Annotated in this window: 50 protein-coding genes and 1 pseudogene (1 of these 51 running past the window's edge); 26 read left to right on the top strand and 25 right to left on the bottom strand. The window is 53.1% G+C overall.

The genetic code is table 11. From position 1 onward, the window contains the following. On the top strand, positions 1-362 hold the 3' portion of the coding sequence (gene zur / locus OGY18_RS25195; protein ID WP_003031709.1) for a zinc uptake transcriptional repressor Zur. The gene continues 157 nt to the left of window position 1, outside the view; 362 of the gene's 519 nt are visible here — the last part of the coding sequence; its start codon lies beyond the left edge, outside the window; its stop codon occupies positions 360-362. 48 nt (positions 363-410) lie between these two features. Here the strand turns inward: zur and OGY18_RS25190 are convergent, their stop codons facing one another. The 4 genes from OGY18_RS25190 to OGY18_RS25175 all read right to left on the bottom strand — a co-directional run bounded on the left by OGY18_RS25190 (position 411) and on the right by OGY18_RS25175 (position 3294). Further along, positions 411-620: a CsbD family protein gene (locus tag OGY18_RS25190; protein ID WP_003031706.1), complete on the bottom strand. Its 210-nt coding sequence runs from the start codon at positions 618-620 to the stop codon at positions 411-413. Positions 621-756: 136 nt separating this feature from the next. Continuing rightward, the gene (gene dinF, locus OGY18_RS25185; protein WP_286554731.1) at positions 757-2076 is read right to left on the bottom strand and encodes an MATE family efflux transporter DinF; all 1320 of its coding nucleotides are present in this window, start codon (positions 2074-2076) and stop codon (positions 757-759) included. Between the two features lie 131 nt (positions 2077-2207). Next, positions 2208-2816: a transcriptional repressor LexA gene (lexA, locus tag OGY18_RS25180; protein ID WP_003826596.1), complete on the bottom strand. Its 609-nt coding sequence runs from the start codon at positions 2814-2816 to the stop codon at positions 2208-2210. A gap of 109 nt (positions 2817-2925) precedes the next feature. After that, positions 2926-3294, bottom strand: coding sequence for a diacylglycerol kinase (locus OGY18_RS25175; RefSeq protein WP_003826594.1), 369 nt, complete (start codon positions 3292-3294; stop codon positions 2926-2928). Positions 3295-3464: 170 nt separating this feature from the next. On the opposite strand from OGY18_RS25175, the gene plsB reads away from it, so the two are divergent. Continuing rightward, positions 3465-5885 carry a glycerol-3-phosphate 1-O-acyltransferase PlsB gene (gene plsB, locus OGY18_RS25170; protein WP_286554729.1) on the top strand — a complete coding sequence of 807 codons (2421 nt, stop codon included), beginning with the start codon at positions 3465-3467 and terminating at the stop codon, positions 5883-5885. A 54-nt stretch (positions 5886-5939) separates the two neighbouring features. Here plsB and ubiA read toward each other — a convergent pair whose 3' ends face one another. The 5 genes from ubiA to malK all read right to left on the bottom strand — a co-directional run bounded on the left by ubiA (position 5940) and on the right by malK (position 11121). After that, a complete protein-coding gene (gene ubiA, locus OGY18_RS25165) occupies positions 5940-6812 on the bottom strand; it encodes a 4-hydroxybenzoate octaprenyltransferase (protein WP_003826589.1) in 873 nt (290 codons plus the stop codon). Between the two features lie 13 nt (positions 6813-6825). Then, on the bottom strand, positions 6826-7323 hold the full coding sequence (gene ubiC, locus OGY18_RS25160; RefSeq protein ID WP_286554728.1) for a chorismate lyase: 498 nt from the start codon (positions 7321-7323) through the stop codon (positions 6826-6828). 180 nt (positions 7324-7503) lie between these two features. Further along, a complete protein-coding gene (gene malM, locus OGY18_RS25155; protein WP_149282104.1) occupies positions 7504-8451 on the bottom strand; it encodes a maltose operon protein MalM in 948 nt (315 codons plus the stop codon). 113 nt (positions 8452-8564) lie between these two features. After that, entirely contained in the window at positions 8565-9920 is a 1356-nt protein-coding gene (locus OGY18_RS25150; protein ID WP_003826583.1) for a maltoporin, read from the bottom strand. A 91-nt stretch (positions 9921-10011) separates the two neighbouring features. Further along, entirely contained in the window at positions 10012-11121 is a 1110-nt protein-coding gene (malK, locus tag OGY18_RS25145; protein ID WP_286554727.1) for a maltose/maltodextrin ABC transporter ATP-binding protein MalK, read from the bottom strand. Between the two features lie 360 nt (positions 11122-11481). Between malK and malE the strand changes: the two genes are divergently transcribed. Further along, positions 11482-12672 (top strand): maltose/maltodextrin ABC transporter substrate-binding protein MalE, encoded by a 1191-nt coding sequence (malE, locus tag OGY18_RS25140; RefSeq protein WP_003031680.1) that lies wholly within the window; start codon positions 11482-11484, stop codon positions 12670-12672. A gap of 15 nt (positions 12673-12687) precedes the next feature. Here malE and OGY18_RS27590 read toward each other — a convergent pair. Beyond that, a pseudogene (locus OGY18_RS27590) lies at positions 12688-12762 on the bottom strand (hypothetical protein); the annotation flags it as partial. Between the two features lie 40 nt (positions 12763-12802). On the opposite strand from OGY18_RS27590, the gene malF reads away from it, so the two are divergent. The 3 genes from malF to xylE all read left to right on the top strand — a co-directional run bounded on the left by malF (position 12803) and on the right by xylE (position 17194). Then, complete coding sequence (malF, locus tag OGY18_RS25135) at positions 12803-14347, top strand: maltose ABC transporter permease MalF (RefSeq protein WP_003826577.1); 1545 nt, start codon at positions 12803-12805, stop codon at positions 14345-14347. A 156-nt stretch (positions 14348-14503) separates the two neighbouring features. Next, the gene (gene malG / locus OGY18_RS25130; RefSeq protein WP_003826575.1) at positions 14504-15394 is read left to right on the top strand and encodes a maltose ABC transporter permease MalG; all 891 of its coding nucleotides are present in this window, start codon (positions 14504-14506) and stop codon (positions 15392-15394) included. A 324-nt stretch (positions 15395-15718) separates the two neighbouring features. Next, positions 15719-17194, top strand: a complete 1476-nt coding sequence (gene xylE, locus OGY18_RS25125) for a D-xylose transporter XylE (protein ID WP_286554725.1) — start codon at positions 15719-15721, stop codon at positions 17192-17194. 45 nt (positions 17195-17239) lie between these two features. Here the strand turns inward: xylE and psiE are convergent, their stop codons facing one another. The 6 genes from psiE to pgi all read right to left on the bottom strand — a co-directional run bounded on the left by psiE (position 17240) and on the right by pgi (position 23704). Next, a complete protein-coding gene (gene psiE / locus OGY18_RS25120; RefSeq protein WP_063941223.1) occupies positions 17240-17650 on the bottom strand; it encodes a phosphate-starvation-inducible protein PsiE in 411 nt (136 codons plus the stop codon). A 183-nt stretch (positions 17651-17833) separates the two neighbouring features. Continuing rightward, entirely contained in the window at positions 17834-19930 is a 2097-nt protein-coding gene (locus OGY18_RS25115; RefSeq protein WP_286554723.1) for a YjbH domain-containing protein, read from the bottom strand. Then, on the bottom strand, positions 19930-20667 hold the full coding sequence (locus tag OGY18_RS25110; RefSeq protein WP_149282099.1) for a capsule biosynthesis GfcC family protein: 738 nt from the start codon (positions 20665-20667) through the stop codon (positions 19930-19932). Before OGY18_RS25110 ends, OGY18_RS25115 begins: the two co-directional genes overlap by 1 nt. Further along, complete coding sequence (locus OGY18_RS25105; protein ID WP_286554720.1) at positions 20664-21302, bottom strand: YjbF family lipoprotein; 639 nt, start codon at positions 21300-21302, stop codon at positions 20664-20666. The genes OGY18_RS25110 and OGY18_RS25105 overlap by 4 nt, the downstream gene beginning before the upstream one ends. A 119-nt stretch (positions 21303-21421) precedes the next feature. Beyond that, complete coding sequence (gene yjbE / locus OGY18_RS25100) at positions 21422-21664, bottom strand: exopolysaccharide production protein YjbE (RefSeq protein WP_003826562.1); 243 nt, start codon at positions 21662-21664, stop codon at positions 21422-21424. 390 nt (positions 21665-22054) lie between these two features. Beyond that, a complete protein-coding gene (gene pgi, locus OGY18_RS25095) occupies positions 22055-23704 on the bottom strand; it encodes a glucose-6-phosphate isomerase (RefSeq protein WP_003826559.1) in 1650 nt (549 codons plus the stop codon). 314 nt (positions 23705-24018) lie between these two features. Between pgi and lysC the strand changes: the two genes are divergently transcribed. Next, positions 24019-25368 carry a lysine-sensitive aspartokinase 3 gene (gene lysC / locus OGY18_RS25090; RefSeq protein WP_003826556.1) on the top strand — a complete coding sequence of 450 codons (1350 nt, stop codon included), beginning with the start codon at positions 24019-24021 and terminating at the stop codon, positions 25366-25368. 42 nt (positions 25369-25410) lie between these two features. On the opposite strand, the gene OGY18_RS25085 is transcribed toward lysC, so the two are convergent. Further along, entirely contained in the window at positions 25411-26196 is a 786-nt protein-coding gene (locus OGY18_RS25085) for a nucleotidyltransferase domain-containing protein (protein ID WP_286554719.1), read from the bottom strand. Between the two features lie 5 nt (positions 26197-26201). After that, the gene (locus OGY18_RS25080) at positions 26202-27329 is read right to left on the bottom strand and encodes a slipin family protein (RefSeq protein WP_286554717.1); all 1128 of its coding nucleotides are present in this window, start codon (positions 27327-27329) and stop codon (positions 26202-26204) included. Between the two features lie 450 nt (positions 27330-27779). Between OGY18_RS25080 and rtcR the strand changes: the two genes are divergently transcribed. From rtcR to OGY18_RS25045, 7 genes are all read left to right on the top strand, one after another. Further along, entirely contained in the window at positions 27780-29360 is a 1581-nt protein-coding gene (gene rtcR, locus OGY18_RS25075) for an RNA repair transcriptional activator RtcR (protein WP_286554715.1), read from the top strand. Between the two features lie 111 nt (positions 29361-29471). Continuing rightward, the gene (gene panS / locus OGY18_RS25070) at positions 29472-30410 is read left to right on the top strand and encodes a ketopantoate/pantoate/pantothenate transporter PanS (RefSeq protein WP_032942083.1); all 939 of its coding nucleotides are present in this window, start codon (positions 29472-29474) and stop codon (positions 30408-30410) included. A 243-nt stretch (positions 30411-30653) separates the two neighbouring features. Then, on the top strand, positions 30654-32240 hold the full coding sequence (locus tag OGY18_RS25065; protein WP_187392909.1) for a PTS sugar transporter: 1587 nt from the start codon (positions 30654-30656) through the stop codon (positions 32238-32240). Between the two features lie 27 nt (positions 32241-32267). Then, entirely contained in the window at positions 32268-33107 is an 840-nt protein-coding gene (locus OGY18_RS25060) for a beta/alpha barrel domain-containing protein (RefSeq protein ID WP_032942081.1), read from the top strand. A gap of 17 nt (positions 33108-33124) precedes the next feature. Beyond that, entirely contained in the window at positions 33125-33988 is an 864-nt protein-coding gene (locus OGY18_RS25055) for a Cof-type HAD-IIB family hydrolase (RefSeq protein WP_126319543.1), read from the top strand. Beyond that, complete coding sequence (locus tag OGY18_RS25050) at positions 33975-34733, top strand: DeoR/GlpR family DNA-binding transcription regulator (protein WP_126319545.1); 759 nt, start codon at positions 33975-33977, stop codon at positions 34731-34733. The genes OGY18_RS25055 and OGY18_RS25050 overlap by 14 nt, the downstream gene beginning before the upstream one ends. Positions 34734-34806: 73 nt before the next feature. After that, entirely contained in the window at positions 34807-35079 is a 273-nt protein-coding gene (locus OGY18_RS25045; protein ID WP_191213561.1) for a YjbD family protein, read from the top strand. Here OGY18_RS25045 and rluF read toward each other — a convergent pair. Beyond that, complete coding sequence (gene rluF / locus OGY18_RS25040) at positions 35076-35951, bottom strand: 23S rRNA pseudouridine(2604) synthase RluF (RefSeq protein ID WP_008786901.1); 876 nt, start codon at positions 35949-35951, stop codon at positions 35076-35078. The two genes, OGY18_RS25045 and rluF, sit on opposite strands and share 4 nt — an antisense overlap. A 469-nt stretch (positions 35952-36420) precedes the next feature. On the opposite strand from rluF, the gene OGY18_RS25035 reads away from it, so the two are divergent. The 10 genes from OGY18_RS25035 (at position 36421) to pepE (ending at position 44076) form a co-directional block, all read left to right on the top strand. Then, a complete protein-coding gene (locus tag OGY18_RS25035; RefSeq protein WP_003826536.1) occupies positions 36421-37374 on the top strand; it encodes a sugar-binding transcriptional regulator in 954 nt (317 codons plus the stop codon). A 70-nt stretch (positions 37375-37444) separates the two neighbouring features. Then, a complete protein-coding gene (locus tag OGY18_RS25030; RefSeq protein WP_286554710.1) occupies positions 37445-38251 on the top strand; it encodes an SDR family oxidoreductase in 807 nt (268 codons plus the stop codon). A gap of 9 nt (positions 38252-38260) precedes the next feature. Further along, positions 38261-38668, top strand: coding sequence for a mannose/fructose/sorbose PTS transporter subunit IIA (locus OGY18_RS25025; RefSeq protein WP_286554708.1), 408 nt, complete (start codon positions 38261-38263; stop codon positions 38666-38668). Then, on the top strand, positions 38668-39162 hold the full coding sequence (locus OGY18_RS25020) for a PTS sugar transporter subunit IIB (protein WP_003826529.1): 495 nt from the start codon (positions 38668-38670) through the stop codon (positions 39160-39162). The genes OGY18_RS25025 and OGY18_RS25020 overlap by 1 nt, the downstream gene beginning before the upstream one ends. 65 nt (positions 39163-39227) lie before the next feature. Further along, positions 39228-40025, top strand: coding sequence for a PTS mannose/fructose/sorbose transporter subunit IIC (locus tag OGY18_RS25015; RefSeq protein ID WP_003826527.1), 798 nt, complete (start codon positions 39228-39230; stop codon positions 40023-40025). Positions 40026-40036: 11 nt separating this feature from the next. Next, on the top strand, positions 40037-40861 hold the full coding sequence (locus tag OGY18_RS25010) for a PTS system mannose/fructose/sorbose family transporter subunit IID (RefSeq protein WP_286554706.1): 825 nt from the start codon (positions 40037-40039) through the stop codon (positions 40859-40861). A gap of 68 nt (positions 40862-40929) precedes the next feature. After that, positions 40930-42153 (top strand): L-sorbose 1-phosphate reductase, encoded by a 1224-nt coding sequence (gene sorE, locus OGY18_RS25005; protein WP_286554704.1) that lies wholly within the window; start codon positions 40930-40932, stop codon positions 42151-42153. A gap of 1 nt (position 42154) precedes the next feature. Then, a complete protein-coding gene (locus OGY18_RS25000) occupies positions 42155-42967 on the top strand; it encodes a shikimate 5-dehydrogenase (protein WP_063941212.1) in 813 nt (270 codons plus the stop codon). A 94-nt stretch (positions 42968-43061) separates the two neighbouring features. Then, positions 43062-43277 carry an addiction module antidote protein gene (locus OGY18_RS24995; protein WP_232018068.1) on the top strand — a complete coding sequence of 72 codons (216 nt, stop codon included), beginning with the start codon at positions 43062-43064 and terminating at the stop codon, positions 43275-43277. Between the two features lie 109 nt (positions 43278-43386). Further along, on the top strand, positions 43387-44076 hold the full coding sequence (pepE, locus tag OGY18_RS24990) for a dipeptidase PepE (protein WP_142879772.1): 690 nt from the start codon (positions 43387-43389) through the stop codon (positions 44074-44076). 195 nt (positions 44077-44271) lie between these two features. Here the strand turns inward: pepE and OGY18_RS24985 are convergent, their stop codons facing one another. After that, on the bottom strand, positions 44272-45903 hold the full coding sequence (locus tag OGY18_RS24985; protein WP_003826514.1) for a Na/Pi cotransporter family protein: 1632 nt from the start codon (positions 45901-45903) through the stop codon (positions 44272-44274). Positions 45904-46123: 220 nt separating this feature from the next. Then, the gene (gene metH, locus OGY18_RS24980; protein WP_286554702.1) at positions 46124-49807 is read right to left on the bottom strand and encodes a methionine synthase; all 3684 of its coding nucleotides are present in this window, start codon (positions 49805-49807) and stop codon (positions 46124-46126) included. A gap of 195 nt (positions 49808-50002) precedes the next feature. On the opposite strand from metH, the gene iclR reads away from it, so the two are divergent. Beyond that, a complete protein-coding gene (iclR, locus tag OGY18_RS24975; RefSeq protein WP_003826510.1) occupies positions 50003-50827 on the top strand; it encodes a glyoxylate bypass operon transcriptional repressor IclR in 825 nt (274 codons plus the stop codon). A gap of 86 nt (positions 50828-50913) precedes the next feature. Here the strand turns inward: iclR and aceK are convergent, their stop codons facing one another. The 4 genes from aceK to metA form a co-directional block, all read right to left on the bottom strand. Next, complete coding sequence (aceK, locus tag OGY18_RS24970) at positions 50914-52695, bottom strand: bifunctional isocitrate dehydrogenase kinase/phosphatase (protein WP_286554700.1); 1782 nt, start codon at positions 52693-52695, stop codon at positions 50914-50916. 102 nt (positions 52696-52797) lie between these two features. Beyond that, the gene (gene aceA, locus OGY18_RS24965; protein ID WP_286554698.1) at positions 52798-54102 is read right to left on the bottom strand and encodes an isocitrate lyase; all 1305 of its coding nucleotides are present in this window, start codon (positions 54100-54102) and stop codon (positions 52798-52800) included. Positions 54103-54133: 31 nt separating this feature from the next. Beyond that, entirely contained in the window at positions 54134-55735 is a 1602-nt protein-coding gene (gene aceB / locus OGY18_RS24960) for a malate synthase A (protein ID WP_003031607.1), read from the bottom strand. A gap of 268 nt (positions 55736-56003) precedes the next feature. Continuing rightward, on the bottom strand, positions 56004-56933 hold the full coding sequence (metA, locus tag OGY18_RS24955) for a homoserine O-acetyltransferase MetA (protein WP_003826503.1): 930 nt from the start codon (positions 56931-56933) through the stop codon (positions 56004-56006). A 158-nt stretch (positions 56934-57091) separates the two neighbouring features. Between metA and OGY18_RS24950 the strand changes: the two genes are divergently transcribed. Next, positions 57092-57529 (top strand): acetyltransferase, encoded by a 438-nt coding sequence (locus OGY18_RS24950; RefSeq protein WP_003826501.1) that lies wholly within the window; start codon positions 57092-57094, stop codon positions 57527-57529. Positions 57530-57671 lie beyond the last annotated feature (142 nt).

Raw genomic sequence — 57671 nt, 5'->3', positions numbered from 1 at the left:
AAACTGAGCCACAGGCTAAACCACCTACCGTATATCGTGCGCTCGATTTTCTGCTGGAACAAGGTTTCGTGCACAAGGTGGAATCCACCAACAGCTATGTGCTTTGTCATCTGTTCGATCAGCCAACCCACAGTTCTGCAATGTTCATTTGCGACCGCTGCGGCGTGGTAAAAGAAGAGTGTGCGGAAGGTGTGGAAGACATTATGCATACGCTGGCGGCAAAAATGGGCTTTGCACTGCGGCATAACGTTATTGAAGCCCACGGGCTGTGTCCGGCCTGTGTGGAAGTTGAATCTTGCCGCCATCCTGGCGAGTGCCAGCATGACCATACGATTCAGGTGAAGAAGAAGGTTGGGCGTTAGGTAAGCGGGAGAGCGTACATCCTTGTACTCTCAGGAGGGAAGGGTTAATTACCAGCGGTAATCATTACGTTTTTCCCAATCGTTAACTTCTTTCTCCGCCTGATCTTTCGCGTAACCGTAACGCTCCTGGACTTTACCGACCAGTTGGTCACGTTTACCTTCAATGACCGTCATATCATCATCGGTCAGTTTGCCCCATTGCTCTTTCACTTTACCTTTAAACTGCTTCCAGTTGCCGCCGACTTCGTCTTTATTCATCATCAAGTCCTCATCGTTAGGTTGTGAATAGCGAGAGTGCCATGTCCAGACACATGCTGTTTTTGCTGGACGTGAGAATAAGTGTAGTCAGTGATTCTGGGTTTTATTTACTATTCGGAATTTTTAACCATTCCGCTCAGGCAAACCAGGTTCCATTACGCCAGTGACGTCGCCAGATAAAGGCCAGTGAAAGCCCGCGCAACGCCAGGAAAACCGTTAACGCCAACCACAAGCCATGGTTTCCCAGCCACGGCAAAGTCAGCAGCGTTAATGCGAATCCTGTGGCAGCAACGGCCATACTGTTGCGCATTTCTGCCGCGCGCGTCGCGCCAATAAACATTCCGTCGAGCAGATAACACCAGACACCCACCAGCGGTAACACCACCTGCCAGAAAAGATAGCGATCGGCCAGCAGTTGGATTTGCGGCAGCGAGGTCAGTAGCGCAACAACCTGCTCGCCAAACAGGGCATAAACCAACGAGAACAAAATAGCCACAATACCGGACTGTCGGCAGGCCGCCCGCCAGACGTCCAGCAACTGGCTACCATCTCGCGCCCCATAGGCCTGGCCCGAATGCGCTTCCACGGCATAGGCAAATCCATCCAGCGCGTAGGCGGTAAAGGTTAGCAGGGTCATCAGAACGGCATTAACCGCAATGATATCGCCTCCCAGACGCGCACCCAGCACCGTGATAGCGCCAAAACAGAGCTGCAGCAGTAGCGAGCGCAACATGATGTCACGGTTAAGTGCCAACAAACGGCGGAAGTTGCCACGCCACGCCTGCTTCAGCATTGCCAGCGAAATTCCGCGCATATGCAGGACTTTTCGCACCATCATCAGGCCGATCAGCAAGGTGGCATATTCAGCAATCACCGTTGCCAGTGCCGCACCCTGCACGTTCATATGCAGGCCCATCACCAGCCATATATCAAGCACAATGTTGAGAATATTGCCGACAATCAACAAGATAACCGGCGCACGTGCATACTGAACGCCAAGCAGCCAGCCGAGCAGCACCAGATTCGCCAGCGAGGCGGGTGCGCTTAACCAGCGAATTTCGAGGAAACGTCGGGCCTGCTCCAGTACCGCTTCACTTCCGCCAACAATGTGCAGAGCCAGATCGATAATTGGCGTACGAAACAGTGCGATAAGCAACCCCGCTCCCAGCGCCAGCATGAGCGGCTGCACCAGTGCGCGCGCCAGCGCCTGTGGATTTTTCGCACCAAATGCCTGTGCGGTCAGACCAGTGGTACTCATGCGCAAAAAAAGCAGCAGCATAAAAAGAAAACTGGTTGCCGTGGCACCAACCGCAACACCGCCAAGATAGACCGGACTATCCAGATGACCAATCACCGCAGTATCCACCAGTCCCAGCAGAGGAACGGTGATATTGGAGAAGATCATGGGTAAGGCGAGGTGCCAGAGTGCTTTATCAGAAGAGGTAAAGAAAGGCATACAGGAGGGCCTGAGAAGAAGTTAGACGTACTAGACAATGTGATGCAGGCCCGGCAAGCGCAGCGCTACCGGGCACGTTGCCGGATGGCGACGTCATCGTCTTATCCGGCCTACAGGGATTCAACAGAAAATTACAGCCATTCACCGTTACGAATGACGCCTACTGCCAGCCCTTCAATAGTGAAGTTTTGTTCGCGCAGGTCGACAACGATAGGTTTGAATTCGCTGTTTTCTGGCAAGAGTTCAACCTTGTTGCCCTGCTTTTTCAGACGCTTAACCGTAACTTCGTCATCAATACGGGCAACAACAACCTGGCCGTTACGCACGTCCTGGGTCTTATGCACAGCGAGTAAATCACCGTCCATAATCCCGATATCTTTCATCGACATACCGCTAACGCGCAGCAGAAAATCGGCGTTCGGTTTGAACAGTGAAGGATCGACCTGATAGTGGCCTTCAATGTGCTGCTGCGCCAAAAGTGGCTCACCGGCTGCCACGCGCCCCACAAGCGGTAACCCTTCTTCTTCTTCCTGCAACAGTCGAATACCGCGCGATGCGCCGGATACAATTTCCAGCACACCTTTACGCGCCAGCGCTTTCAGGTGTTCTTCAGCTGCGTTTGGGGAACGGAACCCCAAACGCTGCGCGATCTCCGCACGCGTCGGTGGCATACCTGTCTGGCTGATGTGATCTCTAATGAGATCAAACACCTCTTGTTGCCTGGCCGTTAACGCTTTCATTCCGCCCCCTGGGTGTATATACAGTTATGCTGTGAGTATATACAGCTAAAGGCGATTTTGGAACCGCAAACTGCACAAAAAACAGGAGATTTATGCAGTTGTGGAAGCCTTATCGCAAATGCGACCACAACAGAATGCCCCAGGTGATCAGCGCGACAAAAATAGACAGCAATACCGCTGCCGACCCCATATCTTTCGCCCGACCGGAAAGTTCGTGGTACTCAGAACCAATACGATCAACTACCGCTTCAATCGCACTGTTGAGGATTTCAACGATCATCACCAGCATCACAGAACCGATCAACAACACGCGGGTAATTGCATCAACATCCAGCCAGCAGGCGATGGCGACGCCCAGCAGGACGGCAACACTTTCCTGACGGAATGCCGCCTCATTAATCCATGCAGCGCGAAAACCTTTCCAGGAATAACCTGCTGCTTTGATAATTCGGGTGAATCCAGTGGTATTATTGGCCATCAAAAAGAACCTTTTTACATTATTAGCGTCAATGTCATTGTAACGTTACCCCGTTTGTTCAGGGTGTGGCAAAGCAGCGCGAAGTATGACCGGATACCACAGAAATTCACTAAACTTTCTGATATCCTTGCAGCGCATTTGCATTATTAACCAGAGGCTTTACATCGTTTATGTCCGGCTGGCCACGAATTTACTACAAATTACTGAATTTACCATTAAGCGTCCTGGTAAAAAGCAAGTCTATTCCAGCAGAACCTGCTCCGGAATTGGGACTCGATACTTCGCGTCCCATTATGTACGTCCTACCGTACAATTCGAAAGCAGACTTGCTGACGCTGCGTGCCCAATGTCTGGTGCACGACCTCCCCGATCCCCTGGAACCACTAGAGATAGACGGAACGCTGTTACCGCGCTACGTGTTTATTCACGGCGGTCCGCGTGTATTCACCTATTACACGCCGAAAGAAGAGTCTATCAAGCTGTTCCACAACTATCTCGACTTGCATCGCAGCAATCCAGATCTGGATGTGCAGATGGTGCCGGTTTCGGTGATGTTTGGCCGTGCGCCGGGGCGTGAAAAAGGCGAGGTCAATCCGCCGTTACGTATGCTAAACGGCGTACAGAAATTCTTTGCGGTGTCCTGGCTGGGTCGCGACAGTTTTGTCCGTTTCTCCCCGTCGGTCTCTCTGCGCCGTATGGCGGATGAACACGGTACGGATAAGATCATCGCCCAGAAGCTGGCACGCGTGGCGCGTATGCACTTTGCTCGCCAGCGCCTGGCCGCTGTCGGCCCGCGCCTCCCTGCCCGCCAGGATCTGTTTAATAAACTGTTAGCTTCAAAAGCGATCGCTCGTGCGGTAGAAGATGAAGCGCGCAGTAAAAAAATCTCCCACGAAAAAGCGCAGCAAAATGCCATTGCGCTGATGGAAGAGATTGCCGCCAACTTCTCCTACGAAATGATTCGTCTGACGGACCGTATTTTGGGCTTTACCTGGAACCGTCTGTATCAGGGGATTAACGTTCATAATGCTGAACGTGTACGCCAGTTGGCGCACGATGGGCATGAAATCGTGTACGTTCCGTGCCACCGCAGCCATATGGACTATATGCTGCTGTCGTACGTTCTGTACCATCAGGGTTTGGTGCCGCCGCACATCGCAGCCGGTATCAACCTGAACTTCTGGCCAGCGGGTCCGATTTTCCGCCGTCTGGGCGCGTTCTTTATTCGTCGTACCTTCAAGGGCAACAAGCTCTATTCCACCGTATTCCGCGAATACCTGGGCGAGCTGTTCAGCCGCGGCTACTCGGTTGAGTACTTTGTCGAAGGGGGCCGTTCACGTACCGGTCGTCTGCTCGACCCGAAAACCGGCACGCTGTCGATGACTATTCAGGCGATGCTGCGCGGCGGTACGCGCCCTATTACCCTCGTACCTATTTACATCGGCTATGAGCACGTAATGGAAGTGGGCACCTACGCGAAAGAGTTGCGTGGCGCGACGAAAGAGAAAGAAAGTCTGCCGCAAATGCTGCGTGGCTTAAGCAAGCTGCGTAACCTGGGTCAGGGCTACGTCAACTTTGGTGAACCAATGCCATTGATGACTTACCTCAACCAGCATGTGCCGGAGTGGCGTGAATCTATTGACCCTATCGAGTCTATCCGCCCGGCCTGGTTGACGCCGACGGTGAATAACATTGCCGCCGATTTGATGGTGCGCATTAACAACGCAGGCGCGGCCAACGCCATGAACCTGTGCTGTACCGCGTTACTGGCTTCCCGCCAGCGCTCTCTGACCCGTGAACAGCTGACCGAGCAGCTTGACTGCTACCTGAGCCTGCTGCGCAACGTGCCGTACGCGGCGGATGCTACTGTTCCTGCGCAGAGTGCCAGTGAACTGATCGACCACGCCTTGCAGATGAACAAGTTTGAGGTCGAGAAAGACACCATCGGTGACATCATTATTCTGCCGCGCGAGCAGGCGGTATTGATGACCTACTACCGCAATAATATTGCGCATATGCTGGTTCTGCCTTCGTTGATGGCAGCCATTGTGACTCAGCATCGTCGTATTTCACGCGCCGCATTGCAGCAGCATATTGATGCGCTGTACCCGATGCTGAAAGCGGAGCTGTTCTTACGCTGGGAGCGTGATGAGCTTGCCGGGGTAATTGATGAACTGGCCAGCGAAATGCAGCGCCAGGGACTCATCACCCTGACCGATGACGAACTGCATATCAATCCAGCCCGCTCCCGCACGCTACAGTTGCTGGCGGCAGGTGCTCGCGAGACGTTGCAGCGCTACGCCATTACCTTCTGGCTGCTGAGCGCGAACCCGTCCATCAACCGTGGCACGCTGGAAAAAGAGAGCCGCACCGTGGCGCAACGCCTCTCAGTGCTGCACGGCATTAACGCGCCGGAATTCTTCGATAAAGCCGTGTTCAGCTCTCTGGTGCTGACGCTGCGTGACGAGGGATTCATCAGCGATACCGGAGATGCCGAACCGAAAGAGACGATGAAGATCTATCAGATGCTGGCCGAACTGGTCACGTCAGATGTGCGTCTGACTATCGAGAGCGCCACTCAGGGCGAGTAAGCATAAAAAACCGGTCGAAATGACCGGTTTTTTATTTTGCAGGCTAAGCCAAAATCAAAAATGCCAGTAGCTCATTGCCAGGCCTAAGAACAGCACCAGACCGACGTAGTTATTGTTCATAAACGCTTTAAAGCAGGCATCACGTTCACGGTTGACGATCAGTTTCTGCTGATAGACAAACAGCGCGCCCGCCACCAGCAGAGACCAGTAATAGCCCAGTCCTAACCCGTTTAACCAGCCCACCAGCGCCATCAGCACCAGCACGCCTACCTGCAAAATACCAATAATCAGCTTGTCGTTCTGACCGAACAGGATCGCGGTCGATTTAATGCCGATCTTCAGGTCATCATCCCGGTCAACCATGGCGTACTGCGTATCATAAGCCACCGCCCAGAGAATATTCGCAAGGAACATCAGCCAGCAGCTCAGCGGTACGGACTCACTCACGGCGGCGAACGCCATCGGGATCGACCAGCCAAACGCCGCCCCCAGCACCACCTGCGGCAGATGCGTATAGCGCTTCATAAACGGATAAACCCACGCTAATGCTAATGCCGCAACGGACAACAAAATAGTCATCGTGTTGAGGGTCAAAACCAGCAGGAAGGCCAGCAGCACCAGTACCACAAACAGCGTTCGGGCTTCTTTCTCGGTGACAGCCCCGCTCGGCAGCGGTCTATTCGCGGTGCGTTTGACGTGCCCGTCAAATTTCCTGTCGGCATAATCATTCACCACGCATCCGGCGGCGCGCATTAACCAAACGCCAGCGACAAAAACCGCCAGGATCCACAGTTGCGGCATGCCTGGGGTCGCCACCCACAGTGCCCACAGCGTAGGCCAGAGCAGCAGTAAGGCGCCGATTGGCTTATCCGTACGCATCAAGCGGTGAAACGCCAGCAGCTTATTCTGCGTCAGACTCCACTCCATCTTTATCTTCCTCTCAGTACAACGGCGACGCAGGCAGAAAAAGCTCGGTAAGCATCAGTGGCTTACCGCTCAGCCGCAGGCGGGAACGACGCCCCCACAGCGCTGCATCGCGGCCAATCTCAATAAAATCTCGGGTCAATGTCGATGACGTAAACAGGTAGCGTCCGAGCGGGGTTTTCCCAAGGTTCTGTAAGGCCAGTTCAGGGCCGCACAAGGTTGATTCAGGCACCACAGTCCGTCCGGCAAGCCAGGGTTCACCATCCGCGCATAACAGGATTTCACGTAACCAATAACGAGACTCTTTAGGCAGCAGCGTCAGTTCTTCAGCCACCTCATTTTGCCCAACGAATTCTTCGCGAATCAACGTTACGGTGACCTTTTTCTCCTGCTGCTCAAAACGTTTGGTCATGGAATCTTCCAGTAACAACCAGTCGAGCAGTTGGGCGTCCAGCGCTGGGATCGCATCAAAATAACGCAGCGCACGCAGTTGCGTTAACGCAGGGTGTGGCATGCCTTACTCTCCGATTTATAACCTGAAGGCATTGTATCGCAGAAAAGGCATTACGGGGTGAGCAAACACGATTAAGTGATCGGTAGGGCAACATAAGTGTAACAATTAGCACCGAAGGATAAAAAAAGGTGCGCCAGGAGACGCACCAGTTGTTGCAAAATCAACAATGTGGGGAGATGTTTACCCCTTGCCTTTTACACTGCTGATAAAGGTGGATCGGGCAGATTTGGATCCCAGACGTTCCGCTTCATCAAGCAGCTTCAGCGCTTTATCAACATCGCCTTTTGCAACTGCATCCTTAATCGCCTGATTAAAATAGCTTTCCGTGTCGTTCAGCATTGGCTCGCTTTTCTTCACGGGTTGTGGTGCCGGAGCAGCAACGGCTGCCGCCGGAGCCGCGTAGGCCACTGCAGGCGCTGCGGTATTACCAACCGTAACAGGGCCAGGACCGGAAGAACCAAACAGCGGCCCGACCAGCACGCTGGAGGAGGAGCTGGTTTTAACTTTCAGATGCAGCAGACCGTCGGTGGTGTGGCGGGCAATCGGGTCCGGAATATCCGGAACAGCGTTACCTACCCCCTTGGCATAGGCTTTTGCCGGGTCAAGCAGGGTTGTGGTCTGCTGGAGATCTTTATCAGTAGTAAAGACCAGAACATACAGTTTTTGCTGTCCCAGCGCTGGCGTCAGGCGCATCACCCCTTCCAGACGATCGGCACTCATCACACCCGGTGCCTGGTAGGTAAAGTAACTGCTAGGGAAGAACGCAGATGGCGTCATGTTCTGATCAAGAATTAAGACGTTTGGCGCAAATACGCTGGTTTGTTTGTTGACTTCACTGCTCAGTGTCAGGGTCAGTTCACCAATGTTGGCCGGTACGCTGTAGGCGGCAACCGGGCCGCTAATACCGGCAATGTCCAGACGCTGTCCCGCTGTCGCCAACGAGGTTGATTGGGTTTTCGATTGATCAACTGGCGTCCAGGTTAACTGTTGCAACGCTGCAGTGGGAATAGCAGGCGCCGCGGTGGTGTTCTGCGGAACAATATTTACATCGGCCAGGCTGGTGCCAGGCGCGCTGGCAAATAACCCTGCAGATAAACAAAGGGCAACGAGACTTTTCTTCATTTTCATTGTTATCACCTCAGATAGCATGGGTTCAGCGGTGGCCAGGCAATAGCGCGCTAAACCGTAATCAAGAGGGGCTTGCGCCCCTCTTTCGGTCTTTACGTCAGGTTAGAGCTGAATTACCACCAGATTTCCATCTGAGCACCGAAGGACCACTCATCGCTGTCGCCACGGCTGGTTGTGCTGATACCAGAGTTCGTTGCAGCTGCGTATTTAGATACGTTGTTACCATTTTTAACGTAGCCCCACTCTTCATCCCATTTGGCATAGGTTGCAAAGACGCGGATTGCCGGACGAGACCAGATGCTGTCGCCTGCCTGCCACTGTTGTGCCAGGGTGATTTTGTATTGGCTGTTGCGATCGCCAGTCTGTTGAGATTTGACGTTGTCGTAGCCGACTTCCATCAGGGTGCTCATGATTGGTGTCCATTTGTACATCGGACGAATACCCACGGTGTACCATTCAGTACCCAGGTCATTATCCATGTCGATATTCTGATACATACCGACGTACATCAGGTCCCACTTGTCGCCCAGAGAGATAGCACCGTGGTCAAGTACGCGCACCAGGCTACCGTTGTTATTGATGTTGTTGTTTACATGATGGATAACGGGATCATTTGGTGTTGCCTGGGTATCGAAGGTTGAACCGTAAGTACCCTGCGAGCCACCTTTACCCTGCGTGGTCATCGCATCAGTTGCATACTGAACCACGAACTTGTTATAGCCCTTCAGCATGCTCTGAGTATGTTCTGCAGTGAACATCCAGCCATCTTTAGAAGCGCTATCCGCGTAGCTATAACCGTCAGTTTTATTCGCACGACCGTAGTCAACACCCAGTTCCAGCATGCCGTCCGGGTTAATGGCCATCTGCGCTAAACGCATGTCGAATACGTCGTTCGCGGTATCTTTGGATGTGTCGTAGATATTCTGGCTACTGAAGGTGTAAGAACCACCCGCTTCCTGAGAACGGGTTGCGGCCAGAGACAGTTTACCGAAGCCCAGATCGATGTTTTCAATACCAGCACCAGGACCTGAAATATCCCAGTAGTAGAAGTCGATCATGTGGACGTCATGACGCTGATAGAAACGTTTACCGGCCCAGATGGTGGAACCCGGCAGCCATTCAATCAGGTTTTTACCCTGCACGTTGGCTTCGCGGAAAGCAGGATCGGTCGCTTCCCAGTCATTCTGCTGTGCAACGGAGTAGGCAACGTTGGTGTCGAAGTAGAAGCTCTTATCGCCCTCTTTCCACACTTCCTGACCTAATTTGATTTCCGCATAGGTTTCACATTCGTTACCAAGACGGTATTTACTTTGGGCACCAGTTGCCTGGAAACACTGTTGTTCACCGCCGCTACCTGTCCAGCCAATGCCGGAACGAGCATAACCATGGAAATCCACAGCCATTGCCTGAACAGACATAATGCCTGCTGCTACAGCAACCGCCAGAGGGAGTTTGCGCAGAGTAATCATCGTTCTATCTCCTGAGATCATTGCTTTTCTTTAAACGCTGCCACCTTCTAAAACTGCGAATGGTTTTGCGTTTCGTTTTTTTATGGGGACCTTAAACGCCCGGCTCTTGATGCAACCGACGACATGCAGTGCCATCCTCACGGAACAGATGGCAACGCTCTGGCGGCAGGCCGATAGCGAATGTGGCACCCTCTTCTACCAACACCACGTCGTTCTGGCGGTAAACCAGGTTCTGACGGATGGCGGGGAACTGGATATGAATTTGTGTTTCGTGACCAAGCTGCTCGACCACCTGCACTTCACCTTCGAGGGTGACATCGGCGATATCGCTGGGCAGCAGATGTTCCGGGCGGATACCTAAAGACATGTTGGCGCCAACCTGTACCGCATGGCTGTCTACCGGGAGCCATATTTGCTGGCGGTTGGGCAGTTCAACCTGCACCTGATCGATAGCCGTTGCCGTGACTTTCACCGGCAGGAAGTTCATCTTCGGTGAACCAATGAAGCCCGCCACAAAGCGGTCAGCCGGGTAGTGATACAGTTCCAGAGGCTTACCAACCTGCGCTACGCGACCGGCATCCAGCACCACAATTTTGTCGGCCAGCGTCATCGCTTCGACCTGATCGTGGGTAACGTAAATCATCGTGCGGCCAAGACGTTTATGCAGGCGGGAGATTTCAATACGCATCTGCACGCGCAGAGCGGCATCGAGGTTCGACAGTGGTTCGTCCAGCAGGAATACGCGCGGTTCAGCGACCAGCGTACGGCCAATCGCCACACGCTGACGTTGTCCGCCGGAAAGCGCTTTTGGTTTACGCTCCAGCAGGTGTGCCAGTTGCAGAACTTCCGCAACCTGGTTCACGCGCTGGTTCATCACCTCTTTTTTCGCTCCGGCCAGTTTGAGGCCGAACGACATGTTTTCCGCGACGGACAAATGGGGATACAACGCGTAGGACTGAAAGACCATGCCTACACCACGTTCGGCGGGCGGAATGTCGTTCATCCGGGTCTCCCCGATAAACAGGTCACCACTGGTGATGGTTTCAAGTCCGGCGATCATACGCAGCAAGGTCGACTTACCGCAGCCTGACGGTCCGACAAACACCACGAATTCCCCTTCGTGAATGTCGAGATTGATATCTTTCGATACCACCACGTCACCCCAGGCTTTCGTTACATTTCGTAGCTGTACGCTCGCCATGCCCTTCTCCCTTCGTTACAACCTGTCATCGACAGCAACATTCATGATGGGCTGACTATGCGCGATCCCTTGACTGCGTGAATCCTCCACCCCCCGGCTTTTTTATGGGGGAGGAGGCGGGAGGATGAGAGAGCAGCGTCTGAGACCCGGGCCACCAGCCTCAGATGAATTTCGTGATGCAGCCTGCAAAAATCGGTGGGTTTTTATGTGCGCCAGTACGCAATACTCACATTTATGTAACACAGATCACATAAAGAGCGGGTGGGGCGTAGGGGTAAGGAGGATGGAAAGAGGTTGTCGTATAAAGAAACTAGTAACCGTTAAGCCACCTCTGCAAAATCACCAAACAGGATGGGAACTATGAAAATCAAAACTGGCGCACGCATCCTCGCATTGTCTGCATTAACGACGATGATGTTTTCCGCCTCGGCTCTCGCCAAGATTGAAGAAGGTAAGCTGGTTATCTGGATTAACGGCGACAAAGGCTATAACGGCCTCGCTGAAGTGGGCAAAAAATTCGAGAAAGACACCGGGATCAAAGTCACTATTGAGCACCCGGACAAGCTGGAAGAGAAGTTCCCGCAGGTTGCCGCGACCGGCGACGGCCCGGACATCATCTTCTGGGCACATGACCGTTTTGGCGGCTACGCTCAGTCTGGCCTGCTGGCTGAAATCACACCTGACAAAGCCTTCCAGGACAAGCTCTATCCGTTCACCTGGGATGCCGTACGCTATAACGGCAAACTGATTGCCTACCCGATCGCGGTTGAAGCGCTGTCGCTGATTTACAACAAAGACCTCGTTCCAAATCCACCGAAAACCTGGGAAGAAATTCCTGCACTGGATAAAGAGCTGAAGGCGAAAGGTAAATCCGCGCTGATGTTTAACCTGCAAGAACCGTACTTCACCTGGCCGCTGATTGCCGCCGACGGTGGTTACGCGTTCAAGTTTGAGAACGGTAAGTACGATGTGAAAGACGTGGGCGTGGATAACGCTGGCGCGAAAGCGGGTCTGACCTTCCTGGTTGATCTGATCAAGAACAAACACATGAACGCGGATACTGATTACTCCATCGCCGAAGCGGCCTTTAACAAAGGCGATACCGCGATGACCATCAACGGTCCGTGGGCGTGGTCCAACATCGATAAGAGCAAAATCAACTACGGCGTCACGCTGCTGCCAACCTTCAAAGGCAAAGCGTCTAAACCGTTTGTTGGCGTTCTGAGCGCCGGTATCAACGCCGCCAGCCCGAACAAAGAACTGGCGAAAGAGTTCCTCGAAAACTACCTGCTGACCGATCAGGGTCTGGATGAAGTGAACAAGGACAAACCGCTGGGCGCCGTTGCGCTGAAATCCTTCCAGGATCAGTTAGCGAAAGACCCACGTATCGCCGCCACTATGGATAACGCCCAGAAAGGCGAAATCATGCCGAACATCCCACAGATGTCCGCATTCTGGTATGCCGTTCGTACCGCAGTGATCAACGCAGCCAGCGGCCGTCAGACCGTCGATGCCGCACTGAAAGACGCGCAGGGTCGTATCACCAAGTAGTGCTGTAGCACACGTGCCGGATGGCGGCATAAATGCCTTATCCGGCCTACAACTCACCGTAGGCCTGATAAGCGCAGCGCCATCAGGCACTTTTGCCGACAGATGTTCAATGTTGTAGAGGAAGATCCCCATGGATGTCATTAAAAAGAAACACTGGTGGCAAAGCGACACGCTGAAATGGTCAGTGATGGGTCTGCTTGGGCTGCTGGTCGGTTACCTTGTTGTTTTGATGTACGCTCAGGGGGAGTACCTGTTTGCCATCATGACGCTGATTTTAAGCTCTGCTGGCCTGTATATTTTCGCTAACCGTAAAGCCTATGCCTGGCGCTATGTTTACCCGGGCGTTGCCGGTATGGGGCTGTTTGTCCTGTTTCCGTTGATTTGTACGATCGCCATTGCCTTTACCAACTACAGCAGTACCAACCAGCTGACCTTTGAACGCGCTCAGGAAGTCCTGATGGATCGTTCGTATCAGGCTGGGAAAACCTACAACTTTGGCCTGTATCCGGCGGGTGATGAGTGGCAACTGGCCCTCACCGACGGTGAAACCGGCAAGAATTACCTTTCTGACGCTTTTAAATTTGGCGGCGAGCAGAAACTGCAACTGAAAGAAGCCGAGGCGCTGCCGGCAGGCGAACGTGCAACACTGCGTATCATCACGCAGAATCGCCAGGCGCTTACCCAATTGACCGCCATCCTGCCGGATGAAAGCAAAGTTACCATGAGTTCGCTGCGCCAGTTTTCCGGCACGCAGCCACTTTATACGCTCGCTGAAGACGGCACGCTCACCAACAGCCAGAGCGGCGTAAAATACCGCGCCAACAACGATATTGGTTATTATCAGGCGATTAACGCTGACGGTAGCTGGGGTAGCGAAAAACTCAGCCCGGGCTACACCGTTGCCATCGGCTGGGATAACTTCACCCGCGTGTTTACCGACGAAGGCATCCAGAAACCGTTCTTCGCCATCTTCGTCTGGACGGTGGTCTTCTCGGTACTGACCGTTATTTTGACCGTTGCCGTGGGCATGGTGCTGGCCTGTCTCGTACAGTGGGAGTCTCTCAAAGGCAAAGCGATTTACCGCGTCCTGCTGATTCTGCCGTATGCCGTACCGTCGTTTATCTCGATTCTGATTTTCAAGGGCTTATTCAACCAGAGCTTTGGTGAAATCAACATGATGCTGAGCGCGCTGTTTGGCATCAAACCGGCCTGGTTCAGCGATCCAACCACCGCGCGTTCGATGATTATTATCGTCAACACCTGGCTCGGTTATCCATACATGATGATCCTGTGCATGGGTCTGCTGAAAGCGATTCCTGACGACCTGTATGAAGCCTCAGCGATGGATGGCGCAGGTCCGTTCCAGAACTTCTTTAAGATAACGCTACCGCTGTTGATTAAGCCGCTGACGCCGCTGATGATCGCCAGCTTCGCCTTTAACTTTAACAACTTCGTGCTGATTCAGCTGTTGACCAACGGTGGTCCGGACCGTCTTGGTACCACCACACCAGCCGGTTATACCGACCTGCTCGTGAGCTACACCTACCGTATCGCCTTTGAAGGCGGCGGTGGTCAGGACTTCGGTCTGGCGGCGGCGATTGCTACGCTGATCTTCCTGCTGGTTGGTGCGCTGGCGATTGTGAACCTGAAAGCCACACGTATGAAGTTTGATTAATTGGAATAACCAGGCGTCATTGGCGCGGGCAGTTTGAGCTCGGCCAGCGCGGAAGAACCGGAGCGTACACGTAGTACGTGAGGATTCTGAGCACTGCCCGAGTTCAAAATGGCAAGCAAAATAGCCTGGAGCGGTATCAAGGGGAGTAAAAATATTATGGCTATGGTTCAACCCAAATCTCAGAAGTTACGTTTATTCGCAACGCACTTAGGGCTGCTGATTTTTATCGCGGCGATCATGTTCCCGCTGCTGATGGTTATCGCTATCTCGCTGCGCGAAGGTAACTTTGCCACCGGCAGCCTGATCCCGGAAAACATCTCCTGGGAACACTGGAAACTGGCGCTGGGCTTTAGTGTTGAACACGCGGATGGCCGTGTGACGCCACCGCCGTTCCCGGTACTGTTATGGCTGTGGAACTCGGTGAAAGTGGCCAGCATTACCGCGATCGGTATCGTGACGCTTTCCACTACCTGTGCTTACGCCTTTGCTCGTATGCGTTTCCCGGGCAAAGCAACCCTGCTGAAAGGGATGCTGATTTTCCAGATGTTCCCGGCGGTACTGTCTCTGGTCGCGTTGTATGCTTTGTTTGATCGCCTGGGCCAGTACATTCCGTTTATCGGCCTGAACACGCACGGCGGCGTGATCTTCGCCTACCTCGGCGGTATTGCGCTGCATGTATGGACGATAAAGGGCTATTTCGAAACTATCGACGGTTCACTGGAAGAAGCGGCCGCGCTGGATGGCGCTACGCCGTGGCAGGCATTCCGCCTGGTGCTGCTGCCGCTTTCCGTTCCGATTCTGGCGGTCGTGTTTATTCTGTCTTTCATTGCCGCTATTACCGAAGTACCGGTCGCGTCACTGCTGCTGCGTGATGTGAACAGCTATACCCTTGCGGTAGGTATGCAGCAGTACCTCAACCCACAGAACTATTTGTGGGGCGACTTTGCCGCCGCGGCTGTACTTTCAGCCATTCCGATCACTCTGGTGTTCTTGCTGGCGCAGCGCTGGCTAGTCAACGGTCTGACCGCGGGTGGTGTGAAAGGTTAAGTTTTACCGAAGTACCTGCCCGGCAACGGGCAATGCCACTGCAACCCTCAACTTATGTTATCCCAACCTGTGACTGTTATTCGGCGCTCTACGGAGCGCCCTTTTTTTATGTTATTTTGCATCACTGTTACGATTATTTCCTTTCGTGCTCTCCATCACTGCAATTCTATTTCCTGTCTGAATATAGATAAATCAAACAGAATTAAGATCACAGAAAAGACAAAACGTAATTGCAATGTAAAAAATGATAATTGTCTTCCCTGCCTGTTAAATTCAACATCACGGCACTGATCAAAAGAGCTGTATCCTCTAAGGCAGGTCTGAATGAACACCCAATATAATTCCAGTTATATTTTTTCGATTACATTAGTGGCAACGTTAGGAGGGCTATTATTCGGCTACGACACTGCGGTCATATCCGGAACGGTAGAATCCCTGAATACCGTATTTGTCGCCCCACAACATTTAAGTGAATCCGCCGCCAACTCGCTGTTGGGCTTTTGCGTCGCCAGTGCGTTGATTGGTTGCATCATCGGCGGTGCGCTGGGCGGCTATTGCAGTAACCGGTTTGGTCGCCGGGACTCGCTGAAAATCGCGGCGCTGCTGTTCTTTATTTCCGGTATTGGTTCCGCCTGGCCAGAATTAGGTTTTACGACTATTAACCCGGATAACGCCGTACCCGTTTATTTAGCCGGATACGTTCACGAATTTGTTATTTATCGTATCATTGGGGGTATTGGTGTCGGTTTAGCTTCAATGCTCTCACCAATGTATATTGCTGAACTGGCACCCGCACACATTCGTGGGAAACTGGTGTCATTTAACCAGTTCGCCATTATTTTCGGTCAACTGTTGGTGTATTGCGTTAACTATTTTATCGCCCGTTCTGGCGATGCTAACTGGCTGAATACCGATGGCTGGCGCTATATGTTTGCGTCCGAAAGTATTCCCGCCCTGCTGTTTTTACTGCTGCTGTACACCGTACCGGAAAGTCCACGCTGGCTGATGGCGCGTGGCAGACACGAACAAGCGGAAGGTATTCTGCGCAAAATTATGGGCAGCACCCTCGCCACCCAGGCCATGCAGGAGATCAATCAGTCACTGGAACATGGTCGTAAAACCGGTGGTCGCCTGCTGATGTTTGGCGCAGGCGTTATCGTCATCGGCGTAATGCTGTCTATCTTCCAGCAATTCGTCGGTATTAACGTCGTGCTCTACTACGCCCCGGAGGTGTTTAAAACGCTGGGAGCCAGCACCGATGTGGCGCTGTTACAGACCATCATTGTTGGCGTGATCAACCTGAGCTTCACCGTGCTGGCGATCATGACGGTGGATAAATTTGGTCGCAAACCGCTGCAGATTATTGGCGCTCTGGGCATGGCCATCGGTATGTTCAGCCTCGGTACCGCGTTTTATACCCAGGCTTCCGGGCTGGTTGCACTGCTGTCGATGCTGTTTTACGTCGCCGCATTCGCCATGTCCTGGGGACCGGTTTGCTGGGTGTTGCTGGCAGAAATCTTCCCCAATGCGATTCGTGGCAAAGCGCTCGCCATTGCCGTTGCCGCTCAATGGCTGGCGAACTACTTCGTCTCCTGGACCTTCCCGATGATGGACAAAAATTCGTGGCTGGTTTCCCATTTCCACAACGGTTTCTCCTACTGGATTTACGGTTGTATGGGTATTCTGGCGGCGCTGTTTATGTGGAAGTTTGTACCGGAAACCAAAGGCAAAACGCTGGAAGAACTTGAAGAACTGTGGGAACCCGCCACAGAGAAAACCCAGCCTGCCTCTGCGCAGTAATCCTGACCTGCAACACGCCGCAGCCCGATTGCGGCGTGTTATCTTTTACTCTCGCTTCAGCCGTTTGGAATTACACAGCCACAGGGTGATCACCAGCAGCAGGATCGCCGCGGAATAGATCAGTACATCCATCGGTGCTTTATGATCGACGATGATCAACCGCACAATCGCGGTGATCCCAATATAGACAAAATAGCGCAACGGAAAGTGAAACCCTGACTGAAAGTACTTCACAATCAGCGCGATAAATTCAAAGTAGAGGAAGTAAACCACCAGCCCTTCCACCAGCTCATACTTGCTGGTTTGTTCCGGCGCGAACAGCACATCCGCCAGATGCAGCGTTTCTTTCCCGAGGAATACAACCAGGATCAGGCCCAGAGTCAGCAGCCCCAGATTCAACACGGTCTGTAAGATGGTGGAGATAAACTCCACGCGCGGACGAGATAGCGACGTCATAACAGCACCTCTTACTCAGTGGCGAGGTTCCTGTATAACGCAAAAATGTGACAGAGATCTACATTTTTTGTTTATGTTTTGTTCTCCAGAAGGTCCTTGCCGGATGGCGGCTTTGCCTTATCCGGCCTACAGCCGTACTGTAGGCCCGGTAAGCGTAGCGCCACCGGGCGATCAACATTCACATCAACGGAAGTTCTCACTTCTGTCGCTGGTCATGTCGTACAGACCAAACTTACGTCCAAGCTGCTGGCCGCCATCACGCGTTAACGGCGTCCAGCCAATCGCCGCACGGCTGCGGGTCGGGCCAGACGAGAACAGATCCAGCGGCACGGATACGTACACCCCTTTGGTAAAATCACCCTCTCCGTACTCATCCGGCGAGGCGTCGGTGATGGTCGCATAGCCGCCTACCACAACGCCGCTGTCAAAGCGCTTCGCCACTTCCAGCGTTCCGCCCTTATCTCCCGCCAGATACTGGCCCACGCTGGCTTTCACCAGTACATCCTGAGCGAATGACGGATTCCAGTACGCCGTCAAATGCCCGGTCTTCACGCTGTAGTCGGTGAATTTCATCATGTCCTGCGCGCTACGCCAGTCACGCTGTTTCACGTAGTTGGCATCAACACCAAACGCCCAGTTGCTGTCTAACGGACGATACAACACTTCTGCCCCCGCTCCGCCGTACATGGTTTCCAGATAGCCACCGTAAACCTGTCCGTAGAACCCGTTTCCGAGTGACTGGAAGTAGTTGGCCTGTAGGTTATTCACGTAGACATCGTTTTGCACATACTCGCGCACATGGGTACGCACTCGTGGCAAATGCGAATCCTGCGGCGGGTTGGTGTAGTTAAATTTGTCATAGTTATTGGCGAGGTTGGCGAACAAACTCCCGGTGGTCAGCAGGTGATCGGTAACCCACCAATCCGCCGTTCCCATCACGCCCAACTGATACATATAGAAGTTTTCCGGGCCGCCCACCGACTGGTTAAGCACCGGATCGATGTGGAAATCGAAGCGTGACTTATCGATATACCAGCCCTGCTCGGTCTTTTTCGGCACCACGGGCTCAACACGTTTTTGCGCCAGCTGGGTTTCATGGCCCAACGGTTCACCTTCCAGATGACGCTTCAGGCTGGAAACCTCCGTTTCGGTCGTCACCTGCGGCAAGTTAAGACGATTTTCCGTAATACGGATCGTGCGGATCCCGTCGGGAAGATCGTTCATCACGATCCGGTTGGCACGTTCGATCCCTTCGCGCGAATCACGGTATTTCACCTGTTCACCGGTCACATACAGCGTATCGCCCTGCACCTGAATTTTAGGATCGGCCAGTCCGGCGTTATATTTCAGCAGCGTTAGCTGATTCGCCACCACCGAATGTTGCAGGATGGCATCCTGCGGCTGTGGCTGATATTTCGGGCGGGCATTGTCGTTATAGTTTGGCCGCAGATCGTTGAAGTTAGTCCGCAGCGTGACCCCAAACATAAAGGTGTTCCCGCGCTCATAGCTGAGGTTAACGTCGGCCCAATCGGTGACGCGATAAATAGCGCCGACGTTAAACTTGCTCTTCTGATCCAGCTTGCCCGCAAAATCCTGCTGGTAATTGTTTCCCTCATACTCCAGTTTCAGACGCAACGGCTGCCAGGGCGTCTGATACTCGACGCCGCCAAACAGTGATGCCGGGCCGTGGAACATCTGGCTGCCGTCAATAGAACCGGCCTGCTTGTAGCTGTTATCGCGATAGCAGAATTTATCGCTGTATGAGCAAAACGGATTGCTGACGTTACCGCTGGTCCCGAGATATCCCCAGCCCAGGCCAAGCGAGAAATCAAACGGCCCCCAGGCTTTATTCGCCACAATATACTCCGCATCGAACAGGCCAGTTCCGCCAATATCCCGCGCGCCAACCGCCACCTGCGGCATCCAGTAGCTCTCTTCCCACAGCCGCAGTTTGAGATCAAAAGCTTTATCCTTGTAAGTCTGATCGCCAGAAAATGACTCCACGCTACTGTATTTTTTGGTACGCACATCGGTATAGCGCAGCGTGGTTTCCAGCCACGGGAAGAGCTGCACCGACGCAGAGTAGTAGCGGTACTGATCGTTATCGCGGTAATTGAGGCTCATTTCGCCCTCGCGCGCCATGCGTGCGGTTGGGGTTTGCAGCAGCCCCACGCCGCCAAAATCGGACTGGGAAGGTCCAATGGGCGCGGGCCAGGTTTCACCATGGCAGGCAACGCTTACGCCCAGCGCCAATACGCTGAGCAGGTAAGTTTTTCTCATTATTCGGGTATCCGCTGGGTCAGGGTGCGAAGAATGTCGGCATTAATTTCATCCGGGGTGCTGCTCCAGACAGCATCAGAGAGTCCGACATAAATGATGCTGCCGGGCATCGGCTCAACGTGACGTTTGTTCCAGTAAGCGACCGGTACTTTTTGCGTGCGCCCGTCGGGATAGATAACCCAGGCGAAGCTACGATCCGCGACGCTGAGCCGACTTTGCCCATCGAGATAACTGGCAACATCACGCCCGGGCATAAACGGTTGTTTACCCGGATGGCTTAGCAGGCCAAACAGCGTGATATGCGTTGGCTGCGCTCCGACCCACAGCGTGTAATTGCCCTGCAACGGCGGGTTGCCTCGCTCGCTGACGCGCACAACATCCGGGTCAAGATTAATCATCTGCCTGCCGGTCACCTTCAACGCCTGAATTTGCTGGCGTAATGCGTTGATAGCGGCAGCATCGTCACCGCTTTCTTCAGCGCCCAGTGTCGCCAGGCGAGCCAGTAATGCCTGCTGCTGACGTCCCGCCTCCGTCGTTGCCCGCTCTTCGCTGATAACCGCACCTGGCCACCAGCTATTGCTCAACAGCGGCTGTCCGACCAGGTCGAGCAGATGTTCGGCCCCGGTCAGCGTTTTTGGCTCTTCGCTGGCGGAGGTAAAGACCTTAACGCTGCCCGCAGCAAAAACAGACGCCGCGCTCAGGCTCAACAGCAGCGCCATAACGGCTCGTTTGATCATGATTTTGCCGCCTTAATCAGCGTGGTTTTCACCGGGAAGTAATGCGCGCCAAGATACTGTACCGACTGGCGAATCTGCCCTTCACTGTCGATCCAGTAGCGGTTATGCCAGCGCGTTTGATCGGTGGTTACCTCTTCATCGAGGATCCGTACCGGCGTGTCATCGCTGCCAACCTTGATGGTGTCTGCGCCATCCCATTTGAAAACTGAGCGTGCGGTGGCATAGCGTACCTGCTGATGTTCGGTCCAGCCCATCGTGCGGGTCCACGTTGCGCCATCGACTATCTGATTGGGTTTGATGAGCGGGTCTGCCGCCAGATTATTCACCTCGATTAGGTTGTCCCCACCGAGATGCGTTTTCACAATGCGCCCATGCTGCGTGACGAGAATAGCCCGATCCTGAGTCACCCATTTCTGCTGTCCGTTTTCCGCAAACGCGAGTACCACAAACAGCTGGGGACCGCCGTTTAACTGCATATACTGGCTGGCGTAGGGCATATTTTGGATTTCATCGTCCGTCATCTGTACACCGGGAGTACCAAACACGCTATCCCACAGCGAATGCCCCAACCCTTCGGTGGTGGCTGAGCACGCCTGCAGTAACAGGCAAACCATTATGAGCGCTGGTCGCTTCACGACGTTTCTCCGCATTATTGCCGGGTGGAGCGACGCTTACCCGGCCTACAAATCCCACAGACTTTTGGCAATTCCAAAATAACCACACCGAAGTGTGGTTAGAATTAAACGTACCTTTATTACTGGGTACTGGTGGTTGTGGTGGTTGTGGTTCCGGTATTAGAACCATCACCACCACCGGTCGCCGCCAGGGCAACCCCCACCGCAGAACTTACGGTGCTCACGCTGGTTGCGGAGGAACTTCCTGCCGAAACCGACGCGGCAGCCGACCCTGCCGCCTCACCCACCTGAACGGGGGCAGCATAGACAGAAGTCGCCGCAAGCGCAGATATAGCCCACAGGCCATACAGAACTTTTTTCATTAAAAATTCCCTTCATTGTATGAATGGAGATTTACCCAAAAGAATTTCGGGCGAGATCGAGTATACACAAACCAAAGTGTGCAAATTACGCCATGCGGGAATTTAGGATAATTAGATAACGAAAGGAAAAATGATTAGAAAATACAATAAAGACAGCTAAATCAATAAATTAAAATATAAAAATTAAAATGCAACATCCGGTAAATCCGAAAAATAAGAAATTGAATAACATTAATAAAATTTTTTTAGGATTAAGCTCAATTAAGGTATGAAGTTAAAACGTAGATATCCTGGAGCATTCTTACAAAAAAGCCGATATTAATATCGGCTTTTTATTTCATTAATGCCGGATGCGGCTAAACGCCTTATCCGGCCTACAAGAGTGTGCTATCAGGCACGCCAGGACTTATAACGGTTAATCAAACCGTTGGTAGAACTGTCGTGGCTGCTCACTTCTGAACCATCTTTCAGCTCTGGCAGAATGCGGTTCGCCAGCTGTTTGCCCAGCTCAACGCCCCACTGGTCAAAGGTGAAGATATTCAGGATAGCGCCCTGAGTGAAGATTTTGTGTTCGTACAGTGCAATCAGCGCACCCAGGCTGAACGGGGTGATTTCGCGCAGCAGGATGGAGTTCGTTGGGCGGTTACCTTCGAACACTTTGAACGGCACAACGTGGTCCAACGTTGCCGGATCTTTACCCTGGTCGCGGTATTCCTGCTCAACCACTTCACGAGATTTACCGAATGCCAGCGCTTCGGTTTGCGCGAAGAAGTTAGACAGCAGTTTCGGATGGTGATCCGACAGCGGGTTGTGGGTGATGGCCGGCGCGATGAAATCGCATGGAACCATTTTGGTGCCCTGGTGGATCAGCTGGTAGAACGCATGCTGGCCGTTAGTACCCGGCTCACCCCAGATGATTGGGCCAGTCTGGTAATCCACCGCATTGCCGTTACGGTCAACGTATTTACCGTTGGATTCCATGTTGCCCTGCTGGAAGTAAGCCGCGAAACGGTGCATATACTGGTCATACGGCAGAATCGCTTCGGTTTCGGCACCGAAGAAGTTGTTGTACCAGATACCGATCAGCGCCAGCAGCACCGGCAGGTTTTTCTCAGCCGGAGTGGTGGAGAAGTGTTTGTCCATCGCATGCGCACCGGAGAGCAGCTCAACAAAGTTGTCGAAGCCTACGGACAGGATGATGGACAGACCGATTGCAGACCACAGGGAGTAACGACCGCCTACCCAGTCCCAGAACTCGAACATATTGGCAGTATCAATACCGAACTCGCCAACCGCTTTACCGTTGGTGGAGAGCGCAGCGAAGTGTTTGGCAACGTGCTTGTTGTCGCCTGCGGTCGCCAGGAACCAGTCGCGCGCGCTGTGGGCGTTGGTCATGGTTTCCTGGGTGGTGAAGGTTTTGGAAGCGACCAGGAACAGCGTGGTTTCCGGGTTCACTTTCTTCAGCACTTCGGCAATGTGCGTACCATCGACGTTAGACACAAAGTGCATGTTCAGGTGATTTTTGTACGGACGCAGCGCTTCGGTCACCATGAACGGGCCGAGGTCAGAACCGCCGATACCGATGTTTACTACATCAGTGATGGCTTTACCGGTATAGCCTTTCCAGCTTCCGGAGATGATCGCTTCAGAGAAGGATTTCATCTTCTCCAGCACAGCATTCACTTCCGGCATGACATCTTTGCCGTCAACGATGATAGGCGTATTGCTACGGTTGCGCAGCGCCACGTGCAGCACGGCACGGTCTTCAGTGCGGTTGATTTTCTCACCGGAGAACATGGACTTGATGGCGCCCGCCAAATCGGTTTCTTTCGCCAGATCCTGCAGTTTAGCCAGCGTCTCTTCAGTGATGCGGTTTTTGGAGAAATCCACCAGCATCAAATCGTCAAACGTCGCGGAAAACTTAGTGAAACGATCACTATCTTTCGCGAAAAGATCCGCGATAGTAACGTCTTTCATTTCTTCAAAGTGTTTTTGTAGTGCCTGCCAGGCTGAGGTCTGCGTTGGATTGATGTTTTTCATTAGCAATACTCTTCTGATTTTGAGAATTGTGACTGAGATCGATTGTAACGCCAGTCACAGAAAAGTGTGATTGTTTTAATGCCATTGCCAGGGCATCCGCCAAACGTGGCTAAAAAGTATAGCTGTTATCAGCGTTGTTATTAGTACCGTTACTCAACGCAGTTGCAGCATGAAAAATCCGCATAATCCCAGCGTTGACAGTGCAAGCTACACATTTTATTTATAAATACGGTATTTGCATTTGCGCCTGCACCGGTTTCTGTTCTGCCTTATGTGCCATGGTCGCTCTATTCATTCCCTGACACGAGGTAGTTATGACTGATGTAGTTGTCTCCAAGTTTGGCGGTACCAGCGTGGCGGATTTTGATGCCATGAATCGCAGCGCTGATGTAGTGCTTTCTGATGCTAACGTCCGTGTAGTGGTACTTTCCGCTTCTGCGGGGATCACCAACCTGCTGGTCGCACTGGCTGAAGGGCTGGAGCCAACCGCGCGCTTCGAAAAACTCGATGCCATTCGTCAAATTCAGTTCAATATTCTGGAGCGCCTGCGTTATCCAAACGTGATCCGTGAAGAGATCGAACGTCTGCTGGAAAACATCACCACGCTGGCAGAAGCGGCGTCACTGGCGACCTCAACCGCGCTGACCGACGAACTGGTCAGCCACGGTGAACTGATGTCTACCCTGCTGTTCGTCGAGATCCTGCGTGAGCGCAACGTGCAGGCGCAGTGGTTTGACGTACGTAAAGTGATGCGCACCAACGATCGTTTTGGCCGCGCAGAGCCTGACGTCGCGGCGCTAGCCGAACTGGCAACGCTCCAGTTGGCCCCACGTCTGAGCGAAGGTCTGGTGATTACTCAGGGCTTTATCGGCAGTGAAGGCAAAGGCCGCACCACCACGTTGGGGCGCGGCGGGAGCGATTATACGGCTGCCCTGCTGGCCGAAGCGCTGCACGCCACGCGCGTCGATATCTGGACCGATGTTCCAGGCATTTACACGACCGATCCGCGCGTTGTTCCGGCGGCGCAGCGTATTGATGAAATCGCCTTTGAAGAGGCCGCAGAAATGGCGACCTTTGGCGCGAAAGTGCTGCACCCGGCAACGTTGTTGCCAGCCGTGCGTAGCGATATCCCGGTGTTTGTTGGCTCCAGTAAGGATCCAAAAGCAGGCGGTACGCTGGTATGCAATAAAACCGCGAATCCACCGCTGTTCCGGGCGCTGGCACTGCGCCGTAAGCAAACGCTGCTAACGCTGCATAGCCTGAATATGCTGCACTCTCGCGGCTTTTTAGCGGAAGTGTTCGGCATCCTGGCACGCCACAATATCTCGGTAGATTTGATTACCACATCCGAAGTCAGCGTGGCGCTGACACTGGATACTACAGGTTCCACCTCCACCGGCGATACACTGTTAACACAGTCTCTGCTGATGGAACTGTCTGCCCTGTGTCGGGTTGAAGTGGAAGAAGGCCTGGCGCTGGTGGCACTGATTGGCAACGACCTGTCTAAAGCCTGTGGCGTGGGTAAAGAGGTATTCGGCGTACTGGAACCGTTCAACATCCGCATGATTTGCTACGGCGCATCCAGCCATAACCTGTGCTTCCTGGTGCCCGGTACTGAAGCCGAACAAGTGGTACAGAAGCTGCACCATAATTTGTTTGAATGAGTAGATACCAACGCCCGATGGCTCTTGTACCATCGGGCAGTTTCACCGCATCACCGTTTCATATAACAATCTGTCCAGCTCCCTGACATCGCCTTCCCGGCAATCCGGTAACGTCGGCGGAATCTCTCCTCTTTCCAGTTCGGCGCGGATAAACGCATGCAACAGTGGACAACGAGGGCCGTATTCCGCTTCACCTGCACACTGCTTGCGTTCCAGCAGTTCATCAATTTCCTGACGCAACGGCGCATCCAGTTCACTTCCCGCCAGCAGGTCGGCAAAACGCATCGGCGGCACGCCTTTCCCCGCTTCCACCCAACGCACCGCCAGCAGCGGCCGAATGACGTAAAAGTACTTTTTCAATCGCACGTCGTCACCTTGCAGATAGCCACGGAAGTTTTTTCGCGCCATCGAGTAGTAGTGCCAGCGGGCACGTAGCGGGGAAAACCATTTGGGCACCAACGCTTTCAGCGCCGACACGGTCACTTCATCCTGCTGATAGACCACTGGCGAATCCAGCCACTCGATAAGCGTAGGGTTTGCGCCTTTCAGTAACCCCAGCGCCTTGCGCCATTCCCAACCGCAGACGTCCAGCTCATCATCTATCGGCAACTCGATAACATCTCGTGGCGCTTCGACCCGCAGATACCACTCAGGCGGATGAACATAGAGAAATCGCACGTCGTAGTCGCTGTCCGGCGAGGCAAATCCCCAGCCACGACTGCCGGATTCACAGGCATACAGCACCCTGACGCCATAGCGCTGCTCTACCTCTTTTAGCTGGCGCAATACCTTTTCGCGCATCGCGCCGTCCACTGTGTTGTAGCTCATTATTCTTATCCTTTTATGTTCACAAGGCCGTGCAGCACCTGATCCAGGCCTCCGAACACCGAGATTTTATCGATACGTTCAGCGACTCTTTCAAGGGTTTCCAGCTCTTTTAAGCGCAGCGCCACCGGGTTGTTTTCCATCACTTTCGCGGTATTCAACAGCGATCGCGTCGCGGCAGTCTCTTCACGACGGCGGATCACGTTGGCCTGGGCGGATTTCTCAGCTTCAACCAGTTGGGACAGGATGGCCTTCATATCCCCCGGCAGGACAATATCTTTCACGCCGAGCGAAGCGACCTCTATACCAAATGGCGTCATTCGGGCTTTCACCTGTGCGCTCACCACCTCATCGATCACCTGCTTATCTTCCAGCAGCTCGTCCAGCGTGCGCGTTCCCACCGCTTCCCGCAGGGCAAACTGCAATTCGCGGTAAAGGTGATCCAGCGGTTTGGTTAGTTGGCCAAAAGCCAGCAACACATCGCCATAACGCCAGTTTGCGGCCAGATTTAAACGCAGGTTGACCTTATCCTTGGTCAGGATCTCTTGTCCACCGACCTCCAGTACCTGTAAACGAGTATCAACAACTTCGGCTTCAATCAGATGGTTTACCTTCCAGTATGCGGTCAACCCCGGCGGCAACAGCGTCTGGGTTTCGCCATCAATTTTCAGCACACCAACATGCCACGCAGGAACCTGTACCGTTAAGATAGCTTCACGACCGTTCACCGTACCGTTACGTCGTGGCTGTAACACTGCATTCATCACCTCAACCGGTACCGAAACCTGACGAGTATCCATACGCACCAGCTTCAGTGCTTCCTCTGCGCGCCAGTACAGACGGCGCGTTCCCGGTGGCAAAATTTCCTGCAAGACGCCGTTCACATACAGCGCACCCGCTTCGGTATCGGTTAAATCGGCCACCACACAGTACTGCTCCACCCATGTAGGCTGGAAGCGACGTAAATACTCCGCCAGTGCTTCCGGAATTTCGCTGCCATCGGTATTGATCACCAGAACATCCGGTGTGTTAAACCATGGCAAACGGTGTTCACCTGCATCCAGTACCTGATAGTAATCACCCTGTCGGGATAAAAGGCCAAGCTGGCCTTTACGAATAGTGATTTTTTTCTTCATTTTTTATTCCTTATTGTGAGTCAGGTGCGGGTGCAGGGGCGAAGCGACAGGGGAATTCCCTTTTGCCTGTCGCACGGCATCATTACCGGCAGCCTGTTCTGGAGCGTGCTAACTGCACATTACTCCGCTTTATACCTTTGATTAACAACCAGTTTTCATTCGGAGGATGAAATTGGGAATCGAACCCACTGTGTGTCAGCGGCTGACGGAACACTCCCGGAAAACAGCCTGTGCCGTTCCTGACGTGCCGGCGGGGTTTAACCCCCTGCGTTTTCAGCGTGATTGACGTAAGAGTTATTGCCAGAAGCGTGCCAGAAATGAAAATCGTCAGAATTTATTTTTAATGAATTGATTTATATAAATTTAATTGTTGTCGCCAATATTGGCAGTTGTCTCACTCGGTTAATTTTTTTATCTTTTAATCTCTTAACTTATCTTTTTGGATAAACCATGAAAAAGCGGCGGGTTGTAATTGGCGTACTGGGTACGGTGCTGGACAAACGCGGTAAACGCGCCAATCGGTTTAAAAAGTGGCGCCCCACGGTTGGATTGTGCCAACAGCCTGATTTCCCTGTCGACAGACTGGAACTGCTCCACCAGCCACGCGATGAAGGCATGGCGCAAAGGTTGATTGAAGACGTCGCGCTGCTCTCACCTGACACCGAAGTACGCCCGCATGCCGTGACTATTAACGACCCCTGGGATTTTGAAGAGGTCTACGCCGCCTTTCTCGACTTCGCCACCCACTACAGCTTTGATACGGAAAACGAAGAGTATCTGGTGCACATCACCACCGGGACGCACGTCGCGCAGATCTGCTGGTTTCTGCTAACGGAAGCCCGCTACCTGCCCGCCAGCCTGCTGCAAACCAGCCCGGCACTAGCCGGTTCATCGGATGAGGCCGTTGCCGCCGGCGTTTGCTCGATAATCGATCTCGATTTAAGCCGCTACGCCACGCTCACCAGTCGTTTTCAGCGCGAACAGCAGCAGTCGATCTCTTTTCTGAAGGCCGGGATTGATACGCACAACGCCACCTTCAATAAACTGATCGATCGCATTGAGCGTGTGGCCCTACGTTCGACCGACCCGATCCTGCTCACCGGCCCCACCGGCGCGGGTAAATCCTTTCTGGCGAAACGTATTTTTCAGCTACGCCAGTCGCGGCATCTGGTGGCGGGAAAACTGGTCGCCGTCAACTGCGCAACCCTGCGTGGCGACAACGCGATGTCTACGTTGTTCGGTCACGTGAAAGGAGCGTTTACTGGCGCACTCACGGCGCGCAGCGGACTGCTGCGAGAAGCGGATGGCGGCGTGCTGTTTCTCGATGAGATAGCCGAACTGGGGTTAGACGAGCAGGCTATGCTGCTAAAAGCGATTGAAGAAAAAACCTTTTTCCCGTTTGGATCGGACAAAGAAGTACAGAGCGATTTTCAACTGATTGCCGGAACCCATCGTGATATGCAGCAATGGGTCGCCGAGGGCCGTTTTCGCGAAGATCTCTACGCGCGTATCAATATGTGGAACTTCGCCCTGCCCGGTCTGGCGCAGCGGCGGGAAGATATCGCTCCGAACGTCGAGTATGAGCTACACCGTTTTTCCAGCAGTAAACAGATGCAGATCCGTTTCGACAAAGAGGCACGTGCTTGTTATCTGGCATTTGCCTGCTCCCCACAGGCGCAGTGGCGCGGCAATTTTCGCGAGCTAAGTTCATCCATCGCGCGAATGGCGACGCTTGCCGAACAGGGACGCATCACCTTATCCCTTGTCGAAGAAGAAATTGCGCTGTTAAAAGAGAGTTGGCAGATTAACGATACGCAACCGGAACTGAACATGGACATTGACCTTTTCGATCGCCGCCAGTTAGAAACGGTGCTGGAAGTGTGCCGCCGCAGCGCGTCGCTGTCGGAAGCCGGACGCGAACTGTTTGCCGTCTCACGGCAGAAAAAAGCCAATCCTAACGATGCAGACCGCCTGCGCAAATATCTCGCCCGCTTCGGGCTGAGCTGGGAAAGCGTTCGCAGCGGAACATAAACATAATTTGTTTGAATAATATTCCATCACGCGATAAACAATAACTATAGCCGGGCTCGATCCCGGCTTTTTTATAACAACACAACACATTTCAATCGCAAGGAATATAACATGCTCGCTACTCTCACGCGGCTGTTCCCGTTATGGGCACTGCTGCTCTCTGTTGTTGCGTATTACACGCCCACCACCTTTACGCCTGTCGGGCCATTCGTGCCGTCGTTACTGATGCTGATCATGTTCGGTATGGGCGTTCACCTGAAGGTAGACGACTTTAAACGCGTACTCTCACGTCCTGCACCGGTCGCGGCAGGTATTTTTCTGCACTATCTGGTGATGCCGCTCGCCGCATGGATTTTGGCGCTGGCTTTTAATATGCCGCCGGAACTGTCCGCAGGGATGGTGCTGGTCGGTAGCGTCGCCAGCGGAACAGCATCAAACGTAATGATCTATCTGGCAAAAGGCGATGTGGCGCTCTCTGTGACTATTTCATCGGTTTCAACGTTGGTCGGCGTTGTCGCCACACCGCTGCTGACACGGCTGTATGTCGACGCGCATATCCAGGTGGATGTGATGGGTATGCTGCTGAGTATCCTGCAGATCGTGGTCATTCCAATTGCGTTGGGGTTGGTCATTCACCACCTGTTCCCACGCGTCGTAAAAGTCGTGGAACCGTATCTGCCCGCATTTTCAATGGTGTGCATTCTGGCAATCATCAGCGCCGTCGTGGCGGGTTCTGCCTCGCACATTGCATCCGTCGGCTTTGTGGTGATTATCGCCGTAATCCTACATAACACCATTGGCCTGCTCAGCGGCTACTGGGGCGGAAAATTGTTTGGTTTCGACGAGTCAACCTGCCGTACGTTGGCAATTGAAGTGGGCATGCAGAATTCAGGACTTGCCGCTGCGCTGGGCAAGATCTACTTTGGCCCGCTTGCCGCCCTGCCTGGCGCGTTATTCTCCGTCTGGCACAACCTTTCCGGTTCGCTGTTGGCAGGCTACTGGTCCGGTAAGTCGATTGAAGAGAAACCACACTCAGTAAAACAACACTAATCTTCATAAATGGAGGAGGCATCCTCCATTTCTCCCTACCCGCATTTGAACCCCATCACAAAACAACAAACATCAACATAAAACAAAATAATTATTTAATTGTTATTTTTCAATAAAATACACAAACGAACCTGTTTTTAATTCAAATTTAATCATTTTTCTAATGTTGATTTAGTTTGTTTTAATTGGGAATATGATTTCACTACAACACAGATAAACCCTTACCCTATCTTCGAGGCCGCTATGAAAAAAATTGCGATTATTGGAAGCAGTGGAGGCAACCTCTACAACCTGGGTGGTGCTGAACCAGAAAAGCTACTCCAGGAAATTTACCAGCAGTGCGAAGCCGCAGGAGTGGAAGTTGCCGCTGTGCAGTTCATTGCGGCAGAAGCCTCAATGGACGTTGCCAAAGCTCACACGCCAGCGTCGGTATTTGCACTAACCACAGAAAACCAACAAAAACCACAAAGGATATTTCAGGGCAAACTTTCAGATGTGAACGACTCGGTAGTTGAGAGCGATTGCAGGATTGCTGAAATGATCCGTAACGGTGAGATCGACGGGATCATCGTGATGAGCGCCGATCCGGTGAAGGCCAACCAGGCGGTCTTTGCCGCAGCTGTTGAAATGAAAACACCGATTGTTGGCACCGGCGGAACCTCAATGGCGCTAGTGGCGGCAAAGGGGGCAAATGTCGTCGCAACATCGGGCACGACGGGTACCACCAGTCGAACCCGCGCAGTTTCCTTCATCGCATCACTGTGTAAGCACTGGGGTGTTAAATACAAACCACAGTTGGGCAGTGCTTCTCCTTCACAGGGCGGTTCTGGAAAAAGTCTGCTTAAGCGCTTCAATATTCGCAGCATAATGATCCCTGCGCTGCCGGGCTTTATCGCTATGGCAATCGTGCTCGCACTCAGTCACATTCCTGGCCTGGAAAAACTCAACGATATATTTGAAATTCTGCTGAAGGGCCTGCCGGTTTTAGTTGCGGTTCTCGCAGCAAAACAGATTTCGGAACTGGATGAAGTCTCTATTGTTGCCGGGGTGGTCGCCGGGGTGCTTTCCGTCGAAGGTGGTCTGATTGGCGGGATCATCGGTGGTTTGATGGCCGGGATTTTCGTTCGTTGGCTGTTTGAACTATGCCTGAATTGGCGCTTTCCGATGACCACCGTCAACATTGTAGCGGGTGGGATCTCGGGCCTGGCCGCTGGCTTAATCATGCACTATCTGCTGAGTCCACTGGCGCTGTCAGCAGGTAATTACATCAAACTGGCTATCGAAACCACGCTGGCCTTCAGCCCTATTCTTGCCGGCCTGCTGGCTGGGTTGGTTATCTGGCCAGCTATTCTGGGGGGAGTCTATCACGCAGTCATTCTGCCGCTGGTGCTCCTGGAAATGGAAAAATCCGGAGTCAGCTTCCTCGGCGCTGTCGATATGGTAGGCCTGGTGATGGTTGCTGCAGGAATCAACCTGGCTAACGTCATCGCACCACGAGAAAAAAGCGAAGCTGCCGTCGCGACACCCGGCCTGCTTATCAACCTCGGCTTTGGGACCTTCGTTGAATCGGCCTATCCGTTCATGTTTGCCAACAAAATTGTCTTTGGTTCAGCAATCGTTTGGGCCGGTCTGGGCGGCATGATGCTGGGTTTCTTTAACGTTAAAGGCGTGGCTTATGTCCCCGCATTTGCCTCTCCGTTCTTATCCAGCAATGCGCTGCAAATGGCGATTGTGATGGTTACCGTCATGGGCCTGACCTGTATTTCCACCATTATTGCCAACCGTTTTAAGGCTGTAGCACAGAAAGAATCTACCGCGTCAGCCCATTAATTAATGCACCAACACCAGAGGTACACCATGTTTAAAGGCGATATGAATAAAAAACGCGCTAAAGCGTTACAGAAAGTGAAAGATGCCATCACGCTGCACGGCGGGCAGACCATCCTCAGCACAGGGATAACCGGCGACGATGCGCGTCTGGCAAAGGCAGTATGTGAGGCGGGCGTTAAGCTGCTCGAACCGAACCATCCCGCACTGGCGCTGGCGCGTGGGCATAAGGGGGTGAGCAACATGCACGCGGCGGAACAAATCCGCCACGAAATTACTAACAGCCAGATGGCCGAAGCAGTACATGGCGTACGTAATGTGGTTCCTGACGATATCTTCATTACTGTCGGTATCGCAGGTGGCTTTACCGAAACGTTACCGGTCCCGCTCACGGAAACAGAGATACTGGAGATTGCCCGTGCTGGTGCCGATGGCTTACACACCCATAAATCCGACTGGGACGATCTACAGGACATCGTTAATCTCGCCCATCAGTATGGCCTGACCGTTGATGCTTATATTGGTCACCCGGATGACCTGCATACTTTCGGTATTCCTGCGCGTACTCCGGAAGAGGTCGCCAGCGTAGCAAAACGGATGCAGGAGATAGGCGTCGACATGATTGGTTTAATGACCGGTATGAGCTACGAAGGCGTAGCCGCAGGTGATATTCCGCAAGCCATTAAAGATCGCCTGTGGGCGCTGGTCGGCGCGGTAAGCGTGCCGACGCTGGCGGAAGGCGGAATTAACCTCGCCAATGCCAAAGCGTTTAAGGATACCGGGGTCAATATTCTGGTCGTCGGTACGGCAATCGACAATATGGTCTGCAACGCCGCCAAAGAGGCTGTCACGCCGTTTATTGCGCATTGAGATTAAGGGAAATAAGCATGTTACTGGTCACCGATCTGGATGGAACACTACTGACTTCGCAAAAGACAATCAGTCCACGCACACGTCAGGCACTCATTGAATTCCACCAGCGCGGTGGCCTGCTGGCCGCCTGTTCCGCCAGACCGGTCTCCTCTATGATGCGCCTGCTACAGCAGCAGCAGGTTAATACGCTGTTTGGCTGGTGCGCAGGCTTCAACGGAGGTCAGATCCTCGAGATGGCGCAGCAGCACAATATTCATACTGCAGCGCTCTCTTGTATGAATCTTCGGGATATTGACCGGCATATTTCGCTTTCCCTCTGTCCTCATCACTTTTTTAGCGCCGATGCTATTTATCATCGTTGCGACCAACAGATTGCGCCATGGACAACTTATGAAGCCCGTTTATTTGAATTACCACTTATTTTGGCAGCGCCTGGAAATATTTTAAATCGGCAGGATATTTATAAAATCACACTCGTTACCGAGCAGTTAAAAATAAATGCACTATGTGCAGAAGTGAATAATAAATTGCCTTATGGCTATACAGCGACTATCACTGGGGAGAATTACATTGATATCCAACGCAGCGAAATAAATAAAGGTTATGCTATTAGCATGTTAATGCGCCAGCTAAATATAACAGCAGAAAAGGTTGCGGCGATTGGCGACCAGCAAAACGATATCAGTATGTTTTCCGCCGCCGGCATTGGTATTGCAATGGGGAATGCACCTGAGGCAGTAAAACGACAAGCCAGCTATGTGACTGCCTCTAATGATGATGAGGGTTTTGTCTGTGCGCTGGAGTGGTTGCGTTGCTCTGCACATCCAGTTACCATGCGCCAAAGCACGACGTTGGCGGAAAATAATGAACCCGATTAAAAGAAGAAAACATATCCTCGATGAATTAAATAAATTCGGTGAAGTGACGGTTATCAAATTATCGGAAACGTTAAAAGTCACATCAGAGACCATTCGCCGCGACCTCTCCATTCTGGAGTCTGAAGGGCAAATTACTAAGATTCACGGCGGTGCCGTCAAAAAGCAGGTTGTTCAGGAAGATGAATTTGGCGCGCGGATTGATATACACCGCGAAGAGAAAATGGCAATTGGTAAACTTGCCGCCGGGATGGTCAGCGAGCACGATACTTTATTCATTGATTCTTGTACCACCAATCTTATTCTGGCCGAACAATTACCTCCTCTGGCCTATTCCGTAATTACCAACTCAGCCTTAATTGCCGATAAAATCAAAGAACATAATCTTAAAGCGCGCGTTTATGTATTAGGTGGTGAATATGACTACCATTTCCGTGCCAATCTCGGCGTTTCCGTTTGTCAGCAAATAAACACTATTCACGCAGATATCTGCTTCATCGGCGCGGGCGGTGTTTCACCTCAACATGGTGTGCTGGTGAAAAGCTTCGATGAAGCCTATGTTGCCAAATCAATGATTGCTATGAGTAAAAAGTCGGTAATTCTTGCCGACCATACAAAATTTGGCCAGGACGGTGTGATGTGTATCGCCACATTAAAAGAGATCGATAACATCATCACAGACAAGCGATTCAGAACAACGGGCTATACACAGCAGGACTTCGCCGGAAAATTACGTATTGCTGAATAATACAATGCATGACGCTATCAGCAGGTTCTGGATTACCGTACACTGAGGATATCGGCTAACAGAGGGCACCCATATGGCACTCCCCCGCATTACCCAAAAAGAGATGACCGAGCGCGAACAGCGTGAACTGAAAACGCTGCTCGACCGCGCGCGCATTGCGCATGGTCGGCTGCTTACCAACGCTGAAACAAACAGCATCAAGAAAGAGTACATCGATAAACTGATGGCGCAGCGCGAAGCAGAAGCTAAAAAAGCCCGCCAGTTAAAGAAAAAGCAGGCTTATAAACCGGATGCGGAAGCATCGTTTTCCTGGTCAGCAAATACGCCGACGCGCGGCAGACGTTAGCGTCCCTTCTTCTTACGCCCCGGAGAGGTAAAACGCTTACCGTTTGCCGCCGGGCGCGATTTTTCTTTCTCCGCTGATTTTTCGATTTTCACCACCGGACGCTTAATGCCTGCGGTTTTTGGCTTCGCTTTCGCCTTCGGTTTGGCTTCTGAGGACGAGTTCTCAATCAGCTTGAACAGATCGATCAGTTCGTCATCTGTCAGGTCGCGCCATTCACCAAGCGGCAGGCCGGACAAACCAACGTTCATGATTCGCGTACGCTCAAGCTTGGTAACTTCATAGCCAAAGTGTTCGCACATACGACGGATCTGACGGTTAAGTCCCTGAATCAGCGTAATGCGAAACACAAACGGCGCTTCTTTCTTCACCTTACATTTTTTGGTGACGGTACCGAGAATGGGCACACCGGCCCCCATCCCACGGATAAAGTCATCAGTGACCGGCTTATCGACCGTCACCAGATACTCTTTTTCGTGATCGTTACCGGCACGCAGGATTTTATTCACCAGGTCGCCGTGGTTGGTCAGAAAGATAAGTCCCTGGGAATCTTTGTCCAGACGGCCAATTGGAAACACGCGCTTGCTGTGATTCACGAAATCAACAATGTTGTCGCGTTCGCTGTCTTCGGTGGTGCTGACAATCCCTACCGGCTTGTTCAGCGCGATAAAAACCAGATCTTCCGCTTCACGCGGCTCAATCAACCGACCATTTACTTTTACGACGTCGCCAGGCATCACCTGATCGCCGATGGTGGCGCGTTTACCATTCAGGAAGACATTCCCTTGTTCGATAAAGCGATCCGCCTCGCGACGCGAGCAGATTCCGCTTTCACTGATGTATTTATTTAATCGGATAGATGAGTCGGGCAGCATAATTTCTCCTGTATACACTTCATCCTGCAAGCTGTCTCTGCGTTGGCTACCCTCACTCACCCAGGTCACATAGCAATCTATGCTCCCGGGGGTTCGCTCCCTTGCCGCCTTGATACAACTTGAATGACTTTGTGTATTAAAAGCGAAATATACCCTACCTTGCGGACGATAAAAAATAATCGTGTTCGACTACCCACGCGCTATTTGTGATCCGTCACACCTTTTGACACAAAAGTGTCAGCGATCCATCCCTGCAATTTTGTTGAGTGAAAACAAGCAGAATCAATATATTAGAGAGGCATGCACATCTGTGCCGACAACGCGCCATCACCACATCAAATGTGCAACACAATCGGTCATTTCAGGACGATGAAATAAGTGAAAATAGCTTTGAGATGGAGAACAGATGGGGTTATATCAGATCAAGAAGGCAATTTCGTGATTTGCACAAATGTGCAGGAGTCCAAAAATGGCGACGGAAAACAGCGATGATATCCGCCTGATCGTAAAAATAGCGCAGCTGTATTACGAACAGGATATGACACAAGCGCAAATAGCTCGCGAGCTGGGTATTTATCGCACCACGATCAGCCGGTTACTAAAACGTGGACGCGAGCAGGGTATCGTCACCATCGCCATTAATTACGACTACAACGAAAATCTGTGGCTGGAACAGCAGCTAAAACAGAAATTTGGCCTGAAAGAGGCGGTCGTAGTCTCCTGCGATAGCGAGCAGGAAGATGAACAACTTAATATGATGGGCGCACATGGCGCACAGTTGCTGGAACGCTTACTGGAACCTGGGGACATTATCGGGTTCTCATGGGGCCGCGCGGTACGGGGACTGGTGGAAGGATTATCTCCTGCCAGCCAGTCGCGCCAGCTGATCTGTGTGCCGATTATCGGCGGACCATCCGGCAAGCTTGAAAGCCGCTACCACGTCAATACGCTGACCTACGGCGCTGCGGCAAAGCTCAAAGGGGAATCACACCTGGCAGATTTCCCGGCACTGCTGGAAAACCCGCTGATCCGTAACGGGATCATGCAGTCACGACATTTTAAATCGATTTCTGCGTACTGGGATAATCTGGACATCGCGCTGGTCGGGATTGGATCTCCGGCGATACGTGATGGCGCTAACTGGCACGCTTTTTACGGCAGTGAAGAGAGTGATGACCTGCATGCCCGCCAGGTCGCCGGAGACATTTGCTCGCGCTTTTACGATATCAACGGTGTAACCGTAGAGACCAATATGAGTGAAAAGACGCTCTCCATCGAAACCAATAAATTAAAACAGGCGCGTTACTCCATTGGCATTGCAATGGGTGAAGAAAAATACAGTGGGATATTAGGCGCATTACGTGGGAATTATATTAACTGTTTAGTCACCAACAGCAATACCGCTGAGTTATTGTTGAAGTAAATAAATTCTAATTGGTCCTACCATAATTAAATTTATGTGGGATCCCCTTATCTGAAATCGGGAGTTAATTATGCAAACGTGGTTAAACTTGCAGGGCAAAGTCATTATTGTTACCGGTGGTGCATCCGGAATTGGTCTGGCAATTGTCGAGGAGTTATTAGCGCAAGGCGCTAATGTGCAAATGGCAGATATTCATAGCGGAGAAGGTAAATACGATAGAAATGACGGGTATCATTTCTGGCCAACGGATATTTCCAGTGCCAAAGAGGTTAATCATACGGTCGCTGAAATTATCCAACGCTACGGACGTATTGATGGGCTGGTAAATAATGCTGGCGTTAATTTTCCGCGTCTGCTGGTCGATGAAAAAGCACCCGCCGGGCAATACGAACTCAACGAAGCTGCTTTTGAAAAAATGGTTAATATCAACCAGAAAGGTGTGTTCTTAATGTCGCAGGCAGCGGCACGCCAAATGGTAAAACAGCGTAACGGCGTGATTGTGAATGTCTCTTCTGAAAGCGGACTGGAAGGTTCTGAAGGTCAAAGCTGTTACGCCGCGACCAAAGCCGCATTGAATAGCTTTACCCGTTCCTGGTCGAAAGAGTTGGGCAAACACGGCATCCGTGTAGTTGGCATTGCACCTGGCATTCTGGAAAAAACCGGACTGCGGACCCCCGAGTATGAAGAAGCGCTGGCCTGGACCCGCAACATCACCGTCGAACAGCTGCGCGAGGGCTACACCAAGAACGCGATCCCGATTGGTCGTTCAGGACGCTTAAGTGAAGTCGCTGATTTTGTTTGTTATCTTTTATCTGAGCGTGCCAGTTACATCACCGGAGTAACCACTAACATTGCGGGCGGAAAAACGCGCGGCTAAGGAGATTTTATGGTCAATGCAATCTTCTGTGCTCACGGCAAACTGGCCTGCGCCATGCTGGAATCAGTACAGATGGTTTACGGTGATGCCAACGTTGAAGCCGTGGCATTTGTCCCCGGAGAGAACGCCAGCGACATTGTGGAAAAGCTAAAAAAGTTAGTAAGTATTCACACTGGCGATGAATGGCTGATTGCCGTCGATTTGCAGTGTGGCAGTCCCTGGAATGCCGCTGCGACGCTGGCGATGCACAATCCGGCGATACGGGTCATTAGCGGGTTATCACTGCCGTTGGCGCTGGAACTGGTAGACAACCAAAGCAATATGAATGTGGATGAACTGTGCGAACACCTGACGACCATTGCTCAACAAACCTGTGTCGTCTGGCAACATCTGGAAACGACCGAAGAGGATTTCTGATGAACATTACCCTTGCTCGTATTGATGACCGCCTGATCCACGGTCAGGTCACCACCGTCTGGTCGAAGGTGGCAAATGCCCAACGGATTATTATCTGTAATGACGACGTTTATAACGATGAAGTACGTCGCACATTATTACGTCAGGCCGCCCCACCGGGAATAAAAGTGAACGTCGTTAATATCGAAAAGGCGGTCGCGGTTTACCATAATCCGCAATACCAGAACGAAACCGTTTTTTATCTGTTTACCCGCCCACAGGATGCATTAGCAATGGTCAAGCAAGGCGTGAAAATCGCCACGTTAAATATTGGTGGTATGGCCTGGCGACCGGGTAAAAAACAATTAACTAAAGCCGTTTCTTTAGACAGTGACGACATTAATGCGTTTCGAGAATTAGCTAAACTGGGTGTCACGCTGGATTTACGCGTCGTCGCATCCGATCCATCTATTAATATTCTCGAAAAAATAGAAGAACAATCGTTCGCTGAATAAATAAAAATGCCTGTGTTCTTATGCTTTAACAGGCAGGGATGATCACATTCACAAGGTGACATATTATGGAAATAAGTACCCTACAAATTATCGCCATATTCCTATTTTCCTGTATTGCCGGAATGGGCAGCGTGCTGGATGAGTTCCAGACCCACCGTCCGCTAATTGCTTGTACCGTTATCGGCCTGATCCTTGGTGATTTAAAAACCGGGATTATGCTCGGCGGCACGCTGGAGTTAATCGCTCTTGGTTGGATGAACGTCGGCGCAGCGCAGTCTCCCGATTCGGCGCTCGCCAGTATTATCTCCGCCATTCTGGTTATCGTCGGTCAGCAAAGCATTGCTACCGGTATCGCCATCGCCCTGCCAGTCGCGGCGGCAGGTCAGGTACTAACTGTCTTTGCCCGTACCATCACCGTGGTGTTCCAGCACGCGGCGGATAAAGCAGCCGAAGACGCCCGCTTTCGCACCATCGACATGCTGCACGTTTCCGCTCTCGGCGTACAGGCGCTGCGCGTTGCCATTCCTGCATTAATCGTCTCGCTGTTTGTCAGCGCCGATATGGTCAGCAATATGCTCAACGCCATTCCGGAATTCGTCACCCGCGGATTGCAGATTGCCGGTGGCTTTATCGTGGTGGTCGGCTACGCCATGGTGCTGCGCATGATGGGCGTGAAGTACCTGATGCCCTTCTTCTTCCTCGGGTTTATCGCTGGGGGGTATCTCGATTTGAGTCTGCTGGCTTTCGGTGGGGTTGGCGTGATTATCGCGCTGGTCTACATCCAGTTGAACCCACAGTGGCGTAAAGCCGAACCGCAGGCGCAACCCGCCTCTTCTCAAGCTCTCGATCAGCTTGATGACTAATGGAGCCAGCCATGGAACAGAAAAAACTAACCAAATCCGACCTGTTTAGCATGTTTGTTCGCTCCAACCTGCAGCAGGCGTCATTCAACTTTGAACGCATTCATGGACTGGGCTTTTGCTACGACATGATCCCTGCCATCAAGCGCCTGTATCCGCTGAAAGAGGACCAGGTTGCAGCTCTCAAACGCCACCTGGTGTTTTTCAACACCACGCCTGCCGTGTGCGGCCCGGTGATTGGCGTGACCGCCGCGATGGAAGAAGCTCGCGCCAATGGTGCGGAAATTGACGACGGTGCTATCAACGGCATCAAAGTTGGGCTGATGGGCCCGCTGGCCGGTGTTGGCGACCCGTTGGTCTGGGGAACATTGCGCCCGATTACCGCCGCGCTCGGCGCATCGCTGGCGCTGTCCGGAAACATTCTCGGCCCACTATCATTCTTCTTTATTTTCAATGCAGTACGTCTTGCCATGAAGTGGTACGGCTTACAGCTTGGCTTTCGTAAAGGGGTCAATATCGTCAGCGACATGGGCGGCAACCTGCTGCAGAAACTGACCGAAGGCGCATCGATTCTTGGCCTGTTTGTCATGGGGGTGCTGGTCACCAAATGGACCAGCATCAACGTGCCGCTGGTGGTATCGCAAACGCCTGGCGCAGACGGCACCACCGTCACCATGACCGTGCAGAACATTCTCGACCAACTCTGCCCTGGCCTGCTGGCGCTGGGTCTGACGCTGCTGATGGTGCGTCTGCTCAACAAGAAAATTAATCCGGTATGGCTGATCTTCGCCCTGTTTGCGCTGGGGATTATCGGTAACGCGCTGGGTTTCCTGTCCTGATTTTTTCGCTCCGGCAATGCCGGGGCAACTTCAACAAATAGTCCTCGAAAGAGGAAGAGGTGGTAACAATGCAAACAACAACAGCTTTACGCCTTTATGGTAAACGCGATCTGCGCCTGGAAACCTTCGATCTTCCTGAAATGCAGGACGATGAAATTCTGGCCTCAGTCGTAACCGACAGCCTGTGCCTTTCTTCCTGGAAAGAGGCTAACCAGGGCGAGAACCACAAAAAGGTGCCGGATGATGTGGCCACCAACCCGATCATCATCGGTCACGAGTTTTGCGGCGATATTATTGCCGTGGGGAAAAAATGGCAGCATAAGTTTCAGCCCGGCCAGCGCTATGTCACTCAGGCTAACCTGCAACTGCCGGATCGCCCGGACTGCCCCGGCTACTCCTTCCCGTGGGTAGGCGGTGAAGCCACGCACGTTATCATTCCTGATGAAGTCATGGAGCAGGACTGCCTGTTGGCCTACGAAGGTGAAACCTATTTTGAAGGCTCGCTGGTTGAGCCGCTGTCCTGCGTGATTGGCGCATTCAACGCCAACTATCACCTACAGGAAGGTACTTATAACCACAAGATGGGCATTCGTCCGCAGGGGCGTACACTGATACTCGGCGGCACCGGGCCGATGGGACTACTGGCGATCGACTACGCGCTGCATGGTCCGGTTAACCCAGCGCTGCTGGTGGTGACCGACACCAATAACGACAAGCTGAGCTACGCCCGCAAGCACTATCCATCAGAACCACAAACGTTGATCCATTATCTCCACGCGCAGGATGCGAGTTATGACAGCTTGATGGCGCTGAGCGGCGGGCACGGGTTTGATGACATCTTTGTGTTTGTGCCCAATGAACAGCTGGTCACGCTGGCCTCTTCCCTGCTGGCTGCCGATGGCTGCATGAATTTCTTTGCGGGTCCGCAGGATAAGCAGTTTAGCGCGCCGATTAACTTCTACGACGTGCACTATGGCTTCACCCATTATGTTGGGACATCTGGCGGCAATACCGACGACATGCGCGCGGCGGTAAAACTGATCGAAGAGAAGAAAGTTCAGGCGGCAAAAGTGGTGACGCACATTCTGGGATTGAATGCGGCAGGTGAAACAACGCTGGAACTGCCGCAAGTCGGTGGGGGTAAAAAACTGGTTTACACCGGAAAAGCATTGCCGTTAACTGCGCTCACCCAGATTGACGATCCGGCCTTGCGCGATATCCTGGAGCGTCATCAGGGGATCTGGTCGCAGGAAGCCGAACAATACATATTGTCTCACGCCGAGGAGATTTAACATGATTAACCGCGACACCCAGTTGTGCATGTCGCTTGCCGGTCGCCCCGGCAACTTTGGCACACGCTTTCATAACTATCTGTATGAAAAGTTAGGGTTAAATTTTATCTACAAAGCCTTTACTACGCAGGATATTGAGGCCGCAGTGAAAGGCGTTCGCGCACTCGGGATTCGCGGCTGTGCGGTCTCTATGCCGTTTAAAGAGAGTTGCATGCCGTTTCTGGATGCCATCGATCCTTCCGCAAAAGTCATTGATTCCGTCAACACCATTGTCAATGACAACGGTACGCTGACAGGATTTAACACCGACTACATTGCGGTAAAAAGCCTGATTACCAGCCACCAGCTTGATAACCACGCACGCGTCATGATCCGCGGCAGCGGTGGAATGGGTAAAGCTGTCATTGCTGCATTTCGCGATGCCGGTTTTCGCGATGTGATCGTCGCCGCCCGTAACCGGGAGAGCGGTCCGGCGCTGGCAAAACAGTACGGTTTCCAGTGGCAACCGCAGCCGGAAGGGATTACCTGCGATATTCTGGTCAACGTGACGCCCGTCGGCATGGCTGGCGGTAAAGAGAGCGATGAACTGGCCTACAGCGAAGCGATAGTCGCTGCCGCCAGCGTGGTGTTTGACGTCGTCGCCCTGCCGCCGGAAACACCGGTAATCAAACTGGCACAGCAATTAGGTAAAAAGACCATCAGCGGTGCAGAGGTGATTGCCTTACAGGCCGTGGAGCAGTTCGCCATGTACACCGGCGTACGCCCGGATGACGCGCTAATCGCCGAAGCAGCAGAATTTGCTCGGGCGGGGTAACGAAGCAGGAAGAGAGCGCCAGGGATGGGCGCTCTAATAGCCATTAATCAGAATGACCTTTGAAAATCACTGAACGAACCGTTTTCTTCCACCCATTGATTTAATTGCCCTCGAAACAGGCGATGCAGCGTACATAGCAAAAGCACTGGGCGTGGTGGCTCGCGCTAAGGGAATAGCGAACATTGCGGCAAAAACGGGATTATCCCGTGAGCAGCTTTATCGCTCTTTTAGTGAGAAAGGTAACCCGACGCTGAAAACCACCCTTGCAGTGATGAAGGTACTCGGCATTGAATTGACACTTAAAAAATAGCCTCAGCTTCTGTCCCCCCTTCCAACATCGTGAGCCATATCAGTAAGGCGCCTGGCTGATAGTGGTAGCATTAGCGCGGTTTGTAATTTTCTGATTACATGGAGAAATGATGGAACTGCTTTTATTGAGTAACTCGACGCTGCCGGGCAAAGGCTGGATGGAACATGCGCTGCCGCTGATTGCTGAACAACTGAATGGTCGCCGTACGGCGGTGTTTATTCCGTTCGCTGGCGTGACGCAAACCTGGGATGAGTACACGGCGAAAACGGCAGCCATCTTTGCGCCAATGGGCGTCAACGTTACGGGTATTCATACCGTTGCCGACCCGATTGCCGCTATTGAAAACGCAGAGCTGGTGATTGTCGGCGGGGGTAATACCTTCCAGTTACTGAAAGAAAGCCGCGAACGCGGACTGCTGGTGCCGATTGTGGATGTCGTCAAACGCGGTGCGCTGTACATTGGCTGGAGCGCGGGTTCTAACCTCGCCTGCCAGACCATCCGCACCACCAACGACATGCCGATTGTTGATCCAAAAGGCTTTGATGCGCTCGGTCTGTTCCCGCTGCAAATTAACCCACACTTCACCAACGCGCTGCCGGAAGGCCACAAAGGCGAAACGCGTGAACAGCGTATCCGCGAGCTGCTGGTTGTGGCACCGGAGCTGACGGTGATTGGCTTGCCGGAAGGTAACTGGATCAAGGTGAGTAACGGTCAATCCGTGCTCGGCGGCCCGAACACCACGTATATCTTTAAAGCAGGTGAAGAGGCGGTTGCCGTTGAAGCAGGCCATTGCTTTTAGTTGATTTATTGTCTGATGCCGGATGGCGGCTTCGCTTTATCCGGGCTACAACTGTAGGCCTGATAAGCGCAGCGCCATCAGGCAGTTCAGCGCACATTGCCGGATGCGGCTTCGCCTTATCCGGCCTACAAAGTAAACGACAACATTGCCGGAGGGCGGCATAAATGCCTTATCCGGCCTACCGCTTCACCTCACTCAAAAATCATCCCGCCCATCGTCTTCATCCGGCTGTTCCAGCACGCTGTAAGCCACGGAGCAAAACAGCGAGTTCAGACGCTGCATATCGCCCAACAGCGCCAGGTGCAACGAGCTGGTCTCGATGCTCTGCACGTTCTGTTGATGCAGACGGTCAACGTGCGCATGCGAATAACGACGATTGAGAATACGGAAGCGGTGCTTGCTGCGGCGCAGACGACGGGCACTGGTCACATCTCCTGAGAAGAACACCGACATCGCCAGCTGCAGATTGCTGAGCAACTGATCGTAGAGCGCATCCAGTTCTTTCAGCCCTTCGACAGAGAATGCCCGGCGGGCGGCCAGCGACTTATCGGCTATCTCGCTGCCCATACGTTCGACAATATCGGAAGCCTGCTCAAGGTTGAGCGACATTTCGATAATCTCCGCCCAACGGCGCGATTCCTCTTCCGCCAGCTCATCCTTTGGCATCCGCGCCAGATAGAGCTTAATTGCCGTGTACAGCACGTTAATGTCGTCCGCCATCCTGCGCAGCTCTTTTTCTTCACGCGGCTCGCCATGCATCACCTTCTTCAGCCCGTCCATCATCTGCTCCATCGCGTCGCCGATACGCAGGGCTTCACGGGCGGCATTGGCCAGAGCGAGCGTCGGCGTATCCAGCGCGCTGACGTCCAGATGTTTGGGTTTAAGATGTGCATCCAGCTCCGGCTCATCGCGGATGATGCGCTTACAAAAACGCGCCATCGGTTCGGCGAACGGCACCATCGCCACGCAGCGCACCAGGTTGTAGAAGACGTGGAAGTAGATAACCAGTTCAGATTTCGGCAGCGGCAGTTCATCCATCAGATTGGCCAGCGGATGAACAAACGGCAGGATAATCAGGCTCCCCACCAGCTTAAACAGCAGGCTACCGAGCGCCACACGACGTGCTGCGGCGTTAGCGGCGCTGTTATTCAACATCGCCAGCAGGCCGGACCCGAGGTTGGCACCAATCACCAGACACAACGCCACCGGGAACGAGATAATACCTGCCGCGGTCAGCGTGGCCGTCAGCAGCACCGCCGCCAGGCTGGAGTAACTGATAATCGCAAACATGGCGCCAATCAGCGCATCGAGCATAATATCGCCGGTAAGCGAGGCAAAAATAACCTGTACACCATTAGCCTGGGTGATCGGCGTTACCGCCTGCACAATCAGCTCCAGCGCCAGCAAAATCAACCCCAGTCCAATACCAACCCGCCCCAGTTGCCCCACGCGGGACTGCTTACGACCGAGAAAGAAGATCACGCCGATAAAAATCAGCAGTGGCGACAGCCAGGAGAGATCGAAGGTCAGGATACGCGCCATCAGCGCGGTCCCCACGTCGGCGCCGAGCACTATGACCAGCGCAGGGGTGAGCGCCACGAGATCTTGTGCAACAAACGAGGTCACCAGCATGGTGGTGGCGTTGCTACTTTGCACCAGCGCCGTTACGCCGATACCTGCACAAAAGGCGAGCGGCTTCTTTTCAACGCTACGGCTGAGCACGGTACGCAAGCGGGCGCCAAAGACGCGCATCACGCCGGTACGCACAATATGCGTACCCCAAACCAGCATCGCGACGGCAGAAAGCAGGTGTAACAGAGTTAACACGGAATCAGGTTCTCCTTATTTTTATGGTTTTTTGAGGCTCATTTGCCTGATGGCGCTGCGCTTATCAGGCCTACAAATCATCCCTATGTAGGCCGAATAAGGCGTTTACGCCGCCATCCGGCAACGGCCCCCTTTCAGTATAAGGGTTTAAACGTAATAAAGAGACAGGGCACTCATTGAGCGCCCTGTTTGTTGTAAAGAAAGATGACAGTTTTGTGAATCAGTCGGCGTCATAGCCGAGGTTCGGCGCTAACCAGCGCTCCACTTCTGCCACGCTCATGCCTTTACGGAAGGCATAATCTTCAACCTGATCGCGCTGGATTTGCGCCACGGCGTAGTACTTGCTGTCCGGATGACTGAAATACCAGCCGGAGACCGACGCGCCTGGCCACATGGCGAAAGATTCGGTGAGTTTCATCCCGGTGTGCGCTTCCACATCCAGCAGCTCCCAGATGGTGGCTTTTTCGGTGTGTTCCGGACACGCCGGATAACCCGGTGCCGGGCGAATCCCCTGGTAGTTTTCGCGGATCAGCTCCTCGTTACTGAGATTCTCATTCGCCGCATAGCCCCAGTAGACTTTACGCACGCGCTCATGCAGATATTCTGCGAACGCTTCCGCCAGACGGTCAGCAATCGCTTTCACCATGATCTTGTTGTAGTCGTCATGCTGGGCTTCGAAGGCATCCGCCAGCGCATCTTCCTCCAGACCACCGGTCACCGCGAAAGCACCGATGTAATCCGCTTTGCCGCTCAATTTCGGCGCGACAAAGTCAGACAGGCAGTAGTTGGCGAAACCGACTTTTTCCGTCTGCTGGCGCAGATGATGACTCACGTTGATGACGTGCGTACGCGTCTCGTCACGGTAAATCTCGATGTCGTCACCCACGCGGTTGGCCGGGAATAAACCCACCACGCCGCGCGGATTCAGGGTCTTCTCAGCGCTGAGTTTATCCAGCATGTCGTTAGCGTCTTTGAACAGGCGCTTCGCCTCTTCTCCTACCACCTCATCTTCAAGAATGCGCGGGTATTTCCCGGCCAGCGACCAGGTCATAAAGAACGGCGTCCAGTCGATGTAATTGCGCAGGGTTTCGATGCTGGCTTCCACTTCCTGCACGCCCAGACGGTGCGCCACCGGCGGGGTGTAGTTTTCCCAGTCGAAGGCCAGATCGTTGTCGCGGGCAGCCTGTAACGTTACTGGCGGGGTACGCGGTTTCTTACGCGCATGCTGGATACGCACGGTTTCGTACTCTTTACGCGTACGGGCGACAAAGTCATCGCGCTGGGTGTCAGAGAGCAGCGCAGCCACCACGCCAACGGTACGCGAGGCGTTCTGCACGTACACCGTCGGACCGCTGTAGTTCTGCTCAATTTTCACCGCCGTGTGCGCTTTTGAGGTGGTCGCACCGCCAATCAGCAGCGGAATAGTGAATCCCTGACGCTCCATCTCTTTCGCCACGTTGACCATTTCATCCAGCGACGGGGTAATCAGCCCGGAAAGGCCTATCAAGTCGGCATTCACTTCACGCGCCGTTCTGAGGATTTTCTCCGCTGGCACCATCACGCCAAGATCGACGATTTCGTAGTTGTTACATTGCAGCACCACGCCAACAATGTTTTTGCCGATATCGTGCACATCGCCCTTCACGGTCGCGATGACCATTTTACCGTTGCTGGAGCCTTTCTCTTTGCTGGCCTCAATGTACGGTTCGAGGTACGCCACCGCCTGCTTCATCACGCGGGCGGATTTCACCACCTGCGGCAGGAACATTTTGCCTTCGCCGAACAGATCGCCAACGACGTTCATGCCGTCCATCAGCGGTCCTTCAATAACTTCGATCGGACGCGCTGCCTGCTGGCGCGCTTCCTCGGTATCCAGCTCAATAAACTCGGTAATGCCTTTCACCAGCGAGTATTCGAGGCGCTTTTTCACGTCCCAGGTGCGCCATTCCGCCATCTGGGCATTCGCCGTGTCGTCAGTTTTGCTGCCGCGATATTTCTCTGCCAGCTCCAGCAGTCGTTCGGTGCCATCGTCACGACGGTTGAGGATCACATCTTCAACCGCATCGCGCAGCTCGGCGGGCAGGTCGTCATAAATTGCCAGCTGTCCGGCGTTGACGATCCCCATGTCCATGCCGTTGCGAATGGCGTAGTAGAGGAATACCGCGTGAATGGCTTCACGTACCGGGTCGTTGCCACGGAACGAGAATGAAACGTTAGAAACGCCGCCGGAGATCAGCGCGTGCGGCAGTTCGCGTTTGATGTCTTCACACGCGCCGATAAAGTCCTGCGCGTAGTTGTTGTGCTCATCAATACCGGTCGCGACAGCAAAGATGTTCGGGTCGAAGATGATGTCTTCCGGCGGGTAGCCCACCTCTTCGGTAAGAATTTTGTACGCCCGACGGCAGATTTCGATTTTACGTGCGCGGGTGTCGGCCTGCCCTTGCTCGTCAAAGGCCATCACCACCACCGCGGCACCGTAGCGACGCAGCAGCTTCGCATGATGGATAAAGGTCTCAACCCCCTCTTTCATCGAGATGGAGTTAACGATGCCTTTACCCTGAATGCACTTCAGGCCTTTCTCGATGACGTCCCATTTCGAGGAGTCGATCATAATCGGCACGCGGGCGATATCCGGCTCACCGGCGATCAGGTTGAGGAAACGCACCATTGCCGCTTCGGCATCGAGCATCCCCTCATCCATGTTGATATCGATGATCTGCGCGCCGCTTTCCACCTGCTGACGGGCGACGTCCAGCGCTTCGCTGTATTTCTCTTCTTTGATCAGGCGCTTAAATTTCGCCGAACCGGTGACGTTGGTACGCTCGCCGACGTTCACAAACAGGCTGTCGTCGCCGATGTTCAGCGGCTCAAGGCCGGAAAGGCGGCAGGCAACCGGGATTTCCGGCAAGCGGCGCGGCGGTAAGCCATCCACCGCGAGGCTCATGGCGGCGATATGTTCCGGCGTGGTGCCGCAGCAGCCGCCGACGATATTCAGGAAACCGGCCTCAGCCCACTCGCGAATCTGCGTCGCCATGGTATCGGCGTCGAGATCGTATTCACCAAAGGCGTTCGGCAGACCGGCGTTCGGGTGCGCAGTCACGTAGCATTCGGCAATGCGTGACAGTTCCTGCACGTACTGGCGCAGCTCGTCCGGACCTAACGCGCAGTTCAGACCGAAGGTCAGCGCATCGGCGTGGCGCAGGGAGTTGTAGAATGCTTCGGTAGTCTGGCCGGAAAGCGTACGGCCGGAAGCGTCGGTGATGGTGCCGGAGAGCATAATCGGCAGCTCAACGCCCAGCGCTTCGAATTCAGTTTTAACCGCGAAAATAGCGGCTTTGGCGTTCAGAGTATCGAAGACGGTTTCAATCAGGATCAGGTCACTGCCGCCTTCCACCAGCGCTTTGGTGGATTCACGGTAGGCGGCCACCAGCTGATCAAAGGTAATGTTGCGGTAAGCCGGGTCGTTAACATCAGGCGAGATAGACGCCGTACGGTTCGTTGGGCCGAGCACGCCCGCGACGTAGCGCGGTTTTTCCGGCGTGCGCGCCGTCCATTCGTCAGCCGCCGCACGCGCCAGTTTGGCTGCCGCAAAGTTGATTTCCGCCGACAGGGATTCCATCTGATAATCCGCCATGGCGATGGTCGTGGAGTTAAAGGTGTTGGTTTCGATGATATCCGCGCCCGCCTCAAAGTAGGCGTTATGGATAGCGGCGATGACCTCCGGTTTGCTGAGCACCAACAGGTCGTTGTTGCCTTTCAGATCGCACGGCCAGTCGGCAAAGCGTTCGCCGCGGAAATCCTCTTCGCTCAGACGATATCCCTGGATCATGGTGCCCATACCGCCGTCCAGCACCAGAATACGTTCATTTAACTGCTGACGTAATTGTTCTACTTTGCTGCTCACACTCGCTCCCGACAACGCTCAACCAGACCGAAAAAAACTCAACAGGCCATACTGGCACAAACCTGAGAGGCGGAAAAGAGAACAACGGCCAACATGAGACATGTTCAGCTTCACTCATCCGATCAGTGCAGGAATTCTTGCATTATAATTGAATAAAACGAAAATGATTTCCACGATACAGAAAAGGAGTCTGCCATGGTAGCCACTGTCCCCGCGAAACGCGGTAGAAAACCCGCCGCCGCTACTGCGCCTGCAACCGGGCAGGTTCAGTCTCTGACCCGCGGCCTGAAGCTGCTGGAGTGGATTGCGGAATCCAACGGCAGCGTGGCGTTGACCGAGCTGGCTCAGCAGGCCGGCCTGCCAAACTCCACGACTCACCGTTTGCTGACCACCATGCAGCAGCAGGGTTTTGTCCGTCAGGTGGGTGAATTAGGCCACTGGGCCGTGGGCGCGCATGCGTTCATCGTCGGCAGCAGCTTTTTGCAAAGCCGTAATCTGCTGGCGATTGTCCATCCGATCCTGCGCAAGCTGATGGAAGATTCCGGTGAGACGGTAAACCTGGCCGTGCTGGATCAAAGCGACCATCAAGCCATTATTATCGACCAGGTGCAGTGCACCCAACTGATGCGCATGTCCGCGCCTATCGGCGGCAAGCTGCCAATGCACGCCTCCGGTGCGGGTAAGGCGTTTTTATCCCAACTGAGCGAAGAACAAGTGACTGGCCTGCTGCACCGCAAAGGCCTGCATGCTTACACACACGCCACGCTGGTGTCGCCAGTGCATCTGAAAGAGGATTTGGCCCAGACGCGCAAGCGCGGCTATTCCTTTGATGATGAGGAACATGCGCTGGGTCTGCGCTGCGTGGCGTCGTGCATTTATGACGAGCACCGCGAGCCGTTCGCTGCGATTTCCATTTCCGGGCCAATCTCACGCATTACTGATGACCGCGTGACCGAGTTTGGCGCCATGGCGATCAAAGCGGCGAAAGAAGTGACGCTGGCATACGGCGGATTTCGCTAAGATGGGGTTGCCGGGTGGCGGCTACGCCTAACCCGGCCTACTGTCCAGGGTCAGGGCAGATTTGTAGGCCTGATAAGCGTAGAGCATCAGGCACGGCGCACATTGCCGGATGGCGGCGCAAGCGCCTTATCCGGCCTACGGTCGGTTTCATAACGTACGCTGAAACGTTGCCGACGCCGGTAGGCGTAAACATCTTCTACATGCCCGTTTTTAATCCGCGTTTGCAGACCACGCCAGTAGTCGGCGCTGAACAGGTCAGCGTGCATCTCTTCAAATAGCGGCCCGATACGCGGGTCGGCACATAGCCAGTGACGAAACTCTTCCGGGAAGACATCTCCAGGCGATACGCTGTACCACGGCTCAGCGCTCATCTCATCTTCCGGGTAGCGTGGCGGCGGGATATGGCGGAAATTCACCTCCGTCATGTAGCATATTTCATCGTAGTCATAGAACACCACGCGCCCGTGGCGGGTCACGCCGAAGTTCTTAAACAGCATATCGCCGGGGAAAATATTGGCGGCAGCCAGCTGACGAATCGCGTTGCCGTACTCTTCAATGGCATCGCGCAGTTGCTGACCTTCGACCTGCTCCAGCCAGATATTCAGCGGTACCATCCGTCGTTCGATATATAGATGGCGAATGACAATCTGATCGCCAAGATCGGTAATTTTTTCCGGGGCTTCCTGCAATAACAGCGCCATCAGCGCCGGATCGATTTGCCGTTTATCCAGCACAAAATTCTCGAACTCCTGGGTGTCAGCCATCCGCCCCACACGATCGTGCTCTTTGACCAGTTGATAGCAGGCGCGAACGTGGGCGGCAGACATCTCTTTTTGCGGGGCGAATTTGTCTTTGATGATTTTAAACACCCGGTCGAAGCCCGGCAGGGTAAACACCAGCATCACCATGCCGCGGATCCCCGGCGCTTCAATAAATTGCTCATCGCAATGGGCAAGATAGAGCAGATATTCGCGGTAGCTTTCGGTCTTGGCGTGTTTCTGGCAGCCAATTGCCATGTACAGTTCGGCGGTGGTTTTACCGGGCAGGATCTCGCGCAGCCACTCCACCAGCGCCGCGGGCAAAGGGGCGTAAACCATAAAATAGGAGCGGGCGAAGCCAAACACAATACTCGCCTCCGCCGTCGTGGTCAGACAGGTATCGACAAACAATTCGCCTTCATCAGTCCGGTGGATTGGCAGTAAAAACGGTAGCGTCCCCGAAGGAGTAATCAACTTACCGACCAGCCAGGCAGCCTTATTGCGATAAAACAGTTCGTTCGCCACCTGTAAATGGCAACCCGACAACACATCCGCTCCCAGGGTTTCGGTCAGGTGTTCGATGATGTAGTGGATATCACGATGTTTGTTCTGCCACGGCAGACGCAGGGGCAGATCGCTAAGGACGCGTGTCAGCAGCCACTCCCAGCCGGTATCCGGAAAAAAGTCTTTCGCCAGCGGACGTGGGATCGTGCGAAAACGGCGCTCTGGCTGAGAACTGAAAATAAACAGCCGCTCGGGAGTCAGCGAGCGGTGGTCAAATAACCGACAGTAAACGGAGTTAAAGAAACTCTCCGCAATCTCGAAGCGCGGGTAATCCGGCAGTAGCCGGGTGTAATGCTCTTTCACGCGAAGTAAAAAATCCGCGTCGGTACTTTTGCCGTCAGTAATGCAGCGCAACTGCTCCACCACCAGACCCACGTGATGATCGTAAAGGTGAATACGGCTTTTCATCGCCTGTTGAACCGCATGCCAGTCAGCATGTTCAAAACGCTGCTGCGCGCCGGAGGTGACTTCCAGAAAACGCCCGTACTGGGCGTCGAAACCTTGCAAGATAGTCTGAGCAATCAGTAATTCCAGGCCACGCGTCATCAATGTCTCCCATCCGGCACAACGTCATGCCGGATGGCGCGTTCGCTTATCCGGCCTACATCCCTTCGTAGGCCCGGTAAGCGCAGCGCCACCGGGCATTAATCAAAACTGCGATTCTTCGGTCGAGCCGGTCAGCGCGGTCACCGAGGAAGCTCCGCCCTGAATGATGGTGGTGACTTTATCGAAGTAACCTGTGCCCACTTCCTGCTGATGGGAGACGAAGGTGTAACCGTCTTTAGCTGCCGCAAATTCTGGCTGCTGAACCTTCTCAACATAGTGGCGCATGCCTTCACCCTGCGCATAGGAGTGCGCGAGGTCGAACATGTTGAACCACATGCTGTGGATACCCGCCAGGGTAATGAACTGGTATTTGTAACCCATATCCGACAGCTGCTGCTGGAAGCTGGCGATGGTTTTGTCATCCAGGTTTTTCTGCCAGTTAAACGACGGCGAACAGTTGTAAGCCAGCAGTTTGCCAGGGTATTTCGCATGGATCGCATCGGCAAATCGCTTCGCCAGCTCAAGGTCCGGCGTGGAGGTTTCACACCACACCAGATCCGCATACGGTGCGTAGGCCAGGCCACGACTGATCGCCTGCTCAATACCCGCATGCGTACGGTAGAACCCTTCGCTGGTACGTTCGCCAGTGATGAACTCGCTGTCGTATGGGTCGCAATCAGACGTAATCAGATCGGCTGCGTCAGCATCGGTACGTGCAATCACCAGCGTCGGCACACCCATGACGTCGGCTGCCAGACGGGCGGCCACCAGTTTCTGGATAGCTTCCTGAGTCGGAACCAGCACTTTGCCGCCCATGTGACCACATTTTTTCACCGATGCGAGCTGATCTTCGAAGTGAACGGCCGCTGCACCAGCCTCAATCATCGATTTCATCAGTTCAAACGCGTTCAGTACGCCGCCAAACCCTGCTTCCGCATCGGCAACGATCGGCAGGAAGTAATCGACATAGCGAGGATCGTTCGGCTCAATACCGGTTGACCATTGGATCTGATCGGCGCGACGGAATGTGTTGTTGATCCGATCCACCACCGCCGGGACGGAGTTCGCCGGATACAGCGATTGGTCCGGGTACATGCTGGATGCCAGGTTGGCATCTGCCGCCACCTGCCAGCCTGAAAGGTAGACCGCTTCAATACCGGCTTTCGCCTGCTGCAGCGCCTGACCGCCGGTCAGCGCACCGAGGCTGTTGATATAACCTTTCTTCGATTCGCCGTGCAGCAGACGCCACATTTTCGCCGCGCCAAGCTGCGCCAGCGTACATTCCGGGTTGACCGAGCCACGTAATTTCACCACTTCCTCTGCGCTATATGGACGGGTGATGCCTTCCCAGCGCGGTTGAGTCCATTCTTTCTGTAATTCTTCGATTTGTTGAGTACGGTTTTTCATGTGCAGATGCTCCATATTGTTATGTGGTGGATTACGCCAGCAGGCGGTAGCCTGGCAGGGTCAAGAAATCGATCAGTTCATCAGAGGTAGTGATTTGCTCCATCAGGCGCGCGGCATCGTCAAAACGCCCACTGCTGTAGCGGTGTTCGCCCAGCTCGTCCTGAATCACCAGCATCTCTTCGGCCAGCATCTGACGGAACAGCGGTTTGGTAACCGGCTTGCCGTTGCTGAGCGTCTTCTGGTGGTGGATCCACTGCCAAATGGAGGTACGGGAGATTTCGGCGGTGGCCGCATCTTCCATCAGACCGTAAATCGGTACGCAGCCGTTACCGGAGATCCACGCTTCGATGTACTGCACCGCAACACGGATGTTAGCGCGCATGCCTTCTTCAGTACGCTCACCTTCACAAGGTGCCAGCAGTTGCTCTGCGGTAATCGGGGCATCTTCTTCACGGGTCACGAACAGCTGATTTTTGTTTTCGCCGAGTACGTCGTTGAACACCGCCATAGCGGTATCTGCCAGCCCCGGATGGGCAATCCATGTGCCGTCATGACCGTTATTTGCTTCCAGCGCTTTGTCCGCTTTTACCTTGGTCAGAACCTGGTTGTTACGTTCCGCATCTTTGCTGGGAATGAACGCCGCCATGCCGCCCATCGCGAACGCGCCACGTTTATGACAGGTTTTAATCAGCAGACGCGAATAGGCGCTGAGGAATGGCTTATCCATCGTCACCACCTGACGGTCCGGCAGCACGCGATCCGGATGGTTCTTCAGCGTTTTGATATAGCTAAAAATGTAGTCCCAACGACCGCAGTTCAGACCCACAATGTGGTCACGCAGGGCGTGCAGAATTTCGTCCATCTGGAAGACGGCAGGCAGCGTTTCAATCAGCAGGGTCGCTTTAATGGTGCCGCGCGGCAGGTTAAAGCGGTCCTCTGCATAGCTGAACACTTCGCTCCACCATGCCGCTTCTTGCCAGGCCTGCGTTTTTGGCAGATAGAAATAAGGGCCGCTGCCTTTCGCCAGCAACGTTTTGTAGTTGTGGAAGAAATAGAGGGCAAAGTCGAACAGGCTGCCCGGGATAGATTCGCCACGCCAGGTGACGTGTTTTTCCGGCAGATGCAGACCACGAACGCGACATACCAACAGAGCCGGATTAGGCTTGAGCTGATAAATTTTACCCGCTTCGTTGGTGTAGCTAATGGTGCCATTGACCGCATCGCGCAGGTTGATCTGCCCGTCGATAACTTTGCTCCACTCAGGAGCCAGTGAATCTTCGAAGTCAGCCATAAAGACTTTGACGTTCGCGTTCAGCGCGTTGATGACCATCTTGCGCTCAACGGGTCCGGTGATCTCTACGCGGCGATCCAGTAAATCATCAGGAATTCCGCGAATTTTCCAGTTACCTTCACGAATGGAAGCTGTTTCCGAAATAAAATCAGGCAACTTACCGTCATCAATATCCTGCTGCTGCTGGATACGTGCAGCCAGAAGTTTATTCCGTTTTGGCGTAAATCTTGTCACCAGTTCAGTCAGAAACTCCACCGCTTCAGCGGTCAGAATTTGTTGCTCCTGTTCGCCACGCGGCCTGGTGAAGACCAGTTCATCGGTTGTCGTTGCCTGTTGATTCATTGCGTAGTTCCTCGTCATTGATCCAAACACATCCCCAATGCGAACGAAGGATCGTTGTGCGCTTTTCGTTCAGCACAACTAAGACTACTCATTTAAATTTCAAAATCAAAAACAATTTCCATTTTTAATTTAATTATCAATTAACTTATTGATAACAATATAAATAAAATTTAATTACACAGTGAGGTACGTTTCGGAAATAAAAAAGGCACCCGAAGGTGCCTGATTCAATATGCTGAAACGCTTAAGGATCGTCTGCTACAGAAGATTAATCCAGCGTTGGATTCATGTGACGCAGATCATATGGCGTGATCTGGTAGACGTAATAGTTAAGCCAGTTGGTAAACAACAGATTACCGTGGCTACGCCAGGTTGCCCGCGGTTTGTTTTGCGGGTCATCTTTCGGGAAATAGTTATAGGGAACTTCCGGCGATAAGCCCGCTTCGACGTCACGAAAATATTCGCTGCCGAGTGTATGGTCGTCATACTCAGGATGACCCGTCACGAAGGCGATACGTTTGTCTTTGCTGGCAAACAGGTAGGCATCTCCCTCTTCGGTTTCAGCAAAGATCTCGAGATCGGTGTAGTCGCGAATAAGCGCTGCAGGGAAATCAGCATAGCGGGAATGCGGGGCCAGGAACGCATCATCGAATCCACGCGTCAGAAGCGCATGAGGGTGCAGAATATGGTGCTCATAGACGCCTGAGAGTTTGTCCGTGCGGGTTTGCTTGGGAATTCCGTACAGGATATTCAACGCGGCCTGCACCGCCCAACAGACAAATAGCGTCGAGGTAACGTGATCTTTGGCCCATTCAAGCACTTGCTTAATCTGCGGCCAGTAAGCCACATCATTAAATTCAACCAGGCCCAACGGCGCGCCGGTCACGATCAATCCGTCAAAGTTCTGATCGCAGATATCCTCGAAATTACAGTAGAAGTTATTCAGATGCTCCGTTGGGGTGTTGCGTGACTCGCGGGCATCGATGCGCAATAGCTGAACATCAACCTGCAGCGGTGAGTTAGACAGTAAGCGCAGGAACTGGTTTTCCGTTTCAATCTTCTTGGGCATCAGGTTGAGGATGAGCACCTTCAGTGGACGAATTTCCTGACCGGAAGCGCGGGATGTCGTCATCACGAAGACGTTTTCCTCACGCAAAAAATTGACGGCGGGTAGCTCGTCCTGCACGCGAATTGGCATAACCTGATAACCTCACAACATACGTTTAAACGTTTAGACATCCAGATAGCTGAAGATACCCAGGAATCACGCGAATGTCGAGCCTGCATCCTCAAGTTGAGAAAGTTTCACGGCTCCTTGCTGTAGAATAGTGCAGTAAAGAAAAAAAGGAGAATGCTATGAACCTTACCATTCGTCGTTCGCGTCAGGACGAAGGAGATAAGTTAGTTTCTATTTGGTGTCGCTCAGTAGATGCCACGCACCATTTCCTCTCTGCGGATTATCGGATTGAGCTGGAGGAGCTGGTACGTTCATTTTTACCAGAAGCCCCTCTGTGGGTTGCAGTGACAGAACAGGATGAGCCCGTCGCCTTTATGCTCCTGACCGACCAGCATATAGATGCTTTGTTTGTCGATCCGGATGTGCGTGGTAGTGGCGTTGGTAAACTGCTGATTGAACATGCTTTATCAATGAGTTCAACGCTAACAACCAATGTTAACGAGCAGAATGAGCAGGCGGTTGGATTCTATAAGAAGATGGGATTTAGCGTGACGGGACGTACAGAGGTGGACGATCTCGGACGACCGTACCCGTTACTCAACCTCGTACGAGGGTAGCAGGACTAGCTTTTGTAGGCCGGATAAGGCGATACGCCGCATCCGGCAGTGTGCAGACGTGTTGCCTGATGCGCTGCGCTTATCAGGCCTACAAAATGCGTTCAGCCCAGCCCCTGCAGGCCGGATAAGGCGGCACGCCGCA

It is taken from the genome of Citrobacter sp. Cpo142 (assembly GCF_030332425.1).
Lineage (GTDB): Bacteria > Pseudomonadota > Gammaproteobacteria > Enterobacterales > Enterobacteriaceae > Citrobacter > Citrobacter portucalensis.
This window is presented reverse-complemented; position numbering and strand designations above follow the sequence as displayed.

What these genes read in the sequence shown, in the direction of transcription:
- OGY18_RS25000 (WP_063941212.1), top strand. Translation starts at nt 42,155, where the DNA reads ATGATTAACCGCGACACCCAGTTGTGCATGTCGCTTGCCGGTCGCCCC.
- OGY18_RS25175 (WP_003826594.1), bottom strand. Translation starts at nt 3,294, where the DNA reads ATGGCCAATAATACCACTGGATTCACCCGAATTATCAAAGCAGCAGGT.
- xylE (WP_286554725.1), top strand. Translation starts at nt 15,719, where the DNA reads ATGAACACCCAATATAATTCCAGTTATATTTTTTCGATTACATTAGTG.
- OGY18_RS25015 (WP_003826527.1), top strand. Translation starts at nt 39,228, where the DNA reads ATGGAAATAAGTACCCTACAAATTATCGCCATATTCCTATTTTCCTGT.
- OGY18_RS25030 (WP_286554710.1), top strand. Translation starts at nt 37,445, where the DNA reads ATGCAAACGTGGTTAAACTTGCAGGGCAAAGTCATTATTGTTACCGGT.
- OGY18_RS24950 (WP_003826501.1), top strand. Translation starts at nt 57,092, where the DNA reads ATGAACCTTACCATTCGTCGTTCGCGTCAGGACGAAGGAGATAAGTTA.
- rtcR (WP_286554715.1), top strand. Translation starts at nt 27,780, where the DNA reads ATGAAAAAGCGGCGGGTTGTAATTGGCGTACTGGGTACGGTGCTGGAC.
- lexA (WP_003826596.1), bottom strand. Translation starts at nt 2,816, where the DNA reads ATGAAAGCGTTAACGGCCAGGCAACAAGAGGTGTTTGATCTCATTAGA.
- OGY18_RS25080 (WP_286554717.1), bottom strand. Translation starts at nt 27,329, where the DNA reads ATGAAGAAAAAAATCACTATTCGTAAAGGCCAGCTTGGCCTTTTATCC.
- OGY18_RS25065 (WP_187392909.1), top strand. Translation starts at nt 30,654, where the DNA reads ATGAAAAAAATTGCGATTATTGGAAGCAGTGGAGGCAACCTCTACAAC.
- yjbE (WP_003826562.1), bottom strand. Translation starts at nt 21,664, where the DNA reads ATGAAAAAAGTTCTGTATGGCCTGTGGGCTATATCTGCGCTTGCGGCG.
- plsB (WP_286554729.1), top strand. Translation starts at nt 3,465, where the DNA reads ATGTCCGGCTGGCCACGAATTTACTACAAATTACTGAATTTACCATTA.
- ubiC (WP_286554728.1), bottom strand. Translation starts at nt 7,323, where the DNA reads ATGCCACACCCTGCGTTAACGCAACTGCGTGCGCTGCGTTATTTTGAT.
- aceA (WP_286554698.1), bottom strand. Translation starts at nt 54,102, where the DNA reads ATGAAAAACCGTACTCAACAAATCGAAGAATTACAGAAAGAATGGACT.
- dinF (WP_286554731.1), bottom strand. Translation starts at nt 2,076, where the DNA reads ATGCCTTTCTTTACCTCTTCTGATAAAGCACTCTGGCACCTCGCCTTA.
- OGY18_RS25055 (WP_126319543.1), top strand. Translation starts at nt 33,125, where the DNA reads ATGTTACTGGTCACCGATCTGGATGGAACACTACTGACTTCGCAAAAG.
- OGY18_RS25050 (WP_126319545.1), top strand. Translation starts at nt 33,975, where the DNA reads ATGAACCCGATTAAAAGAAGAAAACATATCCTCGATGAATTAAATAAA.
- malG (WP_003826575.1), top strand. Translation starts at nt 14,504, where the DNA reads ATGGCTATGGTTCAACCCAAATCTCAGAAGTTACGTTTATTCGCAACG.
- OGY18_RS25045 (WP_191213561.1), top strand. Translation starts at nt 34,807, where the DNA reads ATGGCACTCCCCCGCATTACCCAAAAAGAGATGACCGAGCGCGAACAG.
- OGY18_RS25085 (WP_286554719.1), bottom strand. Translation starts at nt 26,196, where the DNA reads ATGAGCTACAACACAGTGGACGGCGCGATGCGCGAAAAGGTATTGCGC.
- pepE (WP_142879772.1), top strand. Translation starts at nt 43,387, where the DNA reads ATGGAACTGCTTTTATTGAGTAACTCGACGCTGCCGGGCAAAGGCTGG.
- OGY18_RS25190 (WP_003031706.1), bottom strand. Translation starts at nt 620, where the DNA reads ATGAATAAAGACGAAGTCGGCGGCAACTGGAAGCAGTTTAAAGGTAAA.
- OGY18_RS25010 (WP_286554706.1), top strand. Translation starts at nt 40,037, where the DNA reads ATGGAACAGAAAAAACTAACCAAATCCGACCTGTTTAGCATGTTTGTT.
- OGY18_RS25020 (WP_003826529.1), top strand. Translation starts at nt 38,668, where the DNA reads ATGAACATTACCCTTGCTCGTATTGATGACCGCCTGATCCACGGTCAG.
- pgi (WP_003826559.1), bottom strand. Translation starts at nt 23,704, where the DNA reads ATGAAAAACATCAATCCAACGCAGACCTCAGCCTGGCAGGCACTACAA.
- malK (WP_286554727.1), bottom strand. Translation starts at nt 11,121, where the DNA reads ATGGCGAGCGTACAGCTACGAAATGTAACGAAAGCCTGGGGTGACGTG.
- psiE (WP_063941223.1), bottom strand. Translation starts at nt 17,650, where the DNA reads ATGACGTCGCTATCTCGTCCGCGCGTGGAGTTTATCTCCACCATCTTA.
- panS (WP_032942083.1), top strand. Translation starts at nt 29,472, where the DNA reads ATGCTCGCTACTCTCACGCGGCTGTTCCCGTTATGGGCACTGCTGCTC.
- OGY18_RS25060 (WP_032942081.1), top strand. Translation starts at nt 32,268, where the DNA reads ATGTTTAAAGGCGATATGAATAAAAAACGCGCTAAAGCGTTACAGAAA.
- rluF (WP_008786901.1), bottom strand. Translation starts at nt 35,951, where the DNA reads ATGCTGCCCGACTCATCTATCCGATTAAATAAATACATCAGTGAAAGC.
- OGY18_RS25025 (WP_286554708.1), top strand. Translation starts at nt 38,261, where the DNA reads ATGGTCAATGCAATCTTCTGTGCTCACGGCAAACTGGCCTGCGCCATG.
- OGY18_RS25035 (WP_003826536.1), top strand. Translation starts at nt 36,421, where the DNA reads ATGGCGACGGAAAACAGCGATGATATCCGCCTGATCGTAAAAATAGCG.
- OGY18_RS25110 (WP_149282099.1), bottom strand. Translation starts at nt 20,667, where the DNA reads ATGATCAAACGAGCCGTTATGGCGCTGCTGTTGAGCCTGAGCGCGGCG.
- malM (WP_149282104.1), bottom strand. Translation starts at nt 8,451, where the DNA reads ATGAAAATGAAGAAAAGTCTCGTTGCCCTTTGTTTATCTGCAGGGTTA.
- iclR (WP_003826510.1), top strand. Translation starts at nt 50,003, where the DNA reads ATGGTAGCCACTGTCCCCGCGAAACGCGGTAGAAAACCCGCCGCCGCT.
- aceK (WP_286554700.1), bottom strand. Translation starts at nt 52,695, where the DNA reads ATGACGCGTGGCCTGGAATTACTGATTGCTCAGACTATCTTGCAAGGT.
- sorE (WP_286554704.1), top strand. Translation starts at nt 40,930, where the DNA reads ATGCAAACAACAACAGCTTTACGCCTTTATGGTAAACGCGATCTGCGC.
- aceB (WP_003031607.1), bottom strand. Translation starts at nt 55,735, where the DNA reads ATGAATCAACAGGCAACGACAACCGATGAACTGGTCTTCACCAGGCCG.
- OGY18_RS25150 (WP_003826583.1), bottom strand. Translation starts at nt 9,920, where the DNA reads ATGATTACTCTGCGCAAACTCCCTCTGGCGGTTGCTGTAGCAGCAGGC.
- OGY18_RS25115 (WP_286554723.1), bottom strand. Translation starts at nt 19,930, where the DNA reads ATGAGAAAAACTTACCTGCTCAGCGTATTGGCGCTGGGCGTAAGCGTT.
- lysC (WP_003826556.1), top strand. Translation starts at nt 24,019, where the DNA reads ATGACTGATGTAGTTGTCTCCAAGTTTGGCGGTACCAGCGTGGCGGAT.
- ubiA (WP_003826589.1), bottom strand. Translation starts at nt 6,812, where the DNA reads ATGGAGTGGAGTCTGACGCAGAATAAGCTGCTGGCGTTTCACCGCTTG.
- malE (WP_003031680.1), top strand. Translation starts at nt 11,482, where the DNA reads ATGAAAATCAAAACTGGCGCACGCATCCTCGCATTGTCTGCATTAACG.
- metA (WP_003826503.1), bottom strand. Translation starts at nt 56,933, where the DNA reads ATGCCAATTCGCGTGCAGGACGAGCTACCCGCCGTCAATTTTTTGCGT.
- malF (WP_003826577.1), top strand. Translation starts at nt 12,803, where the DNA reads ATGGATGTCATTAAAAAGAAACACTGGTGGCAAAGCGACACGCTGAAA.